The organism is Pararhodobacter zhoushanensis, assembly GCF_003990445.1.
GTDB lineage: Bacteria > Pseudomonadota > Alphaproteobacteria > Rhodobacterales > Rhodobacteraceae > Pararhodobacter > Pararhodobacter zhoushanensis.
Window position 1 is genome coordinate 1 of sequence record NZ_REEZ01000011.1, and the last position, 53,984, is coordinate 53,984.

The 53,984-nt window shown below is 64.0% G+C and carries 64 protein-coding genes (1 of these 64 running past the window's edge); 50 read left to right on the plus strand and 14 right to left on the minus strand.

Going from position 1 to position 53,984, the window contains the following annotated elements:
* The 11 genes from EAE28_RS18655 to rplP form a co-directional block, all read left to right on the plus strand.
* Positions 1-79, plus strand: a 79-nt coding sequence (locus EAE28_RS18655) for an EF-Tu C-terminal domain-related protein (RefSeq protein ID WP_164736703.1), incomplete at its 5' end; no start/stop codon positions are given.
* 49 nt (positions 80-128) lie between these two features.
* Positions 129-437, plus strand: coding sequence for a 30S ribosomal protein S10 (rpsJ, locus tag EAE28_RS18660; RefSeq protein ID WP_127109129.1), 309 nt, complete (start codon positions 129-131; stop codon positions 435-437).
* 12 nt (positions 438-449) lie between these two features.
* Positions 450-1,175 (plus strand): 50S ribosomal protein L3, encoded by a 726-nt coding sequence (rplC, locus tag EAE28_RS18665; protein ID WP_127109131.1) that lies wholly within the window; start codon positions 450-452, stop codon positions 1,173-1,175.
* Positions 1,172-1,792: a 50S ribosomal protein L4 gene (gene rplD / locus EAE28_RS18670; RefSeq protein ID WP_127109133.1), complete on the plus strand. Its 621-nt coding sequence runs from the start codon at positions 1,172-1,174 to the stop codon at positions 1,790-1,792. The genes rplC and rplD overlap by 4 nt, the downstream gene beginning before the upstream one ends.
* On the plus strand, positions 1,789-2,085 hold the full coding sequence (locus tag EAE28_RS18675; protein ID WP_127109135.1) for a 50S ribosomal protein L23: 297 nt from the start codon (positions 1,789-1,791) through the stop codon (positions 2,083-2,085). The genes rplD and EAE28_RS18675 overlap by 4 nt, the downstream gene beginning before the upstream one ends.
* A gap of 96 nt (positions 2,086-2,181) precedes the next feature.
* Positions 2,182-2,532, plus strand: a complete 351-nt coding sequence (locus EAE28_RS18680; protein ID WP_127109137.1) for a DUF2200 domain-containing protein — start codon at positions 2,182-2,184, stop codon at positions 2,530-2,532.
* A gap of 239 nt (positions 2,533-2,771) precedes the next feature.
* Positions 2,772-3,611: a 50S ribosomal protein L2 gene (gene rplB, locus EAE28_RS18685; protein ID WP_127109139.1), complete on the plus strand. Its 840-nt coding sequence runs from the start codon at positions 2,772-2,774 to the stop codon at positions 3,609-3,611.
* A 3-nt stretch (positions 3,612-3,614) separates the two neighbouring features.
* Positions 3,615-3,893, plus strand: coding sequence for a 30S ribosomal protein S19 (rpsS, locus tag EAE28_RS18690; RefSeq protein ID WP_127109141.1), 279 nt, complete (start codon positions 3,615-3,617; stop codon positions 3,891-3,893).
* A gap of 3 nt (positions 3,894-3,896) precedes the next feature.
* Positions 3,897-4,277, plus strand: coding sequence for a 50S ribosomal protein L22 (gene rplV, locus EAE28_RS18695; RefSeq protein WP_127109143.1), 381 nt, complete (start codon positions 3,897-3,899; stop codon positions 4,275-4,277).
* Positions 4,277-4,981, plus strand: coding sequence for a 30S ribosomal protein S3 (gene rpsC / locus EAE28_RS18700; protein ID WP_127109145.1), 705 nt, complete (start codon positions 4,277-4,279; stop codon positions 4,979-4,981). Before rplV ends, rpsC begins: the two co-directional genes overlap by 1 nt.
* Before the next feature lie 21 nt (positions 4,982-5,002).
* Complete coding sequence (rplP, locus tag EAE28_RS18705; protein ID WP_127109147.1) at positions 5,003-5,416, plus strand: 50S ribosomal protein L16; 414 nt, start codon at positions 5,003-5,005, stop codon at positions 5,414-5,416.
* 201 nt (positions 5,417-5,617) lie between these two features.
* Here rplP and EAE28_RS18710 read toward each other — a convergent pair whose 3' ends face one another.
* Positions 5,618-6,535: a delta-class carbonic anhydrase gene (locus EAE28_RS18710; protein ID WP_127109149.1), complete on the minus strand. Its 918-nt coding sequence runs from the start codon at positions 6,533-6,535 to the stop codon at positions 5,618-5,620.
* Between the two features lie 479 nt (positions 6,536-7,014).
* On the opposite strand from EAE28_RS18710, the gene rpmC reads away from it, so the two are divergent.
* From rpmC to EAE28_RS18845, 27 genes are all read left to right on the plus strand, one after another.
* Entirely contained in the window at positions 7,015-7,218 is a 204-nt protein-coding gene (rpmC, locus tag EAE28_RS18715; protein WP_127109151.1) for a 50S ribosomal protein L29, read from the plus strand.
* Between the two features lie 11 nt (positions 7,219-7,229).
* Positions 7,230-7,469, plus strand: coding sequence for a 30S ribosomal protein S17 (gene rpsQ, locus EAE28_RS18720; protein WP_127109153.1), 240 nt, complete (start codon positions 7,230-7,232; stop codon positions 7,467-7,469).
* 63 nt (positions 7,470-7,532) lie between these two features.
* On the plus strand, positions 7,533-7,901 hold the full coding sequence (gene rplN / locus EAE28_RS18725) for a 50S ribosomal protein L14 (RefSeq protein ID WP_127109155.1): 369 nt from the start codon (positions 7,533-7,535) through the stop codon (positions 7,899-7,901).
* Positions 7,901-8,206 carry a 50S ribosomal protein L24 gene (gene rplX, locus EAE28_RS18730; protein WP_127109157.1) on the plus strand — a complete coding sequence of 102 codons (306 nt, stop codon included), beginning with the start codon at positions 7,901-7,903 and terminating at the stop codon, positions 8,204-8,206. Before rplN ends, rplX begins: the two co-directional genes overlap by 1 nt.
* Positions 8,206-8,766, plus strand: a complete 561-nt coding sequence (gene rplE, locus EAE28_RS18735) for a 50S ribosomal protein L5 (protein WP_127109159.1) — start codon at positions 8,206-8,208, stop codon at positions 8,764-8,766. The genes rplX and rplE overlap by 1 nt, the downstream gene beginning before the upstream one ends.
* A gap of 18 nt (positions 8,767-8,784) precedes the next feature.
* The gene (gene rpsN, locus EAE28_RS18740) at positions 8,785-9,090 is read left to right on the plus strand and encodes a 30S ribosomal protein S14 (RefSeq protein WP_127109161.1); all 306 of its coding nucleotides are present in this window, start codon (positions 8,785-8,787) and stop codon (positions 9,088-9,090) included.
* A gap of 11 nt (positions 9,091-9,101) precedes the next feature.
* Positions 9,102-9,500 carry a 30S ribosomal protein S8 gene (gene rpsH, locus EAE28_RS18745; protein WP_127109163.1) on the plus strand — a complete coding sequence of 133 codons (399 nt, stop codon included), beginning with the start codon at positions 9,102-9,104 and terminating at the stop codon, positions 9,498-9,500.
* A gap of 11 nt (positions 9,501-9,511) precedes the next feature.
* Positions 9,512-10,045 (plus strand): 50S ribosomal protein L6, encoded by a 534-nt coding sequence (gene rplF / locus EAE28_RS18750; protein ID WP_127109165.1) that lies wholly within the window; start codon positions 9,512-9,514, stop codon positions 10,043-10,045.
* 11 nt (positions 10,046-10,056) lie between these two features.
* Complete coding sequence (gene rplR, locus EAE28_RS18755) at positions 10,057-10,416, plus strand: 50S ribosomal protein L18 (protein ID WP_127109167.1); 360 nt, start codon at positions 10,057-10,059, stop codon at positions 10,414-10,416.
* A gap of 130 nt (positions 10,417-10,546) precedes the next feature.
* Positions 10,547-11,110: a 30S ribosomal protein S5 gene (gene rpsE / locus EAE28_RS18760; RefSeq protein WP_127109169.1), complete on the plus strand. Its 564-nt coding sequence runs from the start codon at positions 10,547-10,549 to the stop codon at positions 11,108-11,110.
* Between the two features lie 12 nt (positions 11,111-11,122).
* Entirely contained in the window at positions 11,123-11,308 is a 186-nt protein-coding gene (gene rpmD / locus EAE28_RS18765) for a 50S ribosomal protein L30 (RefSeq protein WP_127109171.1), read from the plus strand.
* Positions 11,309-11,506: 198 nt separating this feature from the next.
* The gene (locus EAE28_RS18770) at positions 11,507-12,145 is read left to right on the plus strand and encodes a hypothetical protein (protein ID WP_127109173.1); all 639 of its coding nucleotides are present in this window, start codon (positions 11,507-11,509) and stop codon (positions 12,143-12,145) included.
* 63 nt (positions 12,146-12,208) lie between these two features.
* Positions 12,209-13,414, plus strand: coding sequence for a cytochrome P450 (locus EAE28_RS18775; RefSeq protein WP_127109175.1), 1,206 nt, complete (start codon positions 12,209-12,211; stop codon positions 13,412-13,414).
* Positions 13,415-13,679: 265 nt separating this feature from the next.
* Positions 13,680-14,159: a 50S ribosomal protein L15 gene (gene rplO / locus EAE28_RS18780; protein WP_127109176.1), complete on the plus strand. Its 480-nt coding sequence runs from the start codon at positions 13,680-13,682 to the stop codon at positions 14,157-14,159.
* A gap of 104 nt (positions 14,160-14,263) precedes the next feature.
* Complete coding sequence (secY, locus tag EAE28_RS18785; RefSeq protein ID WP_127109178.1) at positions 14,264-15,625, plus strand: preprotein translocase subunit SecY; 1,362 nt, start codon at positions 14,264-14,266, stop codon at positions 15,623-15,625.
* Positions 15,622-16,266 (plus strand): adenylate kinase, encoded by a 645-nt coding sequence (locus EAE28_RS18790; RefSeq protein ID WP_127109180.1) that lies wholly within the window; start codon positions 15,622-15,624, stop codon positions 16,264-16,266. Before secY ends, EAE28_RS18790 begins: the two co-directional genes overlap by 4 nt.
* 379 nt (positions 16,267-16,645) lie before the next feature.
* Positions 16,646-17,014: a 30S ribosomal protein S13 gene (gene rpsM / locus EAE28_RS18795; protein WP_127109182.1), complete on the plus strand. Its 369-nt coding sequence runs from the start codon at positions 16,646-16,648 to the stop codon at positions 17,012-17,014.
* A gap of 15 nt (positions 17,015-17,029) precedes the next feature.
* On the plus strand, positions 17,030-17,425 hold the full coding sequence (gene rpsK / locus EAE28_RS18800) for a 30S ribosomal protein S11 (protein WP_127109184.1): 396 nt from the start codon (positions 17,030-17,032) through the stop codon (positions 17,423-17,425).
* A 114-nt stretch (positions 17,426-17,539) separates the two neighbouring features.
* The gene (locus tag EAE28_RS18805; protein ID WP_127109186.1) at positions 17,540-18,556 is read left to right on the plus strand and encodes a DNA-directed RNA polymerase subunit alpha; all 1,017 of its coding nucleotides are present in this window, start codon (positions 17,540-17,542) and stop codon (positions 18,554-18,556) included.
* Between the two features lie 193 nt (positions 18,557-18,749).
* Positions 18,750-19,169, plus strand: coding sequence for a 50S ribosomal protein L17 (gene rplQ, locus EAE28_RS18810; RefSeq protein WP_127109188.1), 420 nt, complete (start codon positions 18,750-18,752; stop codon positions 19,167-19,169).
* A gap of 124 nt (positions 19,170-19,293) precedes the next feature.
* The gene (locus EAE28_RS18815) at positions 19,294-19,656 is read left to right on the plus strand and encodes a DUF1304 domain-containing protein (protein WP_127109190.1); all 363 of its coding nucleotides are present in this window, start codon (positions 19,294-19,296) and stop codon (positions 19,654-19,656) included.
* A gap of 87 nt (positions 19,657-19,743) precedes the next feature.
* Positions 19,744-21,240, plus strand: coding sequence for a Do family serine endopeptidase (locus EAE28_RS18820; protein WP_127109192.1), 1,497 nt, complete (start codon positions 19,744-19,746; stop codon positions 21,238-21,240).
* Positions 21,241-21,519: 279 nt separating this feature from the next.
* Entirely contained in the window at positions 21,520-22,848 is a 1,329-nt protein-coding gene (locus EAE28_RS18825; RefSeq protein WP_127109194.1) for a replication-associated recombination protein A, read from the plus strand.
* Positions 22,849-22,879: 31 nt separating this feature from the next.
* Positions 22,880-23,257 carry a fluoride efflux transporter CrcB gene (gene crcB / locus EAE28_RS18830; protein ID WP_127109196.1) on the plus strand — a complete coding sequence of 126 codons (378 nt, stop codon included), beginning with the start codon at positions 22,880-22,882 and terminating at the stop codon, positions 23,255-23,257.
* On the plus strand, positions 23,254-24,291 hold the full coding sequence (locus EAE28_RS18835) for an RluA family pseudouridine synthase (RefSeq protein WP_127109198.1): 1,038 nt from the start codon (positions 23,254-23,256) through the stop codon (positions 24,289-24,291). The genes crcB and EAE28_RS18835 overlap by 4 nt, the downstream gene beginning before the upstream one ends.
* Before the next feature lie 4 nt (positions 24,292-24,295).
* Entirely contained in the window at positions 24,296-24,961 is a 666-nt protein-coding gene (locus tag EAE28_RS18840) for an HAD-IA family hydrolase (RefSeq protein ID WP_127109200.1), read from the plus strand.
* A complete protein-coding gene (locus tag EAE28_RS18845; RefSeq protein WP_127109202.1) occupies positions 24,958-25,668 on the plus strand; it encodes an ATP12 family chaperone protein in 711 nt (236 codons plus the stop codon). Before EAE28_RS18840 ends, EAE28_RS18845 begins: the two co-directional genes overlap by 4 nt.
* Before the next feature lie 40 nt (positions 25,669-25,708).
* Here the strand turns inward: EAE28_RS18845 and EAE28_RS23860 are convergent, their stop codons facing one another.
* Positions 25,709-25,957, minus strand: a complete 249-nt coding sequence (locus EAE28_RS23860; protein WP_164736705.1) for a hypothetical protein — start codon at positions 25,955-25,957, stop codon at positions 25,709-25,711.
* On the opposite strand from EAE28_RS23860, the gene EAE28_RS18850 reads away from it, so the two are divergent.
* From EAE28_RS18850 to EAE28_RS18865, 4 genes are all read left to right on the plus strand, one after another.
* On the plus strand, positions 25,938-26,954 hold the full coding sequence (locus tag EAE28_RS18850) for an amino acid ABC transporter substrate-binding protein (RefSeq protein ID WP_127109204.1): 1,017 nt from the start codon (positions 25,938-25,940) through the stop codon (positions 26,952-26,954). The genes EAE28_RS23860 and EAE28_RS18850 overlap by 20 nt on opposite strands.
* 128 nt (positions 26,955-27,082) lie before the next feature.
* Entirely contained in the window at positions 27,083-28,339 is a 1,257-nt protein-coding gene (locus EAE28_RS18855; protein ID WP_127109206.1) for an amino acid ABC transporter permease, read from the plus strand.
* A gap of 1 nt (position 28,340) precedes the next feature.
* Positions 28,341-29,639, plus strand: a complete 1,299-nt coding sequence (locus EAE28_RS18860) for an ABC transporter permease subunit (RefSeq protein WP_127109208.1) — start codon at positions 28,341-28,343, stop codon at positions 29,637-29,639.
* Between the two features lie 11 nt (positions 29,640-29,650).
* On the plus strand, positions 29,651-30,439 hold the full coding sequence (locus EAE28_RS18865) for an amino acid ABC transporter ATP-binding protein (protein ID WP_127109210.1): 789 nt from the start codon (positions 29,651-29,653) through the stop codon (positions 30,437-30,439).
* 67 nt (positions 30,440-30,506) lie between these two features.
* Here EAE28_RS18865 and EAE28_RS18870 read toward each other — a convergent pair whose 3' ends face one another.
* On the minus strand, positions 30,507-31,013 hold the full coding sequence (locus EAE28_RS18870; protein ID WP_127109212.1) for a ClbS/DfsB family four-helix bundle protein: 507 nt from the start codon (positions 31,011-31,013) through the stop codon (positions 30,507-30,509).
* 52 nt (positions 31,014-31,065) lie between these two features.
* Positions 31,066-31,770 carry a purine-nucleoside phosphorylase gene (gene deoD, locus EAE28_RS18875; protein WP_127109214.1) on the minus strand — a complete coding sequence of 235 codons (705 nt, stop codon included), beginning with the start codon at positions 31,768-31,770 and terminating at the stop codon, positions 31,066-31,068.
* 130 nt (positions 31,771-31,900) lie between these two features.
* Here deoD and EAE28_RS18880 point away from each other — a divergent pair, with 130 nt between their 5' ends.
* Positions 31,901-33,562, plus strand: coding sequence for a sulfatase-like hydrolase/transferase (locus EAE28_RS18880; protein ID WP_127109216.1), 1,662 nt, complete (start codon positions 31,901-31,903; stop codon positions 33,560-33,562).
* 217 nt (positions 33,563-33,779) lie between these two features.
* On the opposite strand, the gene EAE28_RS18885 is transcribed toward EAE28_RS18880, so the two are convergent.
* Both EAE28_RS18885 and EAE28_RS18890 read right to left on the minus strand, forming a co-directional pair.
* Positions 33,780-35,135, minus strand: coding sequence for an aminotransferase class III-fold pyridoxal phosphate-dependent enzyme (locus tag EAE28_RS18885; RefSeq protein ID WP_127109218.1), 1,356 nt, complete (start codon positions 35,133-35,135; stop codon positions 33,780-33,782).
* A gap of 9 nt (positions 35,136-35,144) precedes the next feature.
* A complete protein-coding gene (locus EAE28_RS18890) occupies positions 35,145-35,915 on the minus strand; it encodes an IclR family transcriptional regulator (protein ID WP_127109220.1) in 771 nt (256 codons plus the stop codon).
* A 130-nt stretch (positions 35,916-36,045) separates the two neighbouring features.
* On the opposite strand from EAE28_RS18890, the gene EAE28_RS18895 reads away from it, so the two are divergent.
* The 7 genes from EAE28_RS18895 to EAE28_RS18925 are packed head-to-tail and all read left to right on the plus strand — an operon-like array spanning position 36,046 to position 44,007.
* Entirely contained in the window at positions 36,046-36,984 is a 939-nt protein-coding gene (locus tag EAE28_RS18895; protein ID WP_127109222.1) for a tripartite tricarboxylate transporter substrate binding protein, read from the plus strand.
* Between the two features lie 51 nt (positions 36,985-37,035).
* Complete coding sequence (locus EAE28_RS18900) at positions 37,036-37,584, plus strand: tripartite tricarboxylate transporter TctB family protein (RefSeq protein WP_127109224.1); 549 nt, start codon at positions 37,036-37,038, stop codon at positions 37,582-37,584.
* A gap of 12 nt (positions 37,585-37,596) precedes the next feature.
* The gene (locus EAE28_RS18905; RefSeq protein WP_127109226.1) at positions 37,597-39,093 is read left to right on the plus strand and encodes a tripartite tricarboxylate transporter permease; all 1,497 of its coding nucleotides are present in this window, start codon (positions 37,597-37,599) and stop codon (positions 39,091-39,093) included.
* Positions 39,074-40,558, plus strand: a complete 1,485-nt coding sequence (locus EAE28_RS18910; protein ID WP_127109228.1) for an aldehyde dehydrogenase — start codon at positions 39,074-39,076, stop codon at positions 40,556-40,558. The genes EAE28_RS18905 and EAE28_RS18910 overlap by 20 nt, the downstream gene beginning before the upstream one ends.
* Complete coding sequence (locus EAE28_RS18915) at positions 40,555-41,841, plus strand: aspartate aminotransferase family protein (RefSeq protein ID WP_246022475.1); 1,287 nt, start codon at positions 40,555-40,557, stop codon at positions 41,839-41,841. Before EAE28_RS18910 ends, EAE28_RS18915 begins: the two co-directional genes overlap by 4 nt.
* Entirely contained in the window at positions 41,838-42,782 is a 945-nt protein-coding gene (locus tag EAE28_RS18920; RefSeq protein ID WP_127109232.1) for a phosphotransferase enzyme family protein, read from the plus strand. The genes EAE28_RS18915 and EAE28_RS18920 overlap by 4 nt, the downstream gene beginning before the upstream one ends.
* Positions 42,772-44,007: a Tm-1-like ATP-binding domain-containing protein gene (locus EAE28_RS18925; protein ID WP_127109234.1), complete on the plus strand. Its 1,236-nt coding sequence runs from the start codon at positions 42,772-42,774 to the stop codon at positions 44,005-44,007. The genes EAE28_RS18920 and EAE28_RS18925 overlap by 11 nt, the downstream gene beginning before the upstream one ends.
* Before the next feature lie 143 nt (positions 44,008-44,150).
* Here EAE28_RS18925 and EAE28_RS24380 read toward each other — a convergent pair whose 3' ends face one another.
* The 8 genes from EAE28_RS24380 to hpaD all read right to left on the minus strand — a co-directional run.
* Entirely contained in the window at positions 44,151-47,336 is a 3,186-nt protein-coding gene (locus tag EAE28_RS24380; RefSeq protein WP_127109236.1) for a hypothetical protein, read from the minus strand.
* 138 nt (positions 47,337-47,474) lie between these two features.
* Entirely contained in the window at positions 47,475-48,761 is a 1,287-nt protein-coding gene (locus EAE28_RS18935; RefSeq protein WP_127109238.1) for an O-acetylhomoserine aminocarboxypropyltransferase/cysteine synthase family protein, read from the minus strand.
* An 841-nt stretch (positions 48,762-49,602) separates the two neighbouring features.
* Positions 49,603-50,865 (minus strand): S8 family serine peptidase, encoded by a 1,263-nt coding sequence (locus EAE28_RS18940; RefSeq protein ID WP_127109240.1) that lies wholly within the window; start codon positions 50,863-50,865, stop codon positions 49,603-49,605.
* Positions 50,852-51,442, minus strand: a complete 591-nt coding sequence (locus EAE28_RS18945; protein WP_127109242.1) for a hypothetical protein — start codon at positions 51,440-51,442, stop codon at positions 50,852-50,854. The genes EAE28_RS18940 and EAE28_RS18945 overlap by 14 nt, the downstream gene beginning before the upstream one ends.
* Positions 51,439-51,993 carry an RNA polymerase sigma factor gene (locus EAE28_RS18950; protein WP_127109244.1) on the minus strand — a complete coding sequence of 185 codons (555 nt, stop codon included), beginning with the start codon at positions 51,991-51,993 and terminating at the stop codon, positions 51,439-51,441. Before EAE28_RS18950 ends, EAE28_RS18945 begins: the two co-directional genes overlap by 4 nt.
* 71 nt (positions 51,994-52,064) lie before the next feature.
* Complete coding sequence (gene hpaH / locus EAE28_RS18955) at positions 52,065-52,871, minus strand: 2-oxo-hept-4-ene-1,7-dioate hydratase (protein WP_127109246.1); 807 nt, start codon at positions 52,869-52,871, stop codon at positions 52,065-52,067.
* Entirely contained in the window at positions 52,868-53,731 is an 864-nt protein-coding gene (locus EAE28_RS18960; RefSeq protein WP_127109248.1) for a fumarylacetoacetate hydrolase family protein, read from the minus strand. Before EAE28_RS18960 ends, hpaH begins: the two co-directional genes overlap by 4 nt.
* Positions 53,732-53,832: 101 nt before the next feature.
* On the minus strand, positions 53,833-53,984 hold the 3' portion of the coding sequence (gene hpaD / locus EAE28_RS18965; RefSeq protein WP_127109250.1) for a 3,4-dihydroxyphenylacetate 2,3-dioxygenase. 829 nt of this gene lie beyond the right edge of the window; 152 of the gene's 981 nt are visible here — the last part of the coding sequence; its start codon lies beyond the right edge, outside the window; its stop codon occupies positions 53,833-53,835.

Here is a 53,984-nt window from a genome sequence, read left to right on the forward strand (position 1 = left end):
GGAAGAGAAACTGCGCTTCGCCATCCGCGAAGGCGGCCGTACCGTCGGTGCAGGCGTCGTCTCGAAGATTCTGAAGTAACGCGGTTGGGTGAGGCGCAAGCCTCACCCGCAACCCGAGGGAAAAAACGATGGCAGGTCAAACCATTCGCATCCGGCTCAAGGCCTTCGATTACCGCGTTCTGGATGCGTCCACCGCGGAGATCGTGAATACGGCCAAGCGCACGGGCGCTCAAGTTCGCGGGCCGATCCCGCTGCCGAACAAGATCGAAAAATTCACCGTCCTGCGCGGTCCGCACATCGACAAGAAGTCGCGCGACCAGTGGGAAATCCGGACGCACAAGCGTCTGCTCGACATCGTCGATCCGACCCCGCAGACCGTGGACGCGCTCATGAAGCTCGACCTCGCTGCTGGCGTCGACGTCGAAATCAAAGTTTAAGGAGCCTGTCGCATGCGCTCTGGAGTCATCGCTAAAAAGCTGGGTATGACCCGGCTGTTCATGGAGGACGGTCGCCAGATCCCGGTAACCGTTCTTCAGCTCGATGCCCTGCAAGTTGTCGCTCAGCGGACCGCTGACAATGACGGCTACACGGCAGTTCAACTCGGTGCCGGCACCGCCAAAGCAAAGCGCGTCACCGCGCCGATGCGGGGCCACTACGCGAAAGCCAATGTTGCGCCCAAGCGCAAACTGGCCGAATTCCGCGTCAGCCCCGACAACCTGATCGAAGTGGGCGCCGAGATTTCGGCTGACCACTACCTGGCTGGTCAATACGTTGACATCGCCGGGACCTCGATCGGTAAAGGTTTTGCGGGCGTTATGAAGCGCCACAACTTCGGTGGTCTGCGCGCCTCGCACGGCGTGTCGATCAGCCACCGTTCGCATGGTTCGACCGGCCAGTGCCAGGACCCCGGCAAGGTGTTCAAAGGCAAGAAGATGGCCGGCCACATGGGTGCCGCGCGCGTCACCACGCAGAACCTCGAGATCGTTCGGACCGACGCCGACCGTGGCCTGATCATGGTCAAGGGCGCTGTTCCGGGGTCGAAAGGCGGCTGGGTCACCATCAAGGACGCGGTCAAGAAGCCCGCGCATGCCGACGCTCCGCGTCCCGCTGGCCTGAAGGCCTCGGGTGCCGCCGTTGCCGAAGCAGCGCCTGCCGCTGAAGGAGCCGATGAATGAAACTCGACGTGATCAAACTCGACGCCGCCAACGCAGGTGAGCTCGAGCTGAACGACGCGATCTTCGGGCTCGAGGTTCGTGTTGACCTGCTGCACCGTGTGGTGCGCTGGCAGCGTGCTCGCGCACAGGCTGGCACCCACTCGACGCTGGGTCGTTCGGATGTGTCCTACTCGACCAAGAAGATCTATCGCCAGAAAGGCACCGGCGGCGCACGCCACGGTTCCAAGAAGGCACCGATCTTCCGCAAGGGTGGCGTCTACAAAGGCCCGACCCCGCGGTCGCACGCCTTCGATCTGCCCAAGAAGGTCCGCGCTCTGGGTCTCAAGCATGCGCTCTCGGCCAAGGCCGCAGCGGGCAAGCTGGTTATCCTGGACGTGGCCGACATGGCCGAAGCCAAGACCGCTCTGCTGGCAAAAGCAGTGACGGATCTGGGCTGGAAAAAGGTCCTGATCATCGACGGCGCCTCGGTCAACGAGAACTTCGCCGCCGCCGCCCGTAACCTCGAAGGCGTGGACATCCTGCCGTCGATGGGCGCGAACGTCTACGACATCCTCAAGCGTGAGACCCTGGTCATCACGCGGGCGGGCGTCGAAGCTCTGGAGGCTCGACTGGCATGAGCGCGAAACCTGAACACTACGACGTGATCCGCAAGCCGATCATCACCGAGAAAGCAACCATGGCTTCCGAAGCCAACGCGGTTGTTTTCGAAGTGGCGATCGACTCGACCAAGCCGCAGATCAAAGAGGCTGTCGAAGCCCTCTTTGGCGTCAAGGTCAAAGCGATCAACACGTTGATCACCAAAGGCAAAGTCAAGCGCTTCCGGGGCATCCTGGGCACGCGCAAAGACGTCAAGAAAGCCTATGTCTCGCTCGAAGACGGCAACGCCATCGACGTGACGACCGGTCTCTGACCCTGCCTGGTGGGGTGAAACCCCACCCTACGACATCGGAGAGGCCCGGGCTGGAAAGCCTGGGCCCTTTGCGTTTTCCACCGGAGAGGGCTCGGGATGTCAAAGCATCGCCTCTACACCATGAGTTTCGGCAGCGTGTATCCGCTTTATGTGGCCAAGGCCGAGAGGAAGGGCCGTACCAAAGCCGAGGTCGATCAGGTGATCCGCTGGCTCACCGGCTACGATCAGGCCACGCTGGAGGCCCGAATCAGTGACAAAACGGATTTAGAGACGTTCTTTGCCGACGCCCCGGCGATGAATCCCGCGCGGGTGAAGATCACCGGCAAGATTTGCGGCGTGCAGATCGAGGAAATCGAAGAAGACACCATGCGCGAGATCCGCTATCTGGACAAACTCGTCGACGAGTTGGCCAAAGGGCGACCAATGGCGAAGATCCTGCGCAGTTGAGACCGGCAGGCCTGTGCGATTCCTTCAAGGAATCGAAAAAAGGCGAGCCATGGCTATGGACGCGCGGGTGGAATTCACGTAATCCCCGCCCAGTCACGCGCCCCGGATTCGTCCGGGGCTCGTGTCTTATGGAACCAGGGTCTCGCGGGCATGCCCAAGCGACCCCTTCTATGGCCACCTTCGGGGGGCTTAACGATGGGCCGGGAAACCTGCCCGCAAAGCAACGGAAGACAGAAAGCATGGCACTTAAGTCGTACAAACCGACGACGCCTGGCCAGCGAGGGCTGGTTCTGATCGACCGTTCGGAGCTTTGGAAAGGGCGTCCGGTCAAGCACCTCACTCAGGGTTTGACCAAAACGGGCGGTCGGAACAACACCGGACGGATCACGGCATTCCACAAGGGCGGCGGCGCGAAGCGTCTGTACCGTATTGTGGACTTCAAGCGTCGCAAATTCGACATCCCCGCCACGGTGGAGCGGATCGAATATGACCCCAACCGCACCGCGTTCATCGCGCTGATCCGCTACGCGGACGGCGAGGTCAATTACATCCTCGCGCCGCAGCGCCTGGCCGTTGGCGACCAGGTGATCTCGAGCGCGAAAACCGACGTCAAACCGGGTAACGCGATGCCGTTCTCGGGGATGCCGCTGGGTACCATCGTTCACAACGTCGAACTGAAACCGGGCAAGGGCGGCCAGATCGCTCGCGCGGCAGGCACCTATGCCCAGTTCGTCGGTCGTGATGGTGGCTACGCACAGCTGCGTCTGTCGTCGGGCGAACTGCGCATGGTGCGCCAGGAATGCATGGCAACCCTGGGCGCTGTGTCGAACTCCGATCACTCGAACCAGAACCTCGGCAAAGCCGGCCGTCGTCGTCACATGGGCATCAAGCCGACCGTCCGCGGTGTTGCGATGAACCCGATCGACCACCCGCATGGTGGTGGTGAAGGCCGGACCTCGGGCGGCCGTACGCCGGTTTCGCCGTGGGGTAAGGATACCAAGGGTACCCGCACCCGTTCGAACAAGGCGACGGATAAGTACATCATCCGCTCGCGTCACGCCAAGAAGAAGGGCCGCTAATCCATGGCACGTTCTATTTGGAAGGGCCCCTTCGTCGACGCCTATCTGCTGAAAAAAGCCGAGAAAGCGCGCGATTCCGGGCGTAACGAAGTCATCAAGATCTGGTCGCGTCGCTCGACGATCCTGCCGCAGTTTGTCGGCCTGACCTTCGGCGTCTACAACGGCAAGAAACATATTCCTGTCAACGTGACCGAAGAAATGATCGGGCAGAAGTTCGGTGAGTATTCGCCGACCCGGACCTATTATGGTCACGCTGCCGACAAGAAAGCGAAACGGAAATAAGCCATGGGTAAAGAGCAAAATCCGCGCCGCGTGGCTGACAACGAGGCTATGGCCAAACTCCGCATGCTGCGCACCTCGCCGCAGAAGCTGAACCTGGTCGCTGGTCTCATCCGCGGCAAGAAGGTTGAGAAGGCGCTCGCCGACCTGACCTTTTCGAAAAAGCGTATCGCCATCGACGTGAAGAAATGCCTTCAGTCGGCGATTGCTAACGCCGAAAACAATCACGGCCTGGACGTCGACAATCTGATCGTCGCCGAAGCCTGGGTCGGCAAGAATCTGGTCATGAAACGCGGTCGTCCGCGGGCTCGCGGCCGTTTCGGCAAGATCATGAAGCCGTTTTCGGAGCTCACCATCACGGTGCGCGAGCGCGAGGAGCAAGCGTAATGGGACAGAAGGTAAACCCCATCGGGATGCGCCTGCAGGTCAACCGCACCTGGGACAGCCGCTGGTACGCCGACGGCAAGAACTATGGCGAGTTGCTGCTTGAAGACCTGCGCATGCGCGACTTCATCCATGAAGAGTGCAAAGCTGCCGGTATCAGCCGCGTCATCATCGAGCGTCCGCACAAGAAATGCCGTGTGACCATTCACACTGCACGTCCTGGCGTGATCATCGGCAAGAAGGGCGCGGACATTGAAGGTCTGCGCAAGAAGCTGGCGAACTTCACCGACTCGGAACTGCACCTCAACATCGTTGAAGTCCGCAAGCCCGAGCTGGACGCCCAGCTGGTTGCCGAGTCGATCGCTCAGCAGCTTGAGCGTCGTGTTTCGTTCCGTCGCGCGATGAAGCGCTCGGTGCAGAACGCGATGCGCATCGGTGCCCTGGGTATCCGCGTGAACATCGCGGGTCGTCTGGGTGGTGCCGAGATCGCGCGTACCGAATGGTACCGCGAGGGTCGCGTTCCGCTGCACACGCTGCGCGCCGACATCGACTATGCGCTGGCCGAGGCCTCGACCCCTTACGGGATCATCGGGATCAAAGTCTGGATCTACAAGGGCGACATCATGGAGCACGACCCGCAGGCGCGCGATCGCCGGCATGCCGAGCTTCAGGAAGGCCCCAGCAGCGCCCCCCGCGGCCGCCGCTGATCGCCGCACAGGAGAAGACCAATGCTGCAACCAAAACGGACTAAGTTCCGCAAACAGCACAAGGGCCGTATCCACGGTCTGGCAAAAGGCGGTTCGGATCTGAACTTTGGCTCGTTCGGCCTGAAGGCTGTTGAGCCCGAGCGCGTCACCGCGCGTCAGATCGAAGCTGCTCGCCGTGCAATGACGCGTCACATGAAACGTCAAGGCCGCGTCTGGATCCGGATTTTCCCGGATGTCCCGGTTACCTCGAAGCCTACCGAAGTCCGCATGGGTAAAGGTAAGGGTTCGGTGGATTTCTGGGCGTGCAAAGTGAAGCCGGGCCGGATCATGTTCGAGCTGGACGGCGTGAGCGAAGAGATCGCTCGCGAAGCGCTGCGCCTCGCTGCCATGAAGCTGCCGATCAAGACCCGCGTCGTTCTGCGCGAAGACTGGTAAGCGTGGTGGGGTGAAACCCCACCCTACGGAAAATCGAACCCCCGCCGGGCAACTGGCGGGGGTTTCTCGTTGCGCGGGATGGCGGCACCGTTTTGCAAGTGCGCTGCCGGATGGTCTGATAGGACAACAGCCACCCTTTGGGGGCTGCTTTAGATACGCCGCGCGCGCGGGGAGGGGGATTAGGCGCCTGCCGCCGGGCCGTCAGTCTTCAATCCGTGACAGCAGGGCCGGGTTGATGACCAGGTTGCGCACGCCATGGGCATGGTCTTCGTCGAAAGCGTTGTCCGCCAGCCATGCATCCACCGAGCTGATGCTCACGCGCATGACCTGCGGACGCACGCTCCAGGTGACCTGAAAGGGTGAGCCGGCTTCATTATAGCTGGGGCCGGTGGTCGAGCCGGTATAGACAACGGGCGTGCCGGTATCGGTCGGCAGGTTGGGCACCTGCGCGTAGCCGTACATGGTCTGGACCTGCGCCAGACGACCGAAGTTTGCGGCGCTGTCGTCATTGACCAACACCATGACCTGCGTTTCCACTCTCAACTGTGGATTGCCGGTCTCATCATCCAGGCACGAGCCCAGTGTGGCGCCGGGAGTTACCTGCGCTGTGCTGAAAACAAAATGCACTTCAATTGTATCGCCGGGTTCCAGCGCGCCGTGGCCGACATCGCCGACTGGATGGTCATACGGTGTGAGCTCTGCCAGCGAGAGGGTGCCGTTATAGAGATAACCCGTTCCATAGCCGGTGCCGTCGCCATTGCCGGCGTAGGTTGTGAAGTCACCCCCACGATGCTCAGCCCCTTCGTGGAAATGGATGTTGCACAGATTCATGCGCGTGGGATCAGGGGCGAAGCCAAAGACGCGCAGATTGCTGCCGTCGTGCCGGTCAATGTCACGCGGCGACTGCGGGCCGAATCCGACGCCATCGGTGGCGCTCTGCAAAGCGGCACGCTGTGCGGCGATCACCGCATCGACCACGGCTTCATGCGCCGTGTGCGCGGGCGCGGCCGCCTGAGGGCCAGAGTCATGCCCGCCAGCGTCCGGCGTGATCTCGGCCCCCGCGACAATCGGCGTTAGCGCCAGGGACGCAATAAGGGCGGCAAGTATTGGCTGTGACATCTGAGAATCCCCTATAAGAGAATGCGCCAAAGACGCAGAAACCCGTGGCCAATTGGCCGCCGCGGTATCGTGATCTTTGATTCCAAATCGGGCAACCCCAAGGCGAACACTAAAAACAGCGACATTTCTTAAAATGCGGGGGAACTCAATTCTATTAATTGGTGAAATATTCATGCGGAATGCGGTGGGGGTTCCAGATCCATGCGTGGCTCTGGGGTACCCCGGAGGATCGACGACGTCCGCATCCCCCGCCAATGGGCCGGCGAAACGCGGTCTGGTTACAGGCGCGCGCTGGTCAAGAAGGCGGGCAGGGCGCGGGCAAACTTCTTCCTTGCCCTTGGGGGGCAACACCCGTATAGAGCCCCATCTCGCGGATTCCGTCGTCGGAATCAGCGGGCTTGTCATTGATCCACCAGATCACAGGTGACCCTGAGCAGACTGCAGGGGCCCTCTGGTGTTGTGAGAGAAGGAAAAGGCGCATGAACGCCGCTGAACTGACCAACAAGACCCCGGACCAGCTGCGCGCTGATCTGGTGGCGCTGAAGAAGGAGGCCTTCAACCTCCGCTTCCAGAAAGCCACCAGCCAGCTCGAGAACACCGCACGCATCCGTCAGGTGCGCCGCGATGTCGCGCGCGTCCAGACTGTCCTGAACCAAAAAGCCGCTGCTGCGGCGGCGAACTGAGGATAACGACAATGCCCAAACGCATCCTGCAAGGCACCGTGACCTCGGATCAGAACGAGCAGACGGTTACCGTTCTGGTCGAGCGCCGCTTCACGCACCCCGTCATGAAGAAAACGGTTCGTAGCTCGAAGAAATATCGCGCGCACGATCCGCTCAACACGTTCAAGGTCGGTGACTCTGTTCGCATTGAAGAATGCGCACCGATTTCGAAGACGAAACGCTGGCAGGTCGTGGTCGACGCCACCGCGTAAACCATTGATCGATCAGTTTGATCGAAACCCTGGGCACAATGCCCAAAGGTCGGGAGTAACCCTATGATCCAGATGCAGACCAATCTGGATGTTGCTGACAACTCCGGCGCTCGCCGGGTTCAGTGCATCAAGGTTCTGGGCGGTTCGCATCGCCGCTACGCTTCCGTAGGCGACATCATCGTCGTCTCGGTAAAGGAAGCGATTCCGAAAGGCCGTGTGAAAAAGGGCGACGTGCGTAAAGCTGTTGTCGTGCGCACCGCCAAAGAAGTTCGTCGTGCCGATGGCACCGCGATTCGTTTCGACCGCAACGCCGCCGTCATCCTGAACAACCAGGGTGAGCCGGTCGGTACCCGTATCTTCGGGCCGGTCGTGCGCGAACTGCGTTCGAAGAACTTCATGAAGATCATCTCGCTGGCTCCGGAGGTGCTCTGATGGCTGCGAAACTCAAAAAGGGTGACAAGGTTGTCGTCCTTGCTGGCAAAGACAAAGGCAAACAGGGCGAGATCTCGCTCGTGATGCCGACTGCTGGCAAAGCCATCGTCGACGGTATCAACATCTCGATCCGTCACACCAAGCCCAGCCAGACCGCTCAGGGCGGCCGCCTTCCCAAGGCAATGCCGATCCAGCTGTCGAACCTGGCGCTGATGGACTCGAACGGGAAAGCAACCCGCGTCGGCTTCCGCTTTGAAGACGGTGCGAAAGTTCGCTTCGCCAAGTCGACCGGAGAGGTGATCTGATGTTGGACGCTGCCACCTACACCCCGCGCTTCAAGGCCGACTACAAAGACCGCATCCGTGCGGCTCTGCGTGAAGAGTTCGCCTACAAGAACGACATGATGATCCCTCGGCTCGACAAGATCGTGCTGAACATGGGCGTCGGCGAAGCGGTCAAGGACACCAAGAAGGTGAAGTCGGCGCAAGCTGATCTGACCCTGATCGCCGGCCAGAACGCCGTGGTGACCAAGGCCAAAACCTCGATCGCTGGTTTCCGCGTTCGTGAAGACATGCCGCTCGGCTGCAAGGTGACCCTGCGCGGTGACCGGATGTACGAATTCCTCGAGCGTCTGATCACCGTTGCACTGCCCCGCGTCCGCGACTTCCGCGGCGTCAAAGGCACGTCGTTCGATGGCCGTGGCAACTATGCCATGGGCATGAAGGAACACATCGTGTTCCCCGAAATCGACTTTGATAAAGTCGACGACGTCCTGGGCATGGACATCATCATCTGCACCACCGCGAAGACCGACGCGGAAGCCAAGGCCCTGTTGAAGCAATTCAACATGCCCTTCACCAGCTGACGCGGAAGGAGAGAGAATATGGCCAAGAAATCCATGGTCGAGCGTGAGAAGAAGCGTCAGAAGCTGGTTGCACAATATGCGACCAAGCGTGCTGCGCTGAAAGCCGTTGCGACGGACTCGACCGCCTCGATGGAAGATCGTTTTAAAGCGAACCTGAAGCTGGCTGAACTGCCGCGCAACTCGTCGGCCGTGCGTCTGCACAACCGCTGCGAGCTGACCGGTCGTCCGAAGGCTTACTATCGCAAACTGAAACTTAGCCGCATCATGCTGCGTGAGCTGTCCTCGTTTGGTCAGATCCCGGGCATGGTCAAGTCCAGCTGGTAAGGAGGAGCGCCATGTCTATGAACGATCCTCTCGGCGATATGCTGACCCGTATCCGGAACGCGCAAATGCGCGGGAAGGCGACCGTCATCACGCCCGCGTCCAAGCTGCGTGCTTGGGTGCTCGATGTTCTGATCGCGGAAGGTTACATCCGCGGTTACGAGCCCAAGACCTCCGCCGCTGGTCATGCTGAGCTGGAAATCCAGCTGAAGTATTCGTCCGGTGAACCGGCGATCCGGGAAGTGTCGCGCGTGTCCAAGCCGGGCCGCCGCGTCTACGCCGGCGTCAAAGAAATCCCGTCGGTTCGCAACGGCCTGGGCATTTCGGTGGTTTCGACCCCGAAAGGCGTCATGTCCGATGCGAATGCACGCGCTGCCAACGTTGGCGGCGAAGTGCTCTGCCGCGTGTTCTGAGGAGGGCTGGCATGTCTCGTATCGGCAAGAAGCCTGTCGCTGTACCTTCGGGTGTCAACGCGACGATCTCGGGCCAGACCGTTTCGGTCAAGGGTCCCAAGGGCACGCTGTCCTTCACCGCCACCGACGATGTCACCATCACCCAAGAAGATGGTGCCATCAAAGTTACGCCCCGCGGCAATTCCAAGCGGGCTCGCCAGCAGTGGGGGATGACCCGCTCGATGGTCGAGAACCTGACCGTCGGCGTTTCGACCGGTTTCAAGAAAGAAATGGAACTGGTCGGGGTTGGTTACCGTGCAGCAATGCAGGGCAAAGACCTGAAGCTGTCGCTCGGCTATAGCCACGAAGTCATCTTCGCGGTTCCTGAGGGCATCACCGTCGCAACCCCGAAACCCACCGAAATCGTGATCGAAGGTATCGACGCGCAGAAAGTGGGCCAGGTCGCCGCGAATATCCGCGAGTGGCGTTCGCCCGAGCCCTACAAGGGCAAAGGGATCCGCTACAAGGACGAGTATATCTTCCGTAAGGAAGGCAAGAAGAAGTAAGGACGCGAACGATGGCGAACACCAAGATGAAGCTGTTCCAGAAGCGTCGTCAGCGCGTCCGGAACAAACTGCGGAAGACCGCCAATGGCCGTATGCGCCTGTCGGTCCACCGTTCGAACAAGAACATCAGCGTCCAGCTGATCGACGATGCAAACGGGACCACGGTCGCCGCAGCGTCGACGCTGGAAAAGGAACTGGGTGTGATCGGTGTGAACAACATCGACGCGGCTGCCAAGATTGGCACCACGATTGCCGAGCGCGCGAAAGCGGCCGGCGTCGAGGAGTGCTATTTCGATCGTGGCGGTTTCCTGTTCCACGGCAAGATCAAGGCTCTTGCCGATGCGGCCCGCGAGGGCGGCCTGAAGTTCTGATTTCAGTGCAGGCGGCACCCCAAAGGTGCCGCCTCGATGATCCGGGGCGCAGGGGCCAGTGGCCTTTGCCCACCGTGATCGGGTACCAGCGGCGCACATCAGAGCGCGCCACCTATTAAAGGATGCCTCAATGGCAGAACGTGACAACCGCCGGGGAGGCCGCCGCGACGAGCGCGACGAGAACCCCGAATTCGCCGATCGCCTGGTCGCGATCAACCGCGTGTCGAAGACCGTCAAGGGTGGTAAGCGCTTTGGCTTCGCCGCACTCGTCGTTGTCGGCGACCAAAAAGGCCGCGTAGGCTTTGGCAAGGGCAAGGCGAAAGAAGTGCCCGAGGCCGTCCGCAAGGCGACCGAACAAGCCAAACGCTCGATGATCCGCGTTCCGTTGAAAGACGGCCGCACGCTGCACCACGACATCGAGGGCCGTCATGGCGCCGGTAAAGTCGTGATGCGGACGACCGTTCCCGGTACCGGGATCATCGCTGGTGGTCCGATGCGCGCTGTGTTCGAGATGCTGGGCCTGCAAGACGTCGTGGCGAAATCGCTCGGCTCGCAGAACCCCTACAACATGATCCGCGCGACCATGGACGGCCTGAAGAAGCAAGCCAGCCCCCGTCAGGTTGCGCAGCGTCGTAGCAAAAAGGTTGCCGATATCCTCCGCAAGGATGATGCCGCGGCCACCACTGACGCGTAAGGAGAGCTGAGCATGGCAACCATCACCGTCAAGCAGATCGGCTCGCCGATCCGCCGCCCCGCCAAACAGCGTGACACGCTGAAAGGCCTGGGTCTGAACAAGATGCACAAAACCCGCGAACTGGAAGACACCCCTTCCGTGCGCGGCATGGTGAACTCGATCCCGCACCTGGTGCAGATCATCGAAGAAAAAGCCTGAGCCACGGCTTGGCGCATTTTTGAAAGGGCGGGGGCAACCCCGCCCTTTTGCTATGTCCGTCACTACAGGTTCGGTGCCTGCGTGCCGGTAGCCCCGCAGCAGGACTGCTCCGTCAAAGTTGATCAGCCCTGCACCGGCAAGCTCTTCCCTTTCTTTCATGGCCCGCCTACGCCGGGGGTGCCATCTCAGGGGTGACTCATGCGTTTCGCCGTATTCCTTGCCATCGCGCTGCCTGTTCTCGCGCCCATGGCGGCGCAGGCCGGGCTGTGTGACTACCGTCTTTCTCAGGTCATTGAGCGTCGCCAATCTCCGGCCGGAGACGCGGCACGGGCTGCCAATGCTGCGCCCTCTGATCCCGGTCCGATGCTCTATCTTATGGTCAACCCCCGCACCGGGGCGACAAGCGTGGGGGCTACGGGCGGTGCGCAGGCTCAACCCGACAGCGGCGTGCTCGTGCGCACCGCACGTCTGCTCGGGGCCGCGGTGGCAATGGTCGGCGCCGAGTCGCCCTTGCTCGGCATCAGCAGCACCGCCATTGGGGTCGGTCTGGAGGCCGTCTGTCGTTTGCAGGACGAGCGCATCAACGGATACGATGACGTGCTCGGAGTGCTGCGTGAAGTGGACGCGAACATGCCCCCGGACCTGTTCGCGCTGATCGAACCCGGGTTAGAGCGCCGTGATGCGTTCATCCGCTTCTCTCGCAATGATGGCTACGAAATGTCCGAGTATCCGGTGAAGGATCTCTACATCGTCAACGGCCGCCTCTATCTGCGGAATTGGGGTGTCAACGAGATCGTCGGCGACATCGCGGTGTTTATGCCTCGGGCTGCTGAGTAAACGGGCTCTCTTGTCCCTGCCGTCCGGCTGCGTCACTCTCGGGTCAGCCGGGGAGGGGCCAGAATGCTCGACGTGTCATCTTTCGATTTGAATGCCATTGGGATGGACTATATCCGCGATCCCTATCCGACGCTGCGTGCACTGCGTGAGCAGGCGCCGGTGCATCGCAATGGCGATGGCAGTGTCTTCCTGACCCGTCATGCCGATATCCTTAAGGTCTATCAATCGCGCGCCATGCTGTCGGACAAGACCGAGGAATTCGGCAAGAAGTTCGGCCAATGCCCGCTGCATACCCATCACACCACGTCATTGGTGTTCAACGATCCGCCTTACCACACGGTGGTGCGCAAGCTGCTGGCCTCGGCCTTTACCCCGCGCAAGCTGGCGGTGTTCGAAGGGTTGATCGAGGGCATCGTGGACCGGCTTCTGGACCGGGTCGAGGATCTGGGTGAACTGGACCTGATCGACGATTTCGCCAAGGTTCTGCCGACCGAGATCATCAGCTTCATGCTGGGCATCCCGCCCGAGTATCGCACCAAGCTGCGCGGCTATTCGCTGGCAATTCTGGGCGCGCTGGACCCGGTCGTGTCGCCTGAACGCCTGAAGGCGGGGAATGAGGCCGTGACCGAGTTCGCCGAGATCCTGAGCGACATCATCGCCCACCGTCGCGCCCATCCTGACGGCGCGATGGAGGGTGAGGTGCTGGAGAGCCTGATTTTCGGGGATGTGGACGGGCAGCGGCTGAGCGAGGAAGAACTGATCCAGAACTGCATCTTTCTGCTGAACGCGGGCCATGAGACGACGACCAGTCTGGTCGGCAACTCAATCGGCATTCTGCTGGGCGCACCGGGTGAGCATCGCCGGTTGATCGACGACCCGGATCTGATCACCTCGGCAGTCGAAGAATTTCTGCGGCTGGAGAGCCCCTTGCAGCAGGGTAACCGGCTGGCAGGCGAGGATATCGATCTTGGTGGGACGCTGTTGCGCAAGGGGACGTATATTCACACGTCCATCGCCGGGGCCAACCGTGATCCGGCGGTGTTCGACCAGCCCGACCGCGTGGATCTGTCGCGCAAGCCAAACAAGCACTTGGCCTTTGCCACCGGCATCCACATCTGCCTTGGCGCGACGCTGGCGCGGGTGGAGGGGCGGCTGGCAATTGGGGGACTGGTCAAGCGCTTCCCCAAGCTGGCGGCGAATGGCGACAGCGCCATGGTGCCGCTGGCCCGGTTCCGGGGCTTTGCCACGCTCCCGGTCCGCGTGCGCTGAGCGGCCTCGTCGCTGCCGGGCACCGGGATGCGTCGCTGTATCCCGTTTGCGGCTTCGTCGTCGAGCGCGCCCTGTTCAGTCCTGAGGGACGCTTTGAAATGCTTGAACGCCCTGCGCGTCAGCGGTCCGCTACACTGCGTAGGCTTGAACCGCCGCAGCATCCCGTCTATACGCCCCCGATCGGCACTGTGCCGACTCAGAACCAAGAAACGCCGAGTTGCCCTTTTCCGTCGCAGGTTGGGTATTCCGGCATAGGAGATGCGACATGAAACTGAACGAACTGCACGACAATCCCGGTGCCAACAAAACCAAAAAGCGCGTTGCTCGCGGCCCGGGTTCGGGCAAGGGCAAGACCGCTGGTCGTGGTATCAAGGGTCAGAAATCGCGTTCGGGCGTTGCGATCAACGCTTACGAGGGCGGCCAGATGCCGCTGTACCGGCGTCTGCCGAAGCGCGGCTTCAACAAGCCGAACCGTAAAGAATGGGCTGTGGTCAACCTCAGCGCCATCGTGAAATTCATCGACGCTGGCAAGATCGACGGCAAGGCCGAGATCACCGAGGACGTGCTGGTGGCCTCGGGTCTGGTGCGCCGCAAGCTGGACGGTATCCGCGTTCTGGCCAAAGGCGAGTTCAACACCGCGCTGAACATCAGCGTCACGGGCGCCTCGAAACCGGCGGTCGAAGCTGTTGCCAAAGCTGGCGGCACGCTCAAAACCAAGGTCGCGGTGGCTGAAGCAGCCGAATAAGGTGTTGTGGGCGAGCCTCTCGCCCCTTACATCTTCGGCATGGGTTTTCCAGCGCCGCCAACCGGAGCCCGGTTTGGCGGCGCTGTCATGAAAGAGACGGGAACATGGCATCTGCTGCAGAGCAAATGGCGGCCAACACGTCGTGGGCCACCTTGGGTAAAGCCAAGGACCTGCGCCAGCGCATCTTTTTTGCGATAGGTCTGCTGATCGTTTACCGGCTGGGGACGTATATCCCCGTGCCGGGCATTGACGGGGCATCACTGCGTGAATTCATGTCGGGTGCTGCTGCCGGTCTGGGCGGCATGCTCAACATGTTCACCGGCGGCGCGATCTCGCGCATGGGGATCTTCGCCCTGGGCATCATGCCCTATATCTCGGCGTCGATCATCGTGCAGCTGGTGGCGTCGATGTACGGCCCCTGGCAAAACCTGCGCAAAGAGGGCGAGCTGGGGCGGCGCAAGCTGAACCAATACACCCGCTATGGCACGGTGTTTCTGGCGCTGGTACAGTCCTACGGTCTGGCCGTGAGCCTTGAGGCTGGCGATCTGGCGACCGATCCGGGCTGGTTCTTCCGTATTTCCACGGTGATCACGCTGGTCGGTGGTACGCTGTTCCTGATGTGGCTGGGTGAGCAGATCACCGCGCGCGGGATCGGCAACGGCACGTCGCTGATCATCTTCGTCGGCATCATCGCCGAGGTTCCGGCGCATCTGGCGCAGTTCCTCAGCCAGGGCCGTACCGGCACGATCTCGTGGCCGGTGATCATCGGCATCATGCTGATGATGATCGCGCTGGTGGCCTTCGTGGTCTTCATGGAACGAGCGCTGCGCAAGGTGCATATCCAGTATCCGCGGCGTCAGGTTGGCATGAAGGTCTATGACGGCGGCTCGTCGCATCTGCCGATCAAGGTTAACCCGGCCAACGTGATCCCGGCGATCTTCGCGTCGTCGCTGCTGTTGCTGCCAACCACGCTGAGCACCTTCTCGGGCAGCTCGACCAACCCGATCATGGCGACGATCCTTGCCTATTTCGGTCCGGGTCAGCCGCTGTATCTGCTGTTCTTCACGGCTCTGATCATCTTTTTCACCTTCTTCTACACGCTCAACGTGTCGTTCAAGGTTGATGACGTGGCGGACAACCTCAAGAGCCAGAACGGGTTCATTCCGGGTATCCGCCCGGGCAAGCGGACTGAAGAATACCTCTACTACATCGTGACCCGTCTCACGACTGTCGGCGCCCTGTATCTGGCTGGTGTGGCGCTGATGCCGGAAATCCTGCGCGCGCAGCTGTCGATCCCGTTCTACTTCGGGGGCACGTCGGTGCTGATTATCGTCGCTGTGACGCTGGATACGATGAGCCAGGTTCAGTCTCATCTGGTCGCGCACCAGTATGAAGGATTGCTGGAACGCTCCCAGCTGCGCGGCAAGAAGCGCGGCACGCCCAAGAAAGGACCCGCGCTGAGATGAATATCATACTGCTGGGCGCCCCGGGCGCCGGCAAGGGCACACAGGCGCGTGTCCTTGTCGAAGGCCGGAACATGGTCCAACTTTCGACGGGCGACATGCTGCGGGCTGCGCGGACTTCGGGCACCGAGATGGGCAAAAAGGTTGCGGCGATCATGGACGCAGGCCAGTTGGTCACGGACGAGATCGTTATCGGCCTGATCGCCGAGCAGCTGGACGGTGACACCAAGGGCGGCCTGATCTTTGACGGCTTCCCGCGCACGCTGGCGCAAGCCGACGCGCTGGGGGATCTGCTGGCCGCCAAGGGCATGGAGCTGGACGCGGTGGTTGAGCTGCGGGTGGATGACGAGGCGCTCGTCGACCGCATCACCGGGCGCTTTACCTGCGGCAACTGCGGTGAGGTGTACCACGACCGCACCAAGCCGACCAAGGTTGAGGGCACCTGCGATGTCTGCGGCTCGCACGATCTCAAGCGTCGCGCCGATGACAACGAAGACAGCCTGCGCCAGCGTCTGCTGGAGTATTACAAGAAGACCTCGCCGCTGATCGGCTATTACCACTGCAAGGGCAACCTGAACGCCGTGGATGGCTTGCAGGCGATGGAGAAAGTAACGGCCGACGTGGCCGCCGCCCTCGACGCCTGACGACCGGGCAGGCGTGTGACGGTTCGACCCCGCTGACCCCGTGTCAGCGGGGTTTTGCACGGCGAAACGCGCGCTTTGTGAAAAGTTAACGCTGCGGCCATGAAGGGCTGGATCTGACCGGCCTGAGGCGGTAAGTTTCAAAGTGAGCTGTCGATGCCCGCTGATGGCATCCGGCGAAACGCCTGTCTGCGCAAAAGACTCTTGACAGAGGCTTGCAGCCCTTGACGGCTACTGGAAAACCCCCTACCCGGTGCGACTGATACCGCGATCCGAGTCGCTTTTCGATTCGGTTCGTTCGCTTGGCACGGCCACAGACTGCGGCGCGTGTTGTGAAAAAAGGTTCTGGGACTACGGAACCGCAACAGAAGGAAGAAACCGCGTGGCACGTATTGCTGGCGTTAACATCCCCACCGGAAAGCGCGTTCCCATCGCGTTGACCTATATCACTGGTATCGGTCCGTCGATCGCCAACGACATCATCACCTCTCTGAACATCGAGGCTTCGCGCCGCGTGAACCAGCTGACGGATGACGAGATCCTGGCGATCCGCGAATACATCGACGCCAACCTGACCGTCGAAGGTGACCTGCGTCGCGAAGTTCAGATGAACATCAAGCGCGCTATGGACATGGGCTCGTACCGTGGCCTGCGTCACCGTCGCAACCTGCCTGTGCGCGGCCAGCGCACCCATACCAACGCCCGTACGCGTAAGGGCCCGGCGAAGGCTATCGCCGGCAAGAAGAAGTAAGGGGAGGCAGGACCAATGGCTCGGGATACCAAAACCACGCGCGTCAAGCGCAAGGAACGCAAGAACATCGCCGCTGGCGTGGCGCATGTGAATTCGACGTTCAACAACACCAAGATTCTCATCTCGGACGTGCAGGGCAACGCCATTTCGTGGTCGTCCGCCGGCACCATGGGCTTCAAGGGTTCGCGTAAATCGACCCCTTACGCTGCCCAGCTCGCTGCTGAGGACGCTGCCAAGAAAGCTCAGGAACACGGCCTGCGCACGCTCGAAGTTGAAGTGCAGGGCCCCGGTTCGGGCCGCGAGTCGGCGCTGCGCGCTCTCGCTGCCGCCGGTCTGCAGATCACCTCGATCCGCGACGTGACCCCCCTGGCGCACAACGGCTGCCGTCCGCCGAAGCGTCGCCGCGTCTGACGCCAGATTATCGGGATCGGGCCGCGCCTTTGGGGTGCGGTCCGATTCTGTCATAGAGACCCTCGGGCGTGTCCGGTCTGGTCATGAACCGGTCACAAGAATGGAGGCTAATCCATGATCCACAAAAACTGGCAGGAATTGATCAAGCCGGCGCAGCTTGATGTGCGCCCCGGCGCAGACCCGTCGCGCCGTGCGACCGTCGTCGCCGAGCCGCTTGAGCGCGGCTTCGGCCTGACGCTGGGCAACGCGCTGCGTCGCGTGCTGATGTCGTCGCTGCAAGGCGCTGCCATCACCTCGGTGCAGATCGACAACGTCCTGCACGAGTTCTCGTCCGTCGCTGGCGTGCGCGAAGACGTGACCGACATCGTCCTGAACCTGAAGGGCGTCGCCCTGAAGATGGACGTTGATGGTCCCAAGCGCGTGACCATTTCGGCCCGCGGCCCTGCGGTCGTCAAGGCCGGTGACATCGCTGTCACCGCCGGGATCGAAGTGCTGAACAAGGACCACGTTGTCTGCCACCTCGATGACGGCGCCGAGCTGTTCATGGAGCTGACGGTCAACACCGGCAAAGGCTATGTCGGCGCCGACAAGAACCGCCCGGAAGATGCGCCCATCGGTCTGATCCCGATCGACGCGATCTATTCGCCGGTGAAGAAGGTCGCCTACGAAGTCGCCCCGACCCGCGAAGGTCAGGTGCTGGACTACGACAAGCTGACCATGAAGATCGAAACCGACGGCTCGGTCACGCCTGAGGACGCCGTGGCCTTTGCCGCGCGCATCCTGCAAGACCAGCTGCAGGTCTTCGTCAACTTCGACGAGCCGGAAGCGGCCGGTCGTGGCGATGCCGATGACGGTCTGGAATTCAACCCGCTTCTGCTGAAGAAGGTTGACGAGCTGGAACTGTCGGTGCGTTCGGCCAACTGTCTGAAGAACGACAACATCGTCTATATCGGCGACCTGATCCAGAAAACCGAAGCCGAGATGCTGCGCACCCCGAACTTCGGCCGCAAGTCGCTGAACGAGATCAAGGAAGTGCTTTCGGGCATGGGTCTGCATCTCGGGATGGAAGTCGAGGACTGGCCGCCAGAGAACATCGAAGAACTGGCCAAGCGCTTCGAAGACCAGTTCTGAGGGTTCAGGGTGGGTTGAAAACCCACCCTACGGACCGCGCGCGCGGTTCGACGTCAAGGTAGGGTGGGGTTTAACCCCACCTTACGCAAAATGCCCGGACTGCCGGGGAACATCCTGGGCTTTCAGCCCCAACGACGTGTCCTGCTACGCACAGGGCGCAACACAAAGCAAAAGACGTTAATAGGAGACTCCCATGCGTCACGCCCGTGGCTATCGCCGCCTGAACCGCACCCACGAACACCGCAAAGCGCTGTTCGCCAACATGGCCGGCTCGCTCATCGAGCACGAGCAGATCAAGACCACGCTGCCGAAAGCCAAAGAACTGCGTCCGATCGTTGAAAAACTGATCACGCTGGCCAAGCGCGGCGACCTGCACGCCCGTCGCCAAGCCGGTGCGATGCTGAAAGAAGACAAGGACGTCGCCAAGCTGTTCGAGATCCTTGGCCCGCGCTACAAGGACCGCGCCGGTGGTTACATCCGCGTCCTGAAAGCTGGCTTCCGCTATGGCGACATGGCACCGATGGCGATCATCGAATTCGTCGAGCGTGACGTGAACGCCAAAGGCGCTGCCGACAAAGCGCGTCTGGAAGCGATCGAGAACGCCGAAGACTGAGATCTGCGCCGCAAGGCCGGATCAGAACCCCCGCCGCCCGGTGCTGCGGGGGTTTTTCGTTGCGCGCCTGCTTGACGGCATTTGGCGCGGAGGTAAGGTCCATGTGACCAACAAGGAGGGCGCTATGTCCTGGATTGCCATGGTGCCCGTCACCCTGATCGCGCTGCTGCATCTCTATATTCTGTGGCTCGAGATGTTTGCCTGGGAAACCCGCGGTCCGGCGGCGTTCAGCAGCCTGCCGCGTGATCTTTTCAAACCGACCAAGGGTCTGGCCGCCAATCAGGGACTTTATAACGGCTTTCTCGCCGCCGGGTTGATCTGGTCGCTGCTGATCTCGGACCCGGACTGGGCGCGCAACATTGCCACCTGTTTCCTGCTGTTTGTGCTGGTTGCCGGGGCTTACGGCGCGCTGACCGCCAGCCGCCGGATCTTCCTGATCCAGGGCGTTCCGGCATTGATTGGTCTGGCGGCCGTCCAGCTGCTCTGAACGCACCATCGCATTCGCGTGAGCCGCCTTGCATCGCTGGATGTCGGTGACCATTCTGCGGTCATCGACATAGCAGCGGAGACAGGCATGCGACTCGTCGGATTGGTTCTTATCGGAACGCTCGCCGGTGCGGGGATAACCTTGGGAGCGCTTCAGGCGCTTACCCCCGTGAACGCGCAATCGACGGCCAATCCGCCGCCTCCCACTGCCTCGCCCGTGCCGCCGCTTCACAGCGCAGCGGTCGTTCCCGTGGCCGCGCCTGTTACCGCGGTTCCCGTCAGTCAGGCGCAGGTCCAGCTGTCCTTTGCCCCCGTGGTGCGCGCCACCGCGCCTGCGGTTGCGTCGATCTACGCGCGCCGCGTGGTCGAGGCACAGCAAAGCCCGTTCTTCAACGACCCTGTGTTTGGCCAGCTTTTCGGCGACCGTGGCCGCGCCGCGCCGCGCGTGCAGAACGCGCTGGGGTCGGGGGTGATCCTGTCGAGCGACGGGATCATCGTGACCAATTTCCACGTGGTCGGGAATGCTGACGACATTCGCGTGGTGCTCAACGATAGGCGCGAGTTTGCGGCGCAGGTGATCTTGCAGGACGAAGAGAGCGATCTGGCCGTGTTGCGGCTGGACGGTGCGCACGACCTGCCCGCGATTCAGCTGGCCGACAGCGACCGGGTCGAGGTTGGCGATCTGGTGCTGGCCATCGGCAACCCGTTCGGCGTGGGGCAGACGGTGAGCAGCGGGATCGTTTCGGCGCTGGCGCGGTCAGGGATCGCGGTGGGCTCGGGGCGCGGGTATTTCATCCAGACGGATGCGGCGATCAACCCTGGCAACTCGGGCGGTGCGCTGGTGGATATGCAAGGGCATCTGGTGGGGATCAACTCGGCGATCCTGACGCGCTCGGGCGGGTCCAACGGTATTGGGTTTGCGATCCCGGCCAATCTGGTGTCCCAGGTCGTGGCGCAGGCCGAGGACGGGCAGGGCCGCTTCCAGCGCCCGTGGATCGGCATGACCGGGCAGGCGGTGGACGCCGCGCTGGCCGACGGGCTGGGGATGGGGATGCCGCAGGGCGTGGCGATCACAGCGCTGCACCCTGACAGCCCATTGGTGCAGGCGGGCCTGCGAGCGGGCGATGTCGTGCTGGCCGTGGACGGCGAGCCGGTGAACTCGCCGCAAGAGATGATGTTTCGGTTGGCAGCAAAGGGGATTGGCGGCAGTGCCACGCTAGACTGGCAGCGCGGAACGCAGCGCACGACCAGCGCCGTATCCCTGATCGCGCCACCGGAGACACCCGCGCGCAACCAGCTGACCGTCCGCGGCGTCGCGCTGCGCGGGCTGGTGGCCGAGACGATCAACCCGGCAGTAGCCGCCGAGCAGGGGCTGGACCCGGCGGCCAGCGGTGTTGTCGTGGTCGAGGCGCAGGATATCGCCGCGCGGGCAGGATTGCAGGCGGGGGATGTGCTGGTCTCGGTCAACCGTATAGCGGTGAATGACACAGCAGCCCTCGACCGCGCCTTGCGCGATCCGGCTCGGTATTGGGAGGTTGAGGTGCTGCGTGATGGGCGTCGTAGCCTGCTGCGCTTCCGCCTTTGATCCAACGGAGCGGCTGCGCCGCACACCTATGAGCGCTTCGCGCGGGGCAGGGGGCTTTCAGCCCCCTCTTCGGCTGACGCCGAATTCACCCCCGAGGATATTTAAGGACAGATGATAAGGTTCCGTTAACCATGCGTCATTTTCTGTCTCTAAGTATCCACGGGGGTTTCCAAAGGGGGCGCGTGCGCCTCCTTTGGCGGGGGAGCGCGAGGGGCGAGGAGCCCCTCGCTTTGCCGATCGTCTCTTTCCGCCGACCAGTGCAGGGCCTAGATTGCGCCTATGGCTGATCTCTTTGATTCCGATCCTTCCGAGCGCGACCTGAAAGCTGCCGAGGCGCCGCGCCCGCTGGCGGACCGGTTGCGGCCGCGGTCCTTGGCGGATGTGATCGGTCAGCAGGCTGTGCTCGGGGCGGACGGGCCGTTGGGCGCGATGCTGGGGGCGGGAGCGTTGTCTTCGCTGATCCTGTGGGGGCCGCCCGGCGTGGGCAAGACGACCATCGCGCGGCTGCTCGCCAAGGCGACGGATCTGCATTTCATCCAGATCAGCGCGATTTTCTCCGGCGTGCCCGAACTGCGCAAGGTCTTCGAGGCGGCGAAGATGCGGCGCGGGAACGGGCAGGGGACGCTGCTTTTCGTGGATGAAATCCATCGGTTCAACAAGGCGCAGCAGGACGGTTTCCTGCCGCATATGGAGGACGGCACGATCCTGCTGGTCGGGGCGACGACCGAGAACCCTTCGTTCGAGCTGAACGCGGCGCTTTTGAGCCGGTCGCAAGTGATCGTTTTGACCCGGCTTTCGCTGGTGGATCTGGAGCATCTGGCCGAGCGGGCCGAGCGTGAGCTGGACCGCCGCCTGCCCCTGACCGGCGAGGCGCGTGAGGCGCTGTTGGAGATGGCCGATGGCGACGGGCGCGCACTGCTCAATCTGATCGAGCAGGTGATGGCCTGGAAGCTTTCGGGCAAGCTGGACACCGACGCGCTTGCCAAGCGCCTGATGCGGCGCGCGGCGAAATATGACAAGTCGGGCGACGAGCATTACAACCTGATCTCGGCCCTGCACAAATCAGTGCGCGGATCTGACCCCGATGCCGCGCTTTACTGGTTCGCGCGGATGCTGGAAGGCGGAGAAGACCCGCGCTTTCTGGCACGGCGGATCACAAGGATGGCGGTCGAGGATATTGGTCTGGCCGATCCGCAGGCGCAGACGGCCTGTCTGGACGCCTGGCAGACCTATGAGAGGCTGGGCAGCCCCGAGGGCGAGTTGGCGCTCGCGCAGGCGGTGGTTTACCTTGCCCTCGCGCCGAAATCGAACGCGGTTTACAAGGCCTACAAGGCTGCGCGGCAGCTGGCGCAGAAGACCGGCAGCACCATGCCGCCTGCGCATATCCTGAACGCGCCGACCAAGCTGATGGAGCAACAGGGCTACGGTACCGGCTATCAGTATGACCATGACGCCCAGGACGGTTTCAGCGGCCAGAACTATTTCCCCGATGGCGTAAAGCGCCCGGTGCTCTACAGCCCGCCCGAGCGCGGCTTCGAGCGCGAGCTGAAAAAGCGGGTCGAGTATTTCGCCAAGCTGCGCACGCGGCGGGATGGCGGCGCGGGTTGACTTTGACCGGCCTCCGGTGCAGGGCAACGCGATGATCTACACGCTTTTGCAAGTCGCTTTGGGGGGTGCCATTGGTGCCTCGGGCCGGTATCTGACCGGCGTTGCGTCCTTGCGTCTGATGGGGCCGGGTTTCCCTTGGGGAACGCTGACGGTCAACGTCATCGGCTCGTTCGTGATGGGCGTTGTGGTGGTGGCTCTGGGGCATCTCAGCGCCAACCGCTTCGCGCCCTTGCTGATGACCGGCGTGCTGGGTGGATTCACGACGTTTTCGGCGTTCTCGCTGGATGCGATGACGATATGGGAGCGTGGGCAGCAAGGGCTGGCCATGGTCTATGTCGGAGCCTCGGTGGTGCTGTCGCTGGCCGCCATCCTGGCGGGCTTATGGCTGGCGCGGAGCGTGGTGGCATGAGCGGTGTACAGACAGTTACGGTAGGCGTGGACGAGGGTGAGCAGCGGCTGGACCGCTGGCTGAAACGCAAGTTTCCCCAGATCACGCAAGGCATGGTCGAGAAGTTCTGCCGCAAGGGCGATCTGCGGGTCGATGGCAAGCGCGTCAAGGCTTCGGACCGTATCGACGCGGGTCAGGTGGTGCGCGTGCCGCCGCTGCCCGATACCGAAGCGCCCAAGCCCGAACGCGTGGGCAAGATCACTGCGGCGGATGCCGCCATGATCCGCGACGCGGTGATCTGGAAGGACGAGCATGTCATCGCGCTGAACAAGCCGCCGGGTCTGCCGTCGCAGGGGGGCAGCGGGCAGGGCGACCGGCATATCGACGGTCTGACCGAAGCGTTGATGTTCGGCTACAAGGAGCGCCCGGTTCTGGTGCACAGGCTGGACAAGGACACCTCGGGTGTTCTGCTGCTGGCGCGCACCCCACGGGTCGCGCGGCGGCTGAGCGAGGGATTCCGTCACCGCGCGACGCGCAAGATTTACTGGGCCATCGTCGCTGGTGTGCCGCAGCCGCTCAAGGGCACGATCAAATACGGTCTGGTCAAGGGTGGTGGTCGCGGTGAGGGCGAGAAGATGCGCTGCGTGCATCCCAATCAGGTCGAAACGACCGAGGGGGCCAAGCGCGCCACCACCGATTTCGCCGTGCTCGAACGGCTGGGCAGCCGGGCGGCCTGGGTCGCGCTGGTGCCGATTACCGGACGCACGCACCAGCTCAGGGCGCATATGGCCGAGATGGGGCATCCGATCATCGGCGACGGCAAATACGGCGGCTCGGGGCAGGAGAACCTTGGCGATGGCTGGGGCGCGCAGCTGGGTGGTGACATCAGCCGCAAGATGCACCTGCACGCGCGGCAGATCACCTTCGAGCATCCGGTGACCGGCAAGGTCATGACCATCGTCGCCCCGCTGCCGCCACATATGGAGCGCAGCTGGAAAACGCTGGGCTGGCATGAGAATGACGTGCCCGCCGATCCCTTCTTCGACGAAGAATGATCCCATGCGGCTGGTGATCTTTGATGTCGATGGCACGCTGGTCGACAGTCAGGCCGATATTCTGGCCTCGATGGCGGTTGCGTTTGCCAGCGCCGGTCTGACGGTTCCGTCAGACGATGCGGTCAAGGGCATCGTGGGGCTGTCGCTGCCGGTCGCCATGGCGCAGCTTGCACCCCTTGAGGATGCGGCGACGCAGGACGCGATGGTGGTGGCCTACAAGGCCAACTACAGCGCGCTGCGCAGGGCGAATGGCGAGAAGGGCAGCCCGCTCTACCCCGGTGCCCGCGCTGCGCTGGAGCGGTTGCGCGCCGATCCGGGTGTGACGCTGGCCGTCGCGACCGGCAAGTCGCGGCGGGGCCTGAACGGGTTGTTTGAATCGCATGGGTTGCACGACCTGTTCGCCACCAGCCATGTCGCCGATGATCACCCGTCCAAACCCGATCCGGCGATGGTGCTGGCCTGTCTGCGCGACACCGGGATTGCGGCGGCGGATGCCGTGATCGTCGGCGATACCGAATTTGACATTGCGATGGGCCATGCCGCCGGGATCAAGGCGATTGGCGTGCGCTGGGGCTATCACCCGGACGCGCGTCTGGCGGCGGCGGATGTGTTGATCGACAGCTTTGACGCGTTGGATGCGGCGCTGGCGGAAATCTGGGGGCAGGGATGAGCGACTGGGCACCGAAGCGGTTCTGGAAAGACGCAACCGTGGTCGAAGCCCCGGGCGGTTTCACCGTCCTGCTTGACGGGCGCGGCGTGAAGACGCCCGGGAAGGCCCCGCTGGTTGTGCCGACGCGCGGCTTTGCCGATGAGATCGCGGCGGAATGGGCGGCGCAGGGCGACAAGATCGACCCCGACACAATGCCCGCCACACGCGCGGCCAATGCTGCCATCGACAAGGTCAGCCGCCAGTTCGACGAGGTTGCCGAGTTGCTGACCGCGTATGGCGAAACCGATCTGCTGTGCTACCGCGCCACGGACCCCGCTGCGCTGATCGCGCGGCAGGCGGCGGCCTGGGATCCGCTGCTCGAATGGTCGTCCGACCGATTCGGGGTGCAATGGCGGGTGACGTCGGGTGTCATGCCGACCGAGCAACCGGCCGAGACTTTGGCTAAACTGACGGCGCATGTCGCCACGTTAACCCCGTTCCAGCTGACCGCTTTTCATGACCTTGTGGCCATGTCCGGGTCGTTGGTCATCGCGCTGGCAGTGACCGAGCAGGCCGCGCCGGTCGAAGAACTGTGGCGTGCCTCTCGAATCGATGAGGACTGGCAGATCGAGCAATGGGGCGAAGACGAGGAAGCGCAGGCTCTTGCCGCGCGCCGGCAGGATTCCTTTCTTGCTGCTGCCCGTTTTTTCGCCCTTAGCGCGTGTTAGCGCGCAACAAGATTGCGCCTTAAAAACCCGGTGTTACCGATCACGCCGCCGCTTGCTTAGGCATCACGGTTCGGAATGATTGACTTGACGGCCAAGGTTTCTCGGCACAAATTTGCTCATGCAGCACCGAAACAGTGCGCAAAATTGCTTTGGCAATGAATGTCCGGGTGCGGCCCGGTACCAACTCGCCCTCGCTTGGGCACAGAAATTCGCCGGAAACGGCGGGACCAGATCGCCCGATGAGGCGACGAAAACAGGAAGAGGTAAGAATGAAAAAATCAGTATTCATGGGCACGCTCGCGACCGCGGCATTGGTTGCAGGCTATGCCTCGGCCACGACGCTGGAAGATGTGCAGGCCCGCGGCTCGCTGAACTGTGGCGTGTCGACTGGCGTGAACGGCTTCTCGGCCCCGGACGCAAACGGCGTCTGGCAGGGCTTTGACGTCGCCGTTTGCCGCGCCGTCGCTGCTGCCGTGCTCGGCGATCCGATGGCGGTAAACTTTGTGCCGACCACCGGCCAGACCCGCTTTACCGCGCTCGCCTCGGGTGAGATCGACATTCTCGCCCGCAACACCACCTGGACCCTGTCGCGTGACGTGGATCTGGGCTTCACCTTCATCGGCGTGAACTACTACGACGGTCAGGGCTTCATGGTCGACCGTGCTCTGGGCGTCTCGTCGGCAACCGAGCTTGATGGTGCGACCGTCTGCATCCAGACCGGCACCACGACCGAGCTGAACCTTGCGGACTACTTCCGCATCAACAACATGACCTACGAGCCGGTTCCGATCGAAACCAACGCCGAAGCTCAGCAGCAGTATCTGGCTGGTGCCTGCGACGTCTACACCACCGACGCATCGGGTCTGGCTGCCACGCGCGCTTCGTTCGAAACCCCGGGCGACCACGTGATTCTGCCCGAGATCATCTCGAAAGAGCCGCTCGGTCCGCTCGTCCGTCAGGGCGACGATCAGTGGGCTGACATCGGCCGCTGGACGCTGAACGCGCTGATTGCTGCTGAAGAGCTGGGCGTGACCTCGGCCAACCTCGAGCAGATGGCTGCCGGCACCTCGAACCCGGAAATCAACCGTCTGCTGGGCTCGGAAGGCTCGCTGGGCGAAATGCTGGGTCTCGACCCGCAGTGGGCGATGCACGCGATTGCTGCCGGTGGCAACTATGGCGAGATCTTCGCGGCCACCATCGGTGAAGCAACCCCGATCGGGCTGGCACGCGGCCTGAACGCTCAGTGGACCCAGGGCGGTCTGCTCTACACCCCGCCGTTCCGCTAAGCGACGGCACCACGGCGCGCGGTGACCCCACCGCGCGCCGTTTTCCTATCAGACATCGCATAACCGTGCCCTCCGACGCTCTTTGAGCGCGAAGACAAAAACCAGACACGGATGCAGGGAGACAATTGATGGCAATGGTGGACAGCGGGGCTCCGAAGGGGTCATTTCGCCTGAGCATGCTGCTATACGATACGCGGTATCGCTCTTACACGATCCAGATCTTTGTGCTGATCCTTCTCATGCTGGGCGCCGCCTGGCTGATCGACAACACGATCCGCAACCTCGCGGCTCTGGGCAAAGACTTTTCATTCGATTTCTTGTGGAACGTGTCGGGCTACGACATTTCGCAGCGGCCCATCGAGTATGACAGTACCTATACCCATGGTCGCGCGGCGATCGTCGGGCTGCTGAACACGCTGATCCTGGCCGTGATGGCCTGCGCCACCGCGACGGTGATCGGGGTGATCGCCGGGGTGCTGCGCCTGTCCAAGAACTGGATCATCGGCCGGTTGATGACGATCTACGTCGAGACCTTCCGCAACGTTCCCGTGCTGATCTGGATCATCGTGGTCAGCGCCATCATGTCGGAATCGATGCCGCCGCCCAGTGCGTTCCGCGGTGACGATCCGGCCAGCAGCATGTTGCTGTTCGATTCCGTCGCTGTCACCAACCGTGGCGTCTATGTCCCCGGTCCGTTGTTTGAAAACGGCCTTGGCTACTTCAATATTCTGGGTCTGGATGTCAGCCTGAACCTGATGGCGTTTCTGGTCGTTGTCGGGCTGTCGATCTGGGTGAACCGTCTGGTGCTTGCCAGCGCCACCAAGATCCAGAACGCTACCGGCGTCCGCCCCAAGACCTGGTGGAAAAGCCTGCTGATCCTGTTCGTTCCCGCCATCGCGCTGCTGACGTTTCTGGGCTTCCATCTGGAATACCCCGAACTGCGCGGGTTCAACTTTACCGGCGGCATCCAGATGCGCAACTCGCTGCTGGCCATGTGGCTGGGGCTGAGTATCTACACCGGTGCTTTCGTCGCCGAGATCGTGCGTTCAGGCATTCTGGCCATCTCGAACGGGCAAAGCGAAGCGGCCTTTGCGCTGGGGTTGCAGCCGGGCCGCACGATGCGGCTGGTCATCCTGCCGCAAGCGTTGCGCGTCATCGTGCCGCCGCTGATCTCGCAATACCTGAACATCACCAAGAACACCTCGCTGGGTCTGGCCGTGGGCTACATGGACCTGCGCTCGACACTGGGCGGGATCACCATCAACCAGACCGGCCGCGAGCTGGAAGGGATGATGTTGCTGATGCTGGTCTATCTGGTGATCAGCCTGATCATCTCGACGGTGATGAACTTCTACAACAACCGCGTAAAGCTGAGGGAGCGCTGAGATGAGTGATACCCATGCGCATACCGTCCGCTTTGTCCGCGAGACGATGCTCCCGCCCCAAGACCCGCCCAGCAGCCAGATCGGCATGGTGCGCTGGGGGCGTGAGAACCTGTTCGACGGCCCGCTGAACATCATCCTGACGGTGATTTCGCTGCTGGTCGTGCTGTTCCTTATCATGGAGATGGGCCCCTGGTTCGCCAACTCGATCTGGAACGCCAATTCGCTGACCGAGTGCCGGCAGATCCTCGACGGGGCTAGCGGTGCCTGCTGGGGCGTGATCAAGGATCGCTGGCCACAGCTGATGTTCGGCTTCTACCCGCCTGAGCTTTATTGGCGGCCCGTGACGGCGCTGGTCCTGCTGTTCGTCGCGATCTCGCCGGTTCTGTTCCCGTCGGTGCCCAAAAAGGTGCTGTACTTCACGATGGTCTACCCCTTCCTGGGCGTCTGGCTGCTGTGGGGCGGTACGATCTGGGGGCCGGTCTCGGTCGCTTTGGGTTTTGTGCTGGGCTATGTTCTGGTCCGGGCGACGTCGCAGCTTTCGACACTCTTGTCGGCGGCCATCGTGGTGATCTTGCCGATTCTTTACTGGCTGTTTCTGGCCGGTCCGCTGGTCGATGCCCTCTCTGCCATCGCGCCGCTCGAAAGCCAGTCGGTGCCGTCGCGTGAATTCGGCGGCTTTCTTGTGTCGCTGGTGATCGGCGTGTCGGGCATCGCCCTGTCGCTGCCCATCGGCATCCTGCTGGCGCTGGGGCGTCAGTCCAATATGCCGCTGATCAAGTATGTTTCGGTGATCTTCATCGAATTCATCCGCGGCGTGCCGCTGATCACACTGCTGTTCACGGCGTCCTTGCTGCTGAACTACTTCCTGCCCCCCGGTACCAACTTTGACCTGATCTTGCGGGTTATCATCATGGTGACGCTGTTTGCGTCGGCCTACATGGCCGAGGTGATCCGCGGCGGTCTGGCTGCATTGCCACGCGGCCAATACGAGGCAGCCGACGCGCTGGGTCTGGATTACTGGAAAGCCCAACGTCTGATCATCATGCCGCAGGCGCTGAAGATCTCGATCCCGAGCATCGTCAGCACCTTCATCGGTCTGTTCAAGGACACAACGCTGGTGGTGTTCATCGGCATTCTCGACCCGATCGGTCTGGCGAACGCGACGCGCGCAAGCTCGGATTGGCAGGGGATTTACTGGGAGCTCTTCATCTTCATCGGTGCCGTGTTCTTTATCTTCTGTTTCTCCATGTCGCGCTACTCGATGTCTCTCGAGCGCCGTCTGAAAACTGATCATCGTTAAGGAGTAGAGCCATGGAAGCCACGCAAGACCGTAGCGTCAACCGCGCTCAGATGCAGGTCAGCGACGAAGTCGCGATCCAGATCACCAACATGAACAAGTGGTACGGCAGTTTTCACGTGCTGCGCGACATCGACCTGACGGTGAACCGCGGAGAGCGGATCGTCATTGCCGGGCCCTCGGGCTCGGGCAAGTCGACGCTGATCCGCTGCATCAACCGGCTTGAGGAACATCAGGCCGGGCAGATCATCGTCGACGGGACCGAACTGTCATCGGACCTGAAAAACATCGACAAGGTGCGGTCCGAGGTCGGGATGGTGTTTCAGCATTTCAACCTGTTCCCGCATCTGACCATCCTGGAGAACCTCACGCTGGCGCCGATCTGGGTGCGCAAGACCCCCAAGCGCGAGGCCGAGGAAACAGCGATGTATTTCCTCGAAAAGGTGAAGATCCCCGAGCAGGCCAACAAGTATCCCGGCCAGCTTTCGGGCGGTCAGCAGCAGCGCGTCGCCATCGCGCGGTCGCTGTGCATGAAGCCGCGGATCATGTTGTTCGACGAGCCGACCTCGGCGCTGGACCCCGAGATGATCAAAGAGGTGCTGGATACCATGATCCAGCTGGCCGAAGAGGGCATGACCATGCTCTGCGTGACGCACGAAATGGGCTTTGCTCAGGCCGTCGCGAACCGCGTGATCTTCATGGATCAGGGTCAGATCGTTGAGCAGAACGAACCCTACGAGTTCTTCAACAACCCGCAATCCGAGCGGACGAAACTGTTCCTGAGCCAGATCCTGGGGCACTGAAACGCGGTGTCGCGACCACGAAAACGGGGGGCCTTGGCCCCCCGTTTTGCTGTCTTGCACGCGCCGCCTAAGCGTGGTGTTTGAGCCATGCGCGGATGCGCCCGCGTGCATTGGTATAGGGTGATGATGTGTTGAGCTGGATCATCCGCCCCTTGGTCCACGTCCGGTACCAGACCCGTCCGTAAAGCTCGTCATTCGAGCGCGCGGCAACGGTTTCGGCCAGCCGGGCCTGGACCGCGCGCAACCGGGCCAGCAACTCGGGCCACTCTACAGATTGGTAATCGGCGTAGAATTTCTGCGCCAGCTGTCCCAGTTCGGCCCAGGTGAACCCGGTTTCGGGGAAAATGACCGGCTCGCCGCGGTCGTCGCGTTCGAGCCAGGACAGAACCAGCGTATTCCAGCCCAGCAGATAGGCAACCAGATCCGCCGGGCTCATACGGGTGCCGGCGGCGTGCCCGTCCATTGACGCCACGCGCGCCTGGTCAACGGGCACACGCTCCAGATCCGCCATAAGCTTGGCAAAACTCGTGTCTATGGCGGCCAGCAACGTGGCCTGCGATGTCGGGATGGCCATGGGGGTTCCTTGCGGGCACCGGACCCGTGGGTCCGGCAGCCCGCTTTGCTGCTCAGGGGAAGGCTGCGCCCAGAGCAATCTCGACCATATCGCCAAACGAGCGTTCGCGGTCGGCGGAGGGCAGGGCTTCCTGGGTGATCAGGTGATCCGAGATGGTCAGCACAGCCAGCCCCCGCACCCCGTGACGCGCGCACAGGTTGTAGAGCTCGGCGGCCTCCATCTCGACGCATAGCACGCCGTGGTCGGTCATGATCTTGTTCAGATCCTTGCGGTCGTCATAGAACACATCCGACGAATAGATGTTGCCGACATGGGTGGTGACACCCTTGTCCGCCGCCGCCTTATGCGCCGCCGCCAGCAGGCCGAAATCGGCGCAGGGGGCAAAGTTGATTTCGCGGAAGAACCCGCGCGACGGCGTCGACAGCGAGGTGGCGGTCTGCGCCAGCACCACGTCGCGCAGCTTGATGCTTTCCTGCATCGCCCCGGCAGACCCGATACGGATCAGGGTCTTGACGCCATACTCACTGATCAACTCATTAGCATAGATCGACATCGACGGCATGCCCATGCCCGACCCATGGATCGTCACCGGATTGCCGCGCCAGGTGCCGGTGAAACCCAGCATGCCGCGCACTTCGTTCACCAGAACGGGGTTGTCGAGAAAGGTCTCGGCGGCCCAACGGGCGCGATACGGGTCGCCCGGCATCAGGACGGTGGGGGCGATCTCGCCGGGTTTGGCGCCGATATGGACGGTCATGAGGGGCTCTCCTGTTCTTACGTTGCCGAGTTTATCATCATGCCACAGGGTGAAAAGCCCCGGCGACGCGCTTGCAACCGGCAGGGGGCTTGCGCAAGGTGCTCGCTAATCGCTTGCCTGGGGAGGCCGCATGCCAGAAATCCGCAACATCCTGTTCGTTATGTATGATCAGCTGCGCCATGACTATATGTCTTGCGCGGGCCATCCGACGATGCGCACACCCAATTTCGACCGGTTGGCAGCCAAGGGCGTGCGCTTCACGCAGGCCTATGTGCAATCCCCTGTCTGCGGTGCCAGCCGCATGTCCTATTACACCGGGCGCTATGTCGGCTCGCATGGGGCGGCATGGAACGGCTATCCGCTCAAGGTGGGCGAGGCCACGATGGGCGACCATCTGCGCAAGCTGGGAATGGACAGCTGGCTTCTGGGCAAGACCCATATGACCCCCGATACCGAGGGAATGGCGCGTCTGGGACTGACCCGTGACAGCGTGATCGGCGCGCGGGTGGCGGAATGCGGCTTTGATCTGTGGGTGCGCGAAGACGGCCTCAACCCTGAAGGTCCGGGCGGGTTCTATTATTCCACCCCGTCACCCTATAACGAATATCTCAAGGGGCTGGGTTATCCGGGCGAGAACCCGTGGCACGACAACGCGAACGCGGGCGTTGACGACGATGGCTCGATTGCCTCGGGCTGGCTGATGAAAAACGCGCGCAAGGGGGCGAACGTCAAGGAAGAGCACTCCGAGACGCCCTGGCTGACCGACCGCTGCCTCGACTTCCTCGCCTCGCCACAGGCGGCAGAACGGCCGTGGCTGGCGCATCTGAGCTACATCAAGCCGCACTGGCCCTATATCGTGCCCGAGCCCTATGCCTCGATGTACGGCCCGCAGGATGTCGTGCCGGCTAACCGAACCGAAGCCGAACGCGAGGATCCGCAGCCGGTTTACGGCGCGTTCATGAATAACGCGATCGGCAAGGCTTTCTCGCGCGATGAGGTCCGGTCCGAAGTGGTGCCCGCGTATATGGGCCTGATCGCGCAATGCGACGACCAGTTCGGACGGCTGCTGGATCACCTTGAGGCAACGGGCCGGATGGAGGACACGATGATCGTCCTCACGGCGGATCACGGCGATTACATGGGCGATCACTGGATGGGTGAGAAAGACCTGTTCCACGACTGCTCGGTCCGCGTGCCGTTGATCATCTATGACCCGCGTCAGTCGGCAGGTAGCACGCGCGGCACGACCTGCGACGCGCTGGTCGAATCCATCGACCTGACGGCGACCTTTATCGAGGCGGCTGGCGGCGAGGTTCCCGGGCATGTGGTCGAGGGCAAATCCCTGATGCCTTTCCTGCGCGGTGACACGCCCGCCGAGTGGCGCGACGTGGCGATCAGCGAATACGATTATTCGTGCAGCGTCATGGCCGGGAAACTGGGTGTCGCGCCCAAGGATGCGGTGCTGTTCATGATCTTCGACGGGCGCTGGAAGATGATGCACGCCGAAGGTGGCTTCCGGCCGATGCTGTTCGATACGCTGAACGATCCGAAAGAACTGGTCGATCTGGGCGACGATCCGGCCTGTGCCGAGACCCGCGCGCGGCTGATGGAGCGCCTGTCAGTCTGGTCGCGCCGCGTGTCGCAACGCACGACGATCTCCAGCGACCAGATCATCGCCCGCCGCGGCAAGGCGCGCAGCAAGGGGGTGTATCTGGGGGTCTATGATGAAAGCGACCTGACGCCTGAGCTGCTGGTGCCGATCACCGGTGCGGCAAAAGGCGACTTCCGGTAGGCCGGGCCTCGGAGGCATCGAGCCTCCTCGGCCCGCGCGGGCCGCGGCCCGCACCCGCTTCAAGGGGGACGCACGCGCCCCCCTTGAAAATCCCCCCGTGGATATTTGCAGACAGAAAATGAAACAGGGTTAACGAAACCTTATTTTCTGTCCTTAAATATCCTGGGGGGTGAATTGGCCGTCAGGCCAAGAGGGGGGCAACGCCCCCTTTCGCCGCTCAGACCGCGCGCAGGCCCGCATCGAGGGCGCTCAGGATCACCTGCACGTCGTCCGAGGTCAGCACCAGCCCCGGTGACAGGATGATGTTCGGCCCCGACACCCGGACCATCGCCCCTGCCTCATACGCCGTTGCCTGCACCTTGGCCGGCACGGGCTTGTCCGGGGCGGCTTTGGTCGCGCGATCTGACACCAGTTCGATCGCGATCATCAGCCCGTGGCCGCCGCGCACGTCGCCGATCACGTCATACTTGTCCATCAGCGCCTGCGCGCCCGCGAACAACTCGGCCCCGCGCGCCGCCGCGTTCTCGGCGACGTTCAGGCGTTTGGTTTCTGCAAGGCAGGCGATGGCAGCCGCCGCCCCCACCGGGTGGCCCGAATACGTATACCCATGCCCGATCGCCGCGCGGCCGGTTTCATCCTTCTCGAAGGTCTCGGCGACATGCTCGGCGATCATCACCGCGCCGAAGGGGAAATAGCCGTTGGTGATCGCCTTGGCGGTGCACATGAAGTCCGGTTGCACGCCCCAGAGTCGGCTGCCGCTCCACGCGCCCGTCCGCCCGAAGGCCGTGATCACCTCGTCCGCGATCAGCAGGATGCCGTTCTTGCGGCAGATCTCGGCCACGCCGGGCATGAAGCTGGCATGCGGCGGGATCACGCCGCCTGCGCCCAGCACCGGCTCCATGATAAACGCGGCGATGGTGCCTGCGCCCTGAAAGGCGATTTCGTCCTCAAGCGCCTGCAGGCAGAGCTGGGCCAGTTTGGCCGGGTCGCTTTCGTTGAACGGGTTGCGGTAGGTATAAGGCGCGGGGATGTGGTGGCAGCCGGCCAGCAACGGCTCGTAGGCCGTGCGGAAATTGGCGTTGCCATTGACCGAGGCACCGCCGAAATGCGTGCCGTGATAGCCCTTTTTCAGCGACAGGAACTTGTAGCGCCCGGCCTCGCCACGGATCTTGTGGTACTGGCGCGACAGGCGCAGCGCGGTTTCAACCGAGTCCGACCCGCCCGACGTATAGAAGGCCCGTGTCAGCCCGTCGGGGGCGAAGAAGTCCTTCAGCTCTTCGGCCAGTTCGATGACGCAATCGTTCGAGGTTCCCCGAAAGATCGAGTAATACGGCAGCTTGTCCAGCTGCGCGCTGATCGCCGCCTTGATCGGCTCGCACGAGTACCCAAGGTTGACGTTCCACAGCCCGCCGACGCCATCGACCACCTCATGCCCGTCCACATCGGTGATCCGCACGCCCTTGCCGCCGGTCACGATGGTCGGCGGGTTCTTCTGGCTGTCCGCCGGGTGGGCCATCGGGTGCCACAGGTGGCGCGCGTTGTTGGCTTTGAGGAAATTCTCGTCTTTGGGCATGGGGTTCTCCTAGAGAGCAACGATGTGATGAGGGGGAATACGACCGCCCAGACCCAGCGTCGCATCGCGCGCGGCCGGGGCGAGGGCGGCCAGTATGCCGCGCTGATAGCTGTCGGTGACGCGGGACGTGGGGATCGCCACAGCCAGCGCGCCGCAGGAAAAGCCGTCAGGGCCGAAGAGCGGTACGGCGAGGCCATGAACCTCGGCCTCATAGGTCTGATCGGCGCAGGAATAGCCGCGCTGTTGGGCGAGTGTGACCAGACCGGCCAGTGACTCGCGGGTGATCGGGGTGGTGCCGGTGATCGGTGTCAGTTTGCGTGCCAGCACCCGCTCGCGCCGCTCAGGCCGCGTGAAGGCGGTGAACGCAAGGCCCGAGGCGGTGGCGTGCAGGGGCAGGGTCAGGCCCGGTTCGATGTGAACGCGGTTGGCCCGGTTGCTTTCGACCACGCCGATATTGGCCAGATCGCGGCCTGACACAAGCGACACATGCGCGGTCTCGCCGGTCTGTTCAGCCAGTCGTTCGAGGATTGGCATCAGCACGCGGTTGACGGGTTGCGTCGCCTCGCGCAAGCGCGCCAGACGCAGGACGCCAGCCCCCAAGCGCCAGCGCTTTGACTCGGGATTTTGCTCAACCAGTCCACTTTCCGCCATGTCGTTAAGCATCCGCAAGACGGTCGCCTTATCGATTCCCGATAGGCGGGCGAGGTCTGACAGGCCAATCTCCACCACTTTGTCGGTGAAGAAATCCAGCAGTTTCAAGGCTTTTTCGACGGTTCGCATGGGGGTGAACGGATCCCGGATGAAAAACACTCATTGCAGACGCAAGAAAAGTCTTGACCGAATCCGCCCTGTCGCGCAACCTAATTTTTGAAACAACGGTGTAAATAATGAACCGACAAGGAGGACGCCCATGAAGATCCATGTCTCTCTCGCCCTCGCGGCGGCGCTGGCTGTGCAGGCTGGTGCAGCGCTGGCCGAGTATCCCGAAGGCCCCGTGACCTTCGTCGTTCCGTGGCCGCCGGGTGATCTGGAAGACGTGCTGACCCGCATGATCGCCGAGGACTTTCAGGAGGCCTATGGCCAGCCCGCTGCGGTGCTGAACCGCCCCGGTGGCGGCGGCGGTCCGTTCCCCGGCGCGGTTGAAGTGGCGACGGCCCCGGCTGATGGCTCGATGGTCGGCTCGTTCGTCATCGGTGTGCCGGTGGTTGGCCCGACCCTTGGCATTGCCGAGCTGGCCCCCGATCCCTTCACCCCGGTCGGCATCTTCCTGACCTATCCTTTTGTGCTGGCCACCGCGCGCAACGCCCCGTTCCAGACGATGCAAGAACTGGCGACGTACGCGCAAGATAACGAGGTGCTGCTGGGCCATTTCGGCGCCAGCCTGACGCCGACGCAGGTCAGCTTCGCGCTGGCGCATGAGATGGGCTTTTCGTGGGGTTCGGACGCGGCCTATGACGCGCTCGACTGCAACACGCTGGCCTCGGGCGATGTGGATGTGATCAACACCACGATCCAGCTGATCATGCCCTGTCTTGACGACGTGACCATCCTTGCCGCCGTCACCGGTGAACGTCTGGGGCAAGCGCCCGACGCGCCGACGGTGGGCGAGCTGGTGCCGGATCTGGGCATTTCGCTGTGGAACGGGCTGTTCGTGCACAAGGACACGCCGCCCGATGTGATCGCCCGCATCGCCGAAGTGGCGCAGGCGACCATCGCCAGCGAGCGCGCGCAGACCTTCGCCGCCGAGACGGGCGCGCAGATCTACTGGCAGGACAGTGAAGCTGCCGCCGCGCAGATCGAAAGCGACATCGCCACCATGGCGCGGATCGCCGAAACCACCGGCCAGTAACCCCAAACCCCGGCGCGCCTGCGCCGGGGTTTTCAATCCGTGCGAGGGCGCATGAGCGACGATCCCACCGACCTTTCAGACCTGACCCATCCGCCCCACCAGCGGGCCGAGATCGTCTTTGCCGTGACCTCGTTTCTGGCTGCCGGTGTTCTGGCGCTGTTCTGGTCCTCGCAAACCACATGGATCGACGGGCAGCCGCTGGTCCGGCAGCCCGGCCTCTGGCCGCTGATCGCCATCGTCGGCATGCTGGTTTTCGGGCTGGGCGAGCTGATCGCCTGCCTGCGCCGCAACGCGCGCCACCGGGGCAGCAGCGTGATGGCCGAGCTTCTGCTCTGGGCCAAGGCGTTCGAGTATGTCGTCTGGTTTCTGGCTTATGTGATGGCGACGCCCTGGATCGGCTACCTGCCCGCCAGCATGATCTTTACCACGGCGCTGGCCTTCCGGCTGGGGTATCGCGGCAGGCTGCTGGCATTCTCGCCGCTGGTCGGGCTCGGGATCGTGCTGGTCTTCAAGACCTTCCTCGACGTGCGCATGCCCGGAGGTGCGGTCTATGACCTGCTGCCCCATGGTTTGCGCAACTTCCTCGTCCTATATTTCTGAAGGGGTCCAAGCGTGGACGCATTCCTTGACGCGCTGGTCATCGTCTCAAGCTGGCAGGTGATCGCGGCGCTGATCGCGGGGTCTATCGGCGGGGTGATCATCGGCGCTATCCCCGGTGTCGGGCCCGCCGTGGCGATCGCCATCCTGCTGCCTGCGACCTTTGGCATGGAGCCGATCGTCGGCCTGACGCTGCTCTTGGGCATCTACGGGTCGTCAATGTTCGGCGGTTCGATCCCGTCGATCCTGATCAACACGCCCGGCACCGCCGTGAACGCGCTGACCACCTATGACGGCTATCCGATGACGCAGGCGGGCCAAGCCCCGCGCGCGCTGGGCCTGAGCTTTGGCGCGTCCTTCTTTGGCGGGCTGTTTGCGGTGATCGCACTGGTGCTGCTCTCACCCTTGCTGGCCCGCGTCGCGCCAATGTTCGGCTCACGCGAGATCTTTCTGGCCGCGCTGTTGGGCTGTATTCTGGTCGTCGTCGCGCACCGGGGTCAATCGCTGGCGGCGGGGGCACTGCTGATGTTCGGGCTGTTCCTGAACACCGTCGGCATGGAAGCCAACAACTATACCCAGCGCTTCACCTTCGATCTGTCGTTCCTGACCCAAGGCGTCAATCTGATCGTCGTCGTGCTGGGCCTCTTCGCCGTGTCGCAGGCGTTCATTCTGTTGACCGGCAAGGACGACACCGGCCCTGCGCCCAGCATCTCGGGCCATGTCGGGCGTGGGGTGATGGAGGTGTTCAAGAACAAGCGGATCGCCACTGCAGGCGCGCTGTCAGGCACGATCATGGGGATCATTCCGGGGGTGGGCGAGTTCACCTCGCAATTCCTGTCCTACACCTATGCACGCAGCACCTCCAAACGGCCCGAGCTGTTCGGCAAGGGTTCGCCCGAGGGGTTGATTGCCTCGGAAAGCGCCAACAATTCGGTCCCGCCCGCCGCCATGGTGCCGCTCCTGGCGCTGGGCATCCCCGGCGAGGCGCTCACCGCGATGATGCTGTCGGTGTTCTATGTGCACAACGTGATCCCCGGTCCCGGCCTGTTCCGCGACCACATGGATTTCGTCATGGCGCTGTATATCTGTCTGGGGCTCTTGAACCTGCTGGCGCTGCTGTTCCTGCTGGTCGCGACCAAGCCGCTGCTCAAGGTGCTGGTGATCCCCAACCGCTATCTGGGCATGATCATTCTGGCGCTCAGCTTTGTCGGCATCTATTCGCTGCGCAACTCGGTGATTGACTGCATGCTGGCGGCGGTTTTCGGGTTGCTGGGCGTGGTGCTCAAGCGGCTGAACCTGCCGATTGTGCCAATCATTCTGGGCATGGTGCTGGGCGGCATCATGGAGGCCAAGTTCCGCACCTCGCTGCCCCGTATTCGCTCACTCTATTCGTGGATCGACAGGCCGGTGGCGATGGTCATCTTCTGTCTGATCTGCGTGGTTCTGGCGCTGCACCTCTGGGGGATGTGGCGTGACTGGAAAGGAAAGAAAGATGGATCAGTCCAGCATTGACGCGCTGGCCGCGGCCCCGGTGGGGCCGCAGGGCCTGTTCATTGGCGGCAAGACGGTTCTGGCGACCGGCGGCGCGACGCTGCCTGTCACCTCTCCCATCGACGGGCGGGTGCTGACGCAGATCGCGGACGCCTCGGCGGTGGATGTGGATCTGGCCGTGGCCTCGGCCCGCGCCACGTTTGACAGCGGTGTGTGGTCCCGCGCCGCGCCCGCCGAGCGCAAGAAAGTCCTGCACCGCATCGCCGACGCCATCGAGCGCGAGGCGCTGGCACTGGCGGTGCTGGGTGTGCGCGACAACGGCACCGAGATTTCCATGGCGATCAAGGCTGAGCCGGGCAGTGCTGCCGGAACCTTCCGCTACTACGCCGAGGCGCTGGACAAGGTGGCCGGTGAAATCGCCCCCACCGCGCCCAACGTGCTGGGGCTGGTGCACCGCGAGCCGGTCGGCGTGGTTGGGGCGATCGTGCCGTGGAACTTTCCGCTGATGATCGGCGCCTGGAAGATCGCTCCGGCGCTGGCGGCGGGCAATTCGGTGGTGCTGAAACCATCCGAGGTTGCCTCGCTCACCCTGCTGCGGCTGGCCGAAATCTGTGCTGAATGCGGGCTGCCGGACGGCGTGCTGAACGTCGTGACCGGCATGGGCGCCGTGTCCGGCGAGGCGCTGGGCCTGCACGCGGATGTCGATGTGCTGGTCTTCACCGGCTCGGGCGGCGTCGGGCGCAGGCTGCTGGAGTACAGCGCGCGCTCGAACCTCAAGCGGGTCTATCTGGAGCTGGGCGGCAAATCCCCCAACGTGGTCTTCGCCGACGCGCCCGATCTGCGGCAGGCGGCCAAGGTCAGCGCGGCGGGGATCTTCCGCAACTCGGGGCAAGTCTGCGTCGCGGGTTCGCGTCTGCTGGTCGAACGCGCGGTGCATGAGGAATTCGCCGCGATGGTCGCCGAAGAGGCCCGCAAGATTAAGGTCGGCAACCCGCTGGACCTGAGCACGCAGGCCGGGGCGATTTCCAGCGAGATGCAGCTGGCGCGGGTGCAGAGCTTTGTCGAGAAGGCGCATGAAGAGGGCGGCGCGCTGCTGGCGGGCGGCGCGCGGATCTTGTCCGAGACCGGCGGCAGCTATTTCGCCCCTACCGTCTTTGATCACGTCACCCCCGACATGACCCTGTCGCGCGAAGAGGTCTTCGGCCCGGTGCTGGCGGTGACGCCTTTTGATACCGAAGAAGACGCCGTGCGCATGGCCAATGGCACCGAGTATGGCCTTGCCTCGGCCGTGTGGACCGGCAACCTGAGCCGTGCGCACCGGATGGTCGGCGCGATCAATGCGGGCGTGGTGCATGTGAATACCTACGGCGGCGCGGATAACACCGTGCCTTTGGGCGGCCATCGCCAATCCGGCAACGGGCATGACAAGTCCCTGCATGCGCTGGATAAATACGTGAACCTCAAGACCGCATGGATTCAACTGTGACCGAGACCCTGATGCAACGGCGCGAGCGGCTGCTCGGGCCCAACATGTCCGTCTTTTACGAAGAGCCCGTGCATCTGGTGCGCGGGCAGGGCGTGAAACTGTGGGACGCCGACGGGCGCGAATACCTCGATTGCTACAACAACGTCCCGCATGTCGGCCATTGCCACCCGCGCGTGGTCGAGGCCATCTGCCAGCAGGCGGGCACGCTGAACACCCACACCCGCTATCTGCATGAGGGGATTCTGGACTATGTCGAGGCGCTGACCGCGACCTTTGATGATCCCTTTGACACCGCGCTCTTGTGCTGCACGGGGTCCGAGGCCAACGACGTCGCCCTGCGCATGGCGCAGGCGCTGACCGGCAAGACCGGGGTGATCGCCACCGATCACACCTATCACGGCAACACCACCGCCGTGCATCAGCTCAGCCAGACCAACCCGCCGCCGGGCGGCTATTGGGACTCGGTCGCGTTCGTGCCTGCGCCTGACAGCTACCGCCCCTTGGGCGGCGTGCCGGGCATGGCCCACGCGCAGGCCTTTGCCGATGCGGTGGCCGCGCAGATCGCGGTGCTTGAGGCGCGCGGCTGCGGGTTCTCGTCGCTGATCCTGTGTCCCTATTTCGCGAACGAGGGCTTCCCCGACCTGCCGCAAGGCTGGCTGGACCCGGTGCAAGAGGTCGTGCGCAAGGCGGGCGGCGTGATCATCGCCGATGAGGTGCAGCCCGGCTTTGGCCGCGTGGGAACCCATTTCTGGGGGCACCAGAAGATCGGGCTGAAGCCGGACATCGTGACGATGGGCAAACCCATGGCCAACGGCCACCCGGTTGCCGCCGTTGTCGCCCCGCGTGACACGATGCAAGCCTTCCGCTCGCGCTTTCGCTATTTCAACACCTTCGGTGGCAACCCCGTCAGCTGCGCCGCCGCGATGGCGACGCTTCAGGTGCTCAAGGACGAAAACCTGCAAGAGAACGCGCGCGACGTCGGCGCCTATGCGCGCGAGGGCCTGCGCGAACTGGCCACGCGTCATGAATGCATCGGCGATGTGCGCGGCGCGGGGCTGTTCTTCGGCGCCGAAATGGTGCTGGACCGGCAGACCAAGGAACCGGCAACCGCATTCGTGAAAAAGCTGTCGAATGGTATGCGCCAAAAGGGCGTGTTGCTCAACTTTCTGGGCATCCATTACAACGTGCTGAAAATCCGCCCGCCCATGCCCTTCAGCCGCGCCAACGCTGATCAGTTGATCGAAACGCTCGACAGCGTTCTGGCCGAGACGCCGCTGGCATGAGCCGGATCGCCAAAACCGCAGCCCCCTTGTGGGGGTTCGATCCGTCCCGCGTCTCGCTGGTCGCCGCCCGCGAGAATTCCGTGTGGCGGGCCGAGGGGGAGGGCGGCGCGTATGCGTTGCGCCTGCACCGTCCCGGCTATCGCACCGAGGCCGAGCTGCTGTCCGAGTTGCACTGGATGGAGATGCTGGCCAAGGGCGGGCTGACCGTGCCACGGCCCATCCCCTCGCTTGCCGGGCGGCTGGTGGAACGGGTGGGTGACACGTCGGTCGATGTGCTCAGCTGGATGCCGGGGCGAATGCTGGGCGAAAAGGGCGGGATGCCGGGCATCACCGACCGGCCCGGCCTGATGCGCCAGCTGGGCGCGTTGCTGGCCCGGCTGCATGATCTGTCGGACGCCTGGACGCCGCCGCCGGGGTTCTCTCGGCCCAAGTGGGACCGGGCTGGGCTGTTGGGCAAAACCCCGCTCTGGGGGCCGTTCTGGGAGAACCCCGATCTGACCGGCGAACAGCGCGACACCGTGCTGGCGGCGCAGGCCAAGGCCATGGCGGCGCTTGCCGCTCTGGAAGGGGGGCTCGACTACGGGTTGATCCACGCCGACGCGATCACCGAGAATATCATGGTCGACGGCGACCGGCTGGTGTTGATCGACTTTGACGACGGCGGCTGGGGCTTTCGCGATTTCGAGCTGGCGACGGTGCTGATGCGGCAACTGGACCGGCCCGACTATCCCGCCCTGCGCACCGCGCTGATCGACGGCTATGCCGCGCGCCGCCGGGTTGACGGGCGGGTGCTGGACCTGATGCTGCTGTTGCGCGCGCTCACCTATCTGGGCTGGATCATTCCGCGCCTGTCCGAGCCGGGCGGGGCGGAACGCTCGGCCCGCGCGGTAGCGACGGCGCTGCCGCTGGCACAAGCATATCTGAGAGGACATGATGGCTGATCGTACCATTCTCGTCGTTGGCACCTACGACACCAAACAGGATGAGCTGGGCTATATCGCCGAGGTGATCCGCGCGCAGGGCGGGGGCGTCGTGACGATGGATGTCTCGGTGCTGGGCGACCCTGCAGGGCCGGTGGATTACAGCAAGCATCAGGTGGCCGAAGCGGGCGGCGCGTCGATTGCCGAGGCGATCGCGGGCGAGGATGAGAACCTCGCGATGCAGATCATGGCGTGCGGATCGGCGGCGCTGGCGGCGCGGCTTTGCGCCGGAGGGGTGTTTGACGGGGTCGTGGTGCTAGGCGGCTCGATGGGCACCGATCTGGCGCTGGACCTGTGCGCGGCGCTGCCGCTGGGCGTGCCGAAATACATCGTCTCGACCGTCAGCTTCTCACCGATGATCCCGCCGCACCGACTGGCGGCGGATGTGCAGATGATCCTGTGGGCGGGGGGGCTTTACGGGTTGAACTCGGTCTGCAAAGCCTCGCTGTCACAGGCGGCAGGGGCAGTGCTGGGCGCGGCGCGTGCGGTGGAAAAGCCGAACCGGGACCGCCCGTTGATCGGCATGACATCCTTCGGCAAGACGGTGCTGCGCTATATGGTGACGCTGAAACCGGCGCTTGAGGCGCGCGGGTTCGAGGTGGCGGTGTTCCATGCCACCGGTATGGGCGGACGGGCGTTCGAGGCGCTGGCGGCAGAAGGGGCTTTCGCCGCCGTGCTGGACTTCGCGCCGCAGGAGGTTGGAAACCATCTGCACGGCTCGGCGATCAGCGCGGGGCCGGACCGGCTGACAGCGGCGGGCAAGGCAGGCGTGCCGCAGATCGTGTCCATCGGTTGCTATGATCTGGTGGATCTGGTCGGCTGGCACGAACTCCCGGCGGCGCTGCAGGACCGCCCGGTTCATGCGCATAACCGGCTGATTACCTCGGTGGTGATGACGGCCGAGGAGCGGGTGGCCATGGCGCAGGCGCTCTGTGCAAAACTGGCCGAGGCGACGGGGCCGGTGGTATTTTTGCTGCCAACACAGGGCGGAAACGAATGGGACCGCGCGGGCGGGCCGCTGTCCGACCCCGAGGCACTGGCAGCTTTTGTGGCTGCCATGCGCGACCACTGCCCGGCGAATGTGACGTTGATCGAACTCGATGCGCATATCAACGATCCGGCGTTTTCGGAGGCGGCGCTGCGCGTCGTGGACGGATGGCTCGGTGCGGGTGATCTGACGCTCTGAGGGATCAGGCGGAGCGCGCGGGCAGGCCCGCGCGCGTTGCTTTGAGTGCGATCAGGGGGCCTCGGCCCCCCTCTTCGGCTAAAGCCGAATTCACCCCCGAGGATATTTTCGGACAGATGATGAGGCTGTGCCCGGCGCCGAGATCAGCCGCCGATGCGCAGGATCTCGTTGCGGCCGTTCTTGACGTAGCGCAGTTCGGCCTCACCGATGGCGGCGACCTGACCGCCGTCGAGCCGGTCGCCGACGGCAACGCGGACAACGCGGCCGTTGGACATGCGCACCAGCGCGCGGCGGCTTTGCGGCGTGCCGAACACACCGATCAGATTGACGCGGTTGAGGCGGATGGCATCAGTTTCGGTAGCCTGTCGGGCGACCGAAGCCGAGCTGGGGATGACCGGATCACGGGCCGAACTGGCGGTTTCACCGGCGCCTGTTTCGACGACCTCAGGGGCGCGCGGCGCAGCGGCAGCGGCGGCGAGCAGGGCGCGGGCGCGCTCGGTGATGTCATCGGGGCGCGCGCCGGGGACGGGCGATTGCGCGACGGCTTCGGCGGTGGCCCCGGCCAGATCGACCTGGGGTTCAGGCGCGGCTTCGGGCACCAGATCGGTGGGGCGGCGCTGCGGGCGCAGGGCCGCCAGCGTCACGCCGCCAGGCGACGCGGCATCCAGCGCGGTGACATCGCTGGCGGTTTCGGTGCGCGTGGCGGCTTCAGGGGCGGTGCCCTGCGCGGTTTCGATCGTCGCGGCGGCGGCGGGCGCAAGGGCAGCGGTGTCGGTCGTCGCCTCAGGCCGCGCGGGGGGGGCGAGCAGGGTCTGGTCGTCGGCGGCAGGCGTTTCCGGTGCCTGTTGTGCGCCCAGAGCGCGGACGCGCTCGCTGCGCGGACGCGGGCGGGCGTCGGCGAGCGCTGGGTCGGCGCGGGGCGTGTCGTCATAGACGACCTCGGCGCCGGGGGCTTCTGCCGCCGGGGCATCGGTGGCGGGCGCGCCAGCGGCGGGTTCTGCCGGGGTCGGCGTAATCTCGTCGATCGCTGCGTCAACGGCTTCGGCAATGGCGCTCTCGATCGCGGCTGCGACCGGCTCGGTGGCGGGCTCTGGCGTGGCCACCGGGGCGGCAGCCGCTTCTGCTGCCGGGGCGGGCTCGATGACGGTGTCGCGCGGGGCAGGCACGGCGTCAGGTCGGCCTGCAAACACGGTGACACCCGACGGGGTCAGCGCGCCTTCGGGCGTCGCTTCGACAAGGCCGCGCTCGTCAAAGTTGAACTGCGTACCAAAGGGCGGTGGCGGGGGCGGCGAGGCAAAGGCGACCTCGGCCGCAGGCGGAACGGTGATCCCGCGCGGCAGGGACAGGCGTTGCACCGGCGTCGCTGTGGTGGCGACCTGCGGGGTGTCCGAGCTTTGCTCGGCGGCGATCTGCGGCGACCCCTGTGCGTTGGTGGCGTCGGCGGACGGCGGGCTGTCGGTGGCGGCAATCGCTGCGGGTTCCGAAGCGTTCTCAACCGCTTGCCCCAGCGTTTCGGTCGGCAGAGTTTCGTCCAGCGCCTCAGCAACCAGCGACTCCAACAGGGCAGCCGGGTCGGTCGACGCTGGCGTCTCTGGCATCCCCGAGGTGTCGGGCAGCGCGTTGTCGGATTCGGCCGGTGCGGCGGTATCGGGCAGTGCCGCCGGGGCGGTCACACCGGTGTCGGCAGTGGCGACCTGCGTTGGGGCTTCGATGCCGGGCAGCGGTTCAGTGGTGACGGCAGCCGGTTCGCCGGCCAGTTGCGAGGTCGAGTCCGACCCGTTGAAATACAGCGCCCAGACGGCCACCGCGACCAGCAGCAGCAACAGGCCGCCGGCGGCCATTAGGCCGCGCTGGGCAAGGCCAGCGCCGGAGGGCTGCATGCCGCGCGCGCCGAAAATCGTCATGGCTTCGGCTTCGCGCACCTTGTCGCGTTCGTTTGCGGGTGGGCGCGAGGCGGGAACGATCGGTTCGGGCAGCGCGGAGGCGGCGCTGCGGCTTGCCGGTGCCTCGGGCTTGTCGGTGGCAGCGTCGGCTTTACGGCTGGTGCCGATCCGGGCCATGGCCTGCTGCAGGCCTGTGCGCGCGTTGCCCAACAAGCGTTGCGCAGGACCGGGGGTTGCGGTGCTGCTTGCAAGCACGGCCAGACGGCCCCCCGGCGGTGTGGCGGGCGGTGGCGTCGGGGTGTTGGTGGTGACAACGGGCGTCGCACGGCGGCTGGCAAAGGCGACGGGTGCGGCATCGGCACTGTCGGGCACCGGGCGCGGCGCCGTGGGAGGCGGGGCTTTCACCGCCGCAACCGGCGGCACGGTCGGCGCCGGGGTGAGCGTTGGTGCGGGGCGCGGGGCGGCGGCGGCATCCTTGGCGGGCGCTGTGCTGCCGAAGGGATTTGCCGGGGGCTCTGCCTTGGCCTGTTCGCGGCGCAGGCGGGTGCCCATGCGGCGCACGAGGTTGCCGACCTTGGACTTAGCCTCGCCGACACCGGCGCTCAGATCGGGTTTGCTGCGGGTGGCTGGGGCGGCAGACGGTGCCGCCGGGGCGGTTTGCGACGTTGGCGCATCAACGCTGGTGGGCGCGGGCTTTGCGGGATCGGGCTTTGGTGCCTCGGCTTTCGTCGCGGCGGTTTTAGCCGCAGAGACCGGTGGTGTCGCCGGCGAGGCCGGGGCGGGGCGCTGGGTGCTTGCCACAGGCGCGGTTGGCGCAGGGGCCGGTGGCGACTTTGGCGCAGCCTTCGCGGGCTCGACCGGCGCGCTGGGGGCTGCAACGGGGGCTTCGGGCTTGCGCGCGGGCTTCAGCAACCGGATCGCTTCCGCATCGGGCTGCACATGCGCGCCTGCGGGCAGAAGCGATGGGGCAACCATGGTTTCGCCAAAGAATGGCTCACCCAGAAACTGTCCGCCCTCAGGCAGAGCGACAAAGGCCACGGGGTTGAACCCGTAGCCTTCGGCAAATGTCTCGGCTTCGATCAGGGTCTCGCGGGCGCAGATCACCACAAGGGCAGTGTCGTCCTCGACCGACCAATCGTAAGCCAGTTCATCGACTTTGTAGGGCGTGAGCCGTTCGATTTCGGCTTCGATCTGATAGCGCCGTGCTTCATCCGTCGGGCCGGGGGCCGAAACGGCCTCGTAGCGGACCTCGGAATCCGGGATCACCAGCTTGGTGCGGACGTTTCCGGGCTCGATCTTCTCGGCCACGGCGACCAGGGCCGCGCAGCCGGCGGCGATGTCATCGCTGTCAAAGGAAACCGAGCCGACCGGCGACCAACCACCGGGGACACGATGCAACAGCTCGGCGCTGTCGTTCGACAGCTTCAGGGCAAAATTCGGTTTCATACGGCGCGTTTATCACAGCCTTTAGGGATGAGCCGAGTCACCGACTCGTGCTCAACTTTTCCTATAGCAGGATTCCGCCGATGAATACAAAAAGCCCGGCAGTGATGCTGCCGGGCCACATTTTGTACCAGTCTGTGATCAGGCAGAGGCTTTGGCCAGCGCCTGTTCCAGATCGGCAATGATATCCTCGGGGTTCTCGATGCCGATGGACAAACGGACCACATTCGGCGCGGCCCCGGCGGCGACCTGCTGCTCGGGCGTCAGCTGGCGGTGCGTGGTGCTGGCCGAGTGGATGACCAGACTGCGCGCATCGCCAAGGTTGGCGACATGGCTGAACAATTCCAGCGAATCGACCAGCTTGACGCAGGCGTCATAGCCACCCTTGAGCGCGATGGTGAACAGCGCTCCGGCCCCTTTGGGCAGCAGGCGCTCGGCGCGGGCCTTGTAGGGCGATGAGTCGAGACCCGGATAGGTTACAGCCTCGACCGCCGGGTGCTTTTCAAGCCAGGCGGCGACCTTGCCGGCGTTGGCCACGTGCTTTTCCATGCGCAGGCTCAGCGTTTCCACGCCCATCAGCGTGTAATGCGCGGCTTGCGGGTTCATCGTCATGCCCAGATCGCGCAGGCCGATGGCGATGGAGAAGAACGTATAGGCCAGCGAGCCGAAGGTCTCATGGAACTTGAGGCCGTGATAGGCGGGCTCGGGCGCGCTGAGTGAGGGGAACTTGTCGTTCTGCGACCAGTCGAATTTGCCCGAATCGATGATCGCGCCGCCGGTGACCGTGCCGTTGCCGGTCAGGTATTTGGTGGTCGAATGCACGACCAGCGTCGCCCCCATGGCGATGGGGTTACACAGGTAGGGCGTGGCAGTGGTGTTGTCGACGACCAGCGGGATGCCGTGCTTGTCGGCAATCGCGGCCAGCGCCGGGATGTCGGTGACATAGCCGCCGGGGTTGGCGATGGTCTCGCAGAAGATGGCGCGCGTGTTCTCGTCAATCGCGGCTTCGACAGCGGCCAGATCGTCGGTGTCGACGAAATTGGTCGACCAGCCGAAGCGTTTGAACACCTGCGTGAACTGGGTGATCGTGCCGCCGTAGAGACGGGTCGAGGAGACGATGTTCTTGCCCGGTCCCATCAGCGGATAGAGCGCCATCAGCTGCGCGGCATGGCCCGACGAAGTGCACACAGCCCCCGCGCCGCCTTCCAGCGCCGCCAGACGCTCGCCCAGAGCGGCAACGGTCGGGTTGGTCAGGCGCGAATAGATGTAGCCGACCTCTTGCAGGTTAAACAGTGCCGCGGCGTGATCCGCATCGCGGAATACATAGGCGGTGGTCTGGTAAATCGGCACCTGCCGCGCGCCGGTGGCCGGATCGGGCCGCGCGCCGGCGTGGATTTGCAGGGTGTCGAAGCCAAAGCTCTGGGTCATGAATGCCTCCCTCTGAAGTTGCCGCGACGCTAGTGCATTGGCGGGTCTCAGGCAACGGGCAGCGGCAATGCGGGACCGGGCGCGCCGCGAACAGACGTTCGCGGGCGGTCACGGCGGGTGGAACTTTGTCACGCTGCAATGGTCGGGTGGGGAACGATGAACGCGCCGCAATGCCCGGCTCGGCGCGGGCGTTCTTTCGCAGATAAAAATGACGCCCCGAAGCAGGGCTTCGAGGCGTCGGATCGTGCAAAGGTCTGGAACAGGATTTGGTACTGAAAGCCGGATAAACACGCCCGGGTATTGGAGGAAACAGGCACAGGCTCTGGTCGCTCAATGCCGATCAGATGCCCGTAGGTCGTGTGAGCGGGACGGCCGGTTCAAAGAAAAATCACGCGAGAGGGGATTTTCTCGTCGGTCGTGAAAAGCGGACAGAAAAAGGCCCCGGAGCGAACTCCGGGGCAAGGTTTGGGACAAGACACGCTGCGAGATCCAAGGCTGGCTGGGAACGAGGGAGAACCGAGCCGGACAAACCAGGGACTGCACGCGGGGTGCGGTCGCATCGTGCGTATGTGTCGCGCAGGAGTGGCGGAGGGTTCAAAGAAAACGGCGGGCGAGGGGCGGGGCGCGGCCCCCATCGAGGGGGCCGCGCCCCGCGCGGGTTGCCACCCGCACCCGCTCGGGAGGATTTTCCATCCTCCCGAACCCTCCTGGAGGATATTTAGGGACAGAAAATGCGGTTAACGAAGGGTTAATGCCCCTCGTTGCTCCGCATAGATCCTTGGGGGGGAGGTGGTCAGGCTAATGGGGGCAACGGCCCCTGTTCATCTGGCCACCGTGGCGATCAGCAGCCGCCCGAGCGCACCAGTCCGTAGCCGAAATCGGTGTTGCGCGTGCCGGGGCCCAGCGTTTCGACCGAGCCACGCAGCGCCGCGCGCACGGCCTCTGCCGATCCTGCGCCCTGTGCCATATGGCGGGCGGCCAGGGCGGTCACGATCGGCGCGGCAAAGGAGGTTCCGCTGACATAGCCTGCACCGCGGGTGCGGGCCGCGTAGACATCCACGCCGGGGGCGGCGAATTCCAGTTCTGCCCCGGTGTTTGCCATACGAAAGCGCCGCCGTGCCGCGTCGATGGCGGTGACGGCGATGACTTCGGGCGCGGCGGCGGGCCAGGCGACGACCGGGCGGCGCTCGTTGCCCGAGGCGGCGATCAGGATCGCGCCATGCGCCGCCGCAGCGGTGATGGCGCGCCCCAGCGCTTCATTCTGCGGGCCCGCCAGCGACAGGTTGATCAGCTGCACCCCGCGCCCGACCAGATGGTCGATGGCGGTGACGATACGCTCGACATTGGCCTCTTCGGTGCCGTCGCGGCTGGCAAAGACCGACACCGCATCCAGCCGGGCACCCTGCGCGAAGCCGGACAACAGCCCGGAGGGATCCTGACCGACCATCAGCACGGCGACAGCCGTGCCATGGTCCGCCTGCGGGATGTTGTGGCTGTCGACCAGCGTTTCATAGCGTACCGATGCACCGGACAGCGCCGGGTGATCGGGGTTCACCGGGCCGTCGATCATGCCGATGGTGACCGAGCCCGAGACCCGGCATCGCCCCGGCGCGGCGTCGCCGATCAGAGTCGGCGCATAGATCCGCGGGTTGCCGGTGGATTGCGCAAAACCAAAGATATGGTGCAGCGCCATCGAGGATTGCGGTGCCAAAGCGCGCAAGGCCGCGACCGTGCGGTCATAGGCATCCTGACTGGGGAAGATCGCAATGTGCTGCGTCTGACCCAAGGCGTCCAGCTCGCTGGAGCGGATCACCCGGCCGCCGCTCTCTTCGATCGCGCGCAGCACGGCCGCCGCTTCGGATTGCGGGCCGATCACGATCCACTCATAGCGTGCGCCCTCGGTGCGCTGCACGCGGATCGGGCGGCTGCTATGGCCGCCAACGGGTTCGCCGCCAAGGAAGTGATCCTCAACCTCATACCCGGTCGGCGGATACTCGGAGATTTGTGCGCGCACGGCCGAGGCGTTTGCCATCAGCATCAGCACCACCGAGACGAGCGCGGTCAGTGAAGGTCGGCCCCGTCGGGCGCTGTCACGGTTCGACATTCTCCACACTCTCCACAATCTGAGGGGCGCGGCGCAGCGCGGCTGCCGCTGCCGTCAGGTCACCGCCATCGACGACATCCAGCCGGTAAAGGCCCAGCGCCGAAGGACCGGCGACGATTTCCAGATCCTGCCCGACCAGCAGCATGCGGATCGTTTCTTCGGTTGCATCGGGGGCAAAGCTGACCACCAGCGCACCGGGCATATCTGCACTGGCCAGGGCATAGCGCGTCTCGCTCTCGCCGGTATCGCGCTGATAGAAGGTCTGCGCCAGCAGGCCGACGACGGCCACCGCCGCCACCGCCTGCCACATCCAGCTGCGCGAGGGGGCGCGGGTCGGGACCGTTGCCTCGCTCTCGCGGCCCACATCACGCATCAGCCGGGCCAGACCGAACGCGCCGGGGCTGCGGATCTCTTCGGCCTGCATTTCGCTGCGGATGGCGGCCAGCGCGTCATGCTCGGCGGCGAGCAGCGCATCCTCGGCCATCAGCGACTCGATCTCGGCCTTGTCGGCTTCCGACAGCGTGCCGTTGATCAGGAAGGGCAGGTCCAGCGCGATCTCTTCGGGGGAACGGGTCATGCCACGGCCCTCCCTTTGATGCGGCCCGACAGGCAATGCAGCAGCAGTTTCTTGGCGTGGTGCAGGCGTGACTTGATGGTGCCCTCGGGCACGCCTGCGATCTCGGCGATCTCGGCGCAGGTCATGTCCTCGTAGAACGCCAGCGAAATGGCGCTGCGGTGCTCGTCTTTCAGCGTGCCCATGCAGACACGCAGATGCTCGGCCTCTTGTCGCGCGGCATAGCCGGCGTCAGCGGCCTCGGCCACGTCGCCGGTTTCGGGCACTTCGTCGGTCACGGTGACGCGCGCACGCTTGCGGTGCACGTCGATGACCTTGCGATAGGCAATTCCGAATATCCAGGTTCGCACTTGGCTTCTCCCCTCGAAGCTGGCGGCAACCCGCCAGATGTCCATGAAGACTTCGTGGAGTATGTCGGATGCTTCGTGCGGATCGTTCAATCGCGAGACGATAAACTTGTAAACCGGCCGCTCATAGGCGCGATACAGCGCAGCAAGGGCTTCCTTGTCCCCCTTGCCGACTTGCTGAACCAGGAAATGATGGTTCTCGGTCATGTCCAAACGCGCCTTGTTCAATGCGCCGGACGCTACACCATGGATATCGCTGAGGGAAGCACCCGCACCCGTCAGCCGGGGGCAAAGCTGAGGGAAACCTGACCAAAGCTGCCAAAATCGGCATCGAACCGGCTGCCCGGGGGTGCCTCGACCGGACGCACGAACGACCCCGAGAGCACGACGTCGCCCGCCGCAAGCCCCTGACCGTACTGCGCGAGTCGCCGGACCAGCCAGACGATCCCCGTTGCGGGATCGTCCAGCACCCCCGCGCCCAGCCCGGTTTCCTCGACCACGCCATCGCGTTTCAGGATGGCCCCGGCCCAACGCAGATCCGTGCTGCGCGGGTCGTGGCGTTGCGGGCCCAGCACGATGCCCGCGTTCGCGGCATTGTCGGCGATGGTGTCGGTCACCTTGCGCAGTGCGCCGGTTTCAGGGTCGGCGCGCAGGATGCGGGTGTCCAGGATCTCCAGCGCCGGGGCGACATAGTCGGTCGCTTCCAGCACCTGATCGCGGGTCACATCGGCCCCGGCCAGCGGCGCACGCAGGATGAAGGCGATCTCGGCCTCGATCCGTGGCTGGATGAAGCGCCCTTTGGGCACCTCGGCCCCGTCGGCAAAGAGCATATCATCGAACAGCACACCCGAATCCGGCGTGTCGATCTTCAGCGCATCCTGCATGGCGCGGCTGGTCAGGCCGATTTTCCAGCCGATCACCCGGCGTCCGGCGGCGCGCTTGTGCGCCACCAGCGCGGCCTGCACGGCATAGGCATCATCCAGCCCCATACCGGGATGCGCGCGTGACAGCAGGCCGATCTGTGACCCGCTCTGTTCAGCCGCAAACAGCGCGGCGGCGGCGGCCTTGTGCTGGTCCGGCGTCATTCGTCCACCACGCCGTTGCGCAGCGTGCCGATGCCCGCGACCTCAACCTCGACGACATCGCCGGGCACCAGATATTTCGGCGGATCGAACCGCGCGCCCGCGCCGGTCGGCGTGCCGGTGACGATCATGTCGCCGGGCATCAGCGTGGTGAAGGTGCTGATATAGGCGATTTCCTCGCGGATAGAGAACATCATCCGCGCCAGCACATCCTCTTGCCGGACCTCGCCATTCACCCGCGTGACAAGCCGCGCGCCGTCCAGCTGTGCGGCGTCCTCGAAGGCCACCATCCACGGCCCGATCGCGCCCGAGGCATCCCAGTTCTTGCCCTGCGTCACGTTGAACTTCGCGTGCCGCACCCAGTCGCGGATCGTGCCCTCGTTGCACAGGCTCAGGCCGGCGATGTGGTCATAGGCATCGGCCGCCGCAATCCGCCGCCCGCCCTTGCCGATCACCACGACCACCTCACCCTCGTAATCCAGCGTGTGGTTCTCCGGCGGGCGCACCAAAGGCCGCCCGTGGCCGGTAAAGCTCCGCGCAAAGCGCGGGAAGAGTGACATGTATTTGGGCTGCGCGCTGCCATCCTTGTACTCGGCGTTGCGGTCGGGGAAATTCACGCCCACGCACAGGATCTTCTCGGGGTCTGGCACCGGGATCTCCCAGTCGAACGACCCGTCCGCATGCGTCGCCGTACGCCCCTCGGCCGCCGCAGCCAGTGCGCCCAACCCGTCCGCCGCGATCACATCGCGCAGCGTTCGCCACTGCGCAAACTCCCCCGACAGCGCCATCACGCCGCCCTCGACCACCACCCCGTACAGCTGCTGGCCCTCAGCCCGGATCGTCGCATACCGCGTTCTCGTCATCATCTGTCCTCAAATATCCACGGGGGGTGTCCAGAGGGGGGAGCGTGCTCCCCCCTTGGGCGAGGGGGTGCGGGGGGCGAGCAGCCCCCCGCCTCACCCCGTCACGGTGCAATGATCGGCTGCGCTTTCAACGTTGACGCCACCAACTCAGCCCCCTCGAAAACCGACCCCTCTTCGAACCACGAGCGCGGTGCAGGCGCCCCCCACAGGGTCTGGCGCTGCGGGTCTTTCAGATCCCAGCGGATCGGTTCCA

Bases quoted from the DNA above. Each gene is read 5' to 3' on its own strand.
- rpsJ (WP_127109129.1), top strand. From the start codon at position 129: ATGGCAGGTCAAACCATTCGCATCCGGCTCAAGGCCTTCGATTACCGC.
- rplC (WP_127109131.1), top strand. From the start codon at position 450: ATGCGCTCTGGAGTCATCGCTAAAAAGCTGGGTATGACCCGGCTGTTC.
- rplD (WP_127109133.1), top strand. From the start codon at position 1,172: ATGAAACTCGACGTGATCAAACTCGACGCCGCCAACGCAGGTGAGCTC.
- EAE28_RS18675 (WP_127109135.1), top strand. From the start codon at position 1,789: ATGAGCGCGAAACCTGAACACTACGACGTGATCCGCAAGCCGATCATC.
- EAE28_RS18680 (WP_127109137.1), top strand. From the start codon at position 2,182: ATGTCAAAGCATCGCCTCTACACCATGAGTTTCGGCAGCGTGTATCCG.
- rplB (WP_127109139.1), top strand. From the start codon at position 2,772: ATGGCACTTAAGTCGTACAAACCGACGACGCCTGGCCAGCGAGGGCTG.
- rpsS (WP_127109141.1), top strand. From the start codon at position 3,615: ATGGCACGTTCTATTTGGAAGGGCCCCTTCGTCGACGCCTATCTGCTG.
- rplV (WP_127109143.1), top strand. From the start codon at position 3,897: ATGGGTAAAGAGCAAAATCCGCGCCGCGTGGCTGACAACGAGGCTATG.
- rpsC (WP_127109145.1), top strand. From the start codon at position 4,277: ATGGGACAGAAGGTAAACCCCATCGGGATGCGCCTGCAGGTCAACCGC.
- rplP (WP_127109147.1), top strand. From the start codon at position 5,003: ATGCTGCAACCAAAACGGACTAAGTTCCGCAAACAGCACAAGGGCCGT.
- EAE28_RS18710 (WP_127109149.1), bottom strand. From the start codon at position 6,535: ATGTCACAGCCAATACTTGCCGCCCTTATTGCGTCCCTGGCGCTAACG.
- rpmC (WP_127109151.1), top strand. From the start codon at position 7,015: ATGAACGCCGCTGAACTGACCAACAAGACCCCGGACCAGCTGCGCGCT.
- rpsQ (WP_127109153.1), top strand. From the start codon at position 7,230: ATGCCCAAACGCATCCTGCAAGGCACCGTGACCTCGGATCAGAACGAG.
- rplN (WP_127109155.1), top strand. From the start codon at position 7,533: ATGATCCAGATGCAGACCAATCTGGATGTTGCTGACAACTCCGGCGCT.
- rplX (WP_127109157.1), top strand. From the start codon at position 7,901: ATGGCTGCGAAACTCAAAAAGGGTGACAAGGTTGTCGTCCTTGCTGGC.
- rplE (WP_127109159.1), top strand. From the start codon at position 8,206: ATGTTGGACGCTGCCACCTACACCCCGCGCTTCAAGGCCGACTACAAA.
- rpsN (WP_127109161.1), top strand. From the start codon at position 8,785: ATGGCCAAGAAATCCATGGTCGAGCGTGAGAAGAAGCGTCAGAAGCTG.
- rpsH (WP_127109163.1), top strand. From the start codon at position 9,102: ATGTCTATGAACGATCCTCTCGGCGATATGCTGACCCGTATCCGGAAC.
- rplF (WP_127109165.1), top strand. From the start codon at position 9,512: ATGTCTCGTATCGGCAAGAAGCCTGTCGCTGTACCTTCGGGTGTCAAC.
- rplR (WP_127109167.1), top strand. From the start codon at position 10,057: ATGGCGAACACCAAGATGAAGCTGTTCCAGAAGCGTCGTCAGCGCGTC.
- rpsE (WP_127109169.1), top strand. From the start codon at position 10,547: ATGGCAGAACGTGACAACCGCCGGGGAGGCCGCCGCGACGAGCGCGAC.
- rpmD (WP_127109171.1), top strand. From the start codon at position 11,123: ATGGCAACCATCACCGTCAAGCAGATCGGCTCGCCGATCCGCCGCCCC.
- EAE28_RS18770 (WP_127109173.1), top strand. From the start codon at position 11,507: ATGCGTTTCGCCGTATTCCTTGCCATCGCGCTGCCTGTTCTCGCGCCC.
- EAE28_RS18775 (WP_127109175.1), top strand. From the start codon at position 12,209: ATGCTCGACGTGTCATCTTTCGATTTGAATGCCATTGGGATGGACTAT.
- rplO (WP_127109176.1), top strand. From the start codon at position 13,680: ATGAAACTGAACGAACTGCACGACAATCCCGGTGCCAACAAAACCAAA.
- secY (WP_127109178.1), top strand. From the start codon at position 14,264: ATGGCATCTGCTGCAGAGCAAATGGCGGCCAACACGTCGTGGGCCACC.
- EAE28_RS18790 (WP_127109180.1), top strand. From the start codon at position 15,622: ATGAATATCATACTGCTGGGCGCCCCGGGCGCCGGCAAGGGCACACAG.
- rpsK (WP_127109184.1), top strand. From the start codon at position 17,030: ATGGCTCGGGATACCAAAACCACGCGCGTCAAGCGCAAGGAACGCAAG.
- EAE28_RS18805 (WP_127109186.1), top strand. From the start codon at position 17,540: ATGATCCACAAAAACTGGCAGGAATTGATCAAGCCGGCGCAGCTTGAT.
- rplQ (WP_127109188.1), top strand. From the start codon at position 18,750: ATGCGTCACGCCCGTGGCTATCGCCGCCTGAACCGCACCCACGAACAC.
- EAE28_RS18815 (WP_127109190.1), top strand. From the start codon at position 19,294: ATGTCCTGGATTGCCATGGTGCCCGTCACCCTGATCGCGCTGCTGCAT.
- EAE28_RS18820 (WP_127109192.1), top strand. From the start codon at position 19,744: ATGCGACTCGTCGGATTGGTTCTTATCGGAACGCTCGCCGGTGCGGGG.
- EAE28_RS18825 (WP_127109194.1), top strand. From the start codon at position 21,520: ATGGCTGATCTCTTTGATTCCGATCCTTCCGAGCGCGACCTGAAAGCT.
- crcB (WP_127109196.1), top strand. From the start codon at position 22,880: ATGATCTACACGCTTTTGCAAGTCGCTTTGGGGGGTGCCATTGGTGCC.
- EAE28_RS18835 (WP_127109198.1), top strand. From the start codon at position 23,254: ATGAGCGGTGTACAGACAGTTACGGTAGGCGTGGACGAGGGTGAGCAG.
- EAE28_RS18840 (WP_127109200.1), top strand. From the start codon at position 24,296: ATGCGGCTGGTGATCTTTGATGTCGATGGCACGCTGGTCGACAGTCAG.
- EAE28_RS18845 (WP_127109202.1), top strand. From the start codon at position 24,958: ATGAGCGACTGGGCACCGAAGCGGTTCTGGAAAGACGCAACCGTGGTC.
- EAE28_RS18850 (WP_127109204.1), top strand. From the start codon at position 25,938: ATGAAAAAATCAGTATTCATGGGCACGCTCGCGACCGCGGCATTGGTT.
- EAE28_RS23860 (WP_164736705.1), bottom strand. From the start codon at position 25,957: ATGAATACTGATTTTTTCATTCTTACCTCTTCCTGTTTTCGTCGCCTC.
- EAE28_RS18855 (WP_127109206.1), top strand. From the start codon at position 27,083: ATGGCAATGGTGGACAGCGGGGCTCCGAAGGGGTCATTTCGCCTGAGC.
- EAE28_RS18860 (WP_127109208.1), top strand. From the start codon at position 28,341: ATGAGTGATACCCATGCGCATACCGTCCGCTTTGTCCGCGAGACGATG.
- EAE28_RS18865 (WP_127109210.1), top strand. From the start codon at position 29,651: ATGGAAGCCACGCAAGACCGTAGCGTCAACCGCGCTCAGATGCAGGTC.
- EAE28_RS18870 (WP_127109212.1), bottom strand. From the start codon at position 31,013: ATGGCCATCCCGACATCGCAGGCCACGTTGCTGGCCGCCATAGACACG.
- deoD (WP_127109214.1), bottom strand. From the start codon at position 31,770: ATGACCGTCCATATCGGCGCCAAACCCGGCGAGATCGCCCCCACCGTC.
- EAE28_RS18880 (WP_127109216.1), top strand. From the start codon at position 31,901: ATGCCAGAAATCCGCAACATCCTGTTCGTTATGTATGATCAGCTGCGC.
- EAE28_RS18885 (WP_127109218.1), bottom strand. From the start codon at position 35,135: ATGCCCAAAGACGAGAATTTCCTCAAAGCCAACAACGCGCGCCACCTG.
- EAE28_RS18890 (WP_127109220.1), bottom strand. From the start codon at position 35,915: ATGCGAACCGTCGAAAAAGCCTTGAAACTGCTGGATTTCTTCACCGAC.
- EAE28_RS18895 (WP_127109222.1), top strand. From the start codon at position 36,046: ATGAAGATCCATGTCTCTCTCGCCCTCGCGGCGGCGCTGGCTGTGCAG.
- EAE28_RS18900 (WP_127109224.1), top strand. From the start codon at position 37,036: ATGAGCGACGATCCCACCGACCTTTCAGACCTGACCCATCCGCCCCAC.
- EAE28_RS18910 (WP_127109228.1), top strand. From the start codon at position 39,074: ATGGATCAGTCCAGCATTGACGCGCTGGCCGCGGCCCCGGTGGGGCCG.
- EAE28_RS18920 (WP_127109232.1), top strand. From the start codon at position 41,838: ATGAGCCGGATCGCCAAAACCGCAGCCCCCTTGTGGGGGTTCGATCCG.
- EAE28_RS18925 (WP_127109234.1), top strand. From the start codon at position 42,772: ATGATGGCTGATCGTACCATTCTCGTCGTTGGCACCTACGACACCAAA.
- EAE28_RS24380 (WP_127109236.1), bottom strand. From the start codon at position 47,336: ATGAAACCGAATTTTGCCCTGAAGCTGTCGAACGACAGCGCCGAGCTG.
- EAE28_RS18935 (WP_127109238.1), bottom strand. From the start codon at position 48,761: ATGACCCAGAGCTTTGGCTTCGACACCCTGCAAATCCACGCCGGCGCG.
- EAE28_RS18940 (WP_127109240.1), bottom strand. From the start codon at position 50,865: ATGTCGAACCGTGACAGCGCCCGACGGGGCCGACCTTCACTGACCGCG.
- EAE28_RS18945 (WP_127109242.1), bottom strand. From the start codon at position 51,442: ATGACCCGTTCCCCCGAAGAGATCGCGCTGGACCTGCCCTTCCTGATC.
- EAE28_RS18950 (WP_127109244.1), bottom strand. From the start codon at position 51,993: ATGACCGAGAACCATCATTTCCTGGTTCAGCAAGTCGGCAAGGGGGAC.
- hpaH (WP_127109246.1), bottom strand. From the start codon at position 52,871: ATGACGCCGGACCAGCACAAGGCCGCCGCCGCCGCGCTGTTTGCGGCT.
- EAE28_RS18960 (WP_127109248.1), bottom strand. From the start codon at position 53,731: ATGACGAGAACGCGGTATGCGACGATCCGGGCTGAGGGCCAGCAGCTG.